This is a genomic window from Streptomyces noursei, assembly GCF_016917755.1.
GTDB lineage: Bacteria > Actinomycetota > Actinomycetes > Streptomycetales > Streptomycetaceae > Streptomyces > Streptomyces yunnanensis.
Genome location: NZ_CP070326.1, coordinates 2,040,792 through 2,098,462, shown reverse-complemented (window position 1 = coordinate 2,098,462; position 57,671 = coordinate 2,040,792). Strand labels below are relative to the sequence as shown.

The window sequence follows — 57,671 nt, the reverse complement described above, 5'->3', positions numbered from 1 at the left end:
TCGCCGAGGCGTGGTACAGCTTCCGCCCCGGCCCCGGGATGAGCCTGGACTCCCTCCCGGTCGCCGAGGCCACCCTCGTCCGCCCCCGGACGGAGCACGGCGAGGGCGGCTCCGGCGCCCACGGCCGCCGCCGCACGATGAAGGGCTTCCGCGACGCGCTCACCGAGGCCGGCAAGAACTACCCCAACCTCGACGTGGTCTGGGAAGAGGTCCACGAGCGCTGGAACGAACACCTCGGCGACCTCGGCCTGGACCCCGAACTCTTCCGCTACCAGCGGGAGATGAACGCCGACGAGGGCGAGGCGGCCGGCCTCTTCGCGGTCAAGAACGACTCCGACTTCACCGACCTGCTGCTGCGCGCCGTCACCGACACCCGGGACACCGACGGCCTCGCCGACCTCGTCCACGGCTTCGCCCACAAGCTCGGCCGCCGCGCCGAGCTCACCGCCGAACGCGACTTCACCGCCGGCTCGCTGGACCTGCTCTCCAGGATCGCCGAGGCCGCCGAGGCGCGCGAACGGGCCCGCGAGGTGCACGCCGGCGCCGAGCGCCGCACCCGCGGCCTGGCCCAGCGGCTGCACGCCCGCGGCACCGAGGAGCGCGGTCGGGCCGCCGAGCTGGCCGAGGCGGTCGCCGCCGCCGCGCACCGGGTCACCGACGCCGAGCGCGGCCGCGAGCGCCGCTCCCTGGTATCCGCCGAACTCGCCTACCGGCACGCCTCGTTGGCCCTCGCCGCCGCCGAGAAGGGCGCCACCGCCCAGCGCCGCGAGCTCAACGACGCCCGGACGCTGCACAGTGCCTGGCAGGCCGCCGAGATCGCGCTGCGGCACCGGGCCGCCGCCGACCGCTCCGCCCGGGTCGCCGCCGCCATCCGCGAGGCCGAGCGGGACGCCGCCCCGGCGCTGGCCGCCCGCGCCACCGCCGCCGCCGACCTGGTGCGCGCCCTGCACGGCGCCGCCGAGGCCAGCGAACGCGTCGCCAACGAGGAGGAGGAGCGCTCCGCCGCCCTCCAGGAGACCGGCGAGTCCGCGCACCGCGCCGCCACCGGCGCCGCCACCCACGCCCAGCGCGCCCGCAGCGAGTCCGACCACCTCAAGCAGCGGCTCGCCGAGGTCGCCGAGGAGACCGCGGAGGCGGTCCGGGCCGGCTGGCTCGATGCCGCCCAGGGCGCTGACCCCGACGCCGACCCGGCCCGCGCCGCGCTCGCCGCCTCCGACGCCGAGAAGACCGCCGTCGAGGCGTGGGACGCGGCCCGCGAGTCGGCCCGGCACGCCACCGACCGGGCCCGCGAGACCGCCGCCCGGCACTCCGCCGCCGAACTCGCCGCGGCCCGCGCCGAGGACGCCGCCCAGGCCGCCGAGCGGGCCCACGACGCCGAGCGGCGGGCCGCCGAGTCGATCGGCGCCGAGCAGCGGCTCACCGAACTCCTCGGCCTCCCCGAGGCGTCGACGATCGCCCTGCCCGGCCCCCGCACGGCCGACGGCACCGGATCCGCGGCCCCGCGCCGCGCCGCCGGCCCGCTCACCGCGGAGGAGCTGGACCGCAGCGCCGACGCCCTGCACGAGCTGCTGGAGCAGGGCGTCGCCACCGCCGAGCGCCAGCTGTTCGACCTGCGCACGGCCGCCGCCGACGACGCCCGCATCCTGGGCGCACTGGGCGACGGCGGGCTGCTGCCGCCCGGCCCCGACGTACTGGCCGCGGTGGAGTATCTGGGCGAGCACGGCATCCCCGCGCTGCCCGGCTGGCGCTATCTCGCCCAGTCCGTCGACCCCGCCGACCACGCCCGGGTGCTGGCCGCCCGCCCCGAGCTGGTCGACGGCGTGATCATCACCGACCCCGACACCCACGCCCGGGCCCGCGAGGTGCTGGCGCAGGCCGCGCTGCTGCCCCGCTCCGCCGTGGCGGTGGGCACCGCCGCCGCGCTGCTGGCCCCCACCCCGGCCCCCGACGCGCAGGACAGCAGCGTCTCCGGCGTATTTCTCGTCCCGCCGAACCCGGCCATGCACGACGAGTCCGCCGCCGACGAGGAGCGCCGCGCGCTGCGCACCCGCGCCACCGAGCGCGACGAGGCGATCCGGGTGCTGGCCGCCCGCCTCGCCGGCGACCGCGCGCTCGCCGCCCGCCTCGGCTCCTGGCGCGCCGGCTGCCCGGCCGGCCGGCTCACCGAGCTCGCCGAGGCCGCGGAGGCCGCCCGAACCGCCGCGGAGGAGGCCGCCGCCGAGCTGGTCGAGGCCCGCACGGCCCGTGCCGAGGCCGACGAGGTCGCCACCGAGGCCACCCGGGTGCGCGACGAGCGGCAGGAGGCCGCCCAGCGCGCCCGGCGCGCCGCCGACCTGCTCGCCGGCCTCGCCCACCGGCTCCGCGAGCGCGCCGGCTGGCAGTCCCGGATGCGGGAACTGGCCGACGAGGCAGTGGAGTTCGAGGCCCGCGCCGAGGAGTGCGTGGACCGCGCCCGGGCCGCCGACGAGGACCGCCGGGCCGCCCAGCGGGCCGCCGACGACGCCCGCCGCACCGCCCGCGCGCTGCGCGCCGAGCGCGCCGAGATCGCCGGCGTCCCCGACGACCTGGGCGAGGCCCCGCAGGAGCCGACCGCCTCGCTGCCCGCGCTCCGCGAGGCGTACCGCGCCGCCTCCCAGCTCTACGAGAAGGTCGGCGTCGGCGCCGATCTGCGCGCCGAGCAGGCCCGCGCCGAGGGCGACGAGTCCGCCGCCCTGGCCGAGCTCAATCGCCTCACCAACAAGGTCCGCACCCGCGCCGAACAGCTGCTCCAGAGCCCGGACGCCGCCGACGGCCCGTCCCGGCAGGCCGCCGCCGGCCGCGCCGAGTCGCTGGTGCAGATGCTGGAGACCCGCGCCTCGGCGGCCAGCGAGCAACTCGGCCGGCTGCGCGGCGAGGCGGAGCGGCTGGCCCCCACCGACGGCGAGGCGCACACCGAGCTCCCCGAGGAGCTGGCACCCGCCGACGCCGACCGGGCCAAGGAGCTGCTGCGCACCGCCAACGGCGAACTGGCCACCGCCACCGAGGCACTTGAGGCCGCCCGCGCCGAGCACGAGGAGCTGCTGCGCGCACACCGCGGCGCCGAGGACGCGGCCGGCGGCTTCGACGAGACCGCCGCCCTGCTGCGCGATCTGCTGCGGGACCACCCGGACGCCGAAAAGGGGGCGGAGGGCGAGGACGCCGCCGTCGAGCCGTACGCCGGCGGTCCGGTCGAGGCCCGGCAGGCCGCCGCGGAGTCCCGCCGCTCGCTGCGCGGCTGCGCCGCCGACCTCTCCGCCGCCGAGGCCGCGGTCCGGGAGGCCGCCGACGTCCTCGTCCGGCACGCCAACGCCACCCGCTACGAGCAGGTGCGCACCCCCGCCCGGCAGCAGATCCGGGAGCTGCCGGCCGCGGCGCTGCCGGACCACGCCGCCAAGTGGGCGGAGGCGTTCGCGCCCCGGCTGCGGGTGCTCACCGACGAGCTGGCGCAGCTGGAGCGCAACCGCGACTCCATCGTCGACCGGCTGCGCGGTCTGGTCGAGTCGTCGCTGACCACGCTGCGCTCCGCCCAGCGGCTGTCCCGGCTGCCGGAGGGGCTGGGGGAGTGGTCCGGCCAGGAGTTCCTGCGGATCCGCTTCGAGGACCCCGACCAGGCCACGCTGACCGAGCGGTTGGGCGAGGTCATCGACGAGGCGACCCGCTCGGCGGTCAAGAAGAACAGCGACCTGCGGCGGGACGGGATGTCCCTGCTGCTGCGCGGGGTGCAGGCCGCGCTCCAGCCGCGCGGGGTGGCGGTGGAGATCCTCAAGCCGGACGCCGTGCTGCGCGCCGAGCGGGTGCCGGTGGGACAGATGGGCGACGTCTTCTCCGGCGGCCAGCTGCTGACCGCCGCCATCGCCCTGTACTGCACGATGGCGGCGCTGCGCAGCAACGACCGGGGCCGCGACAAGCAGCGGCACGCCGGCACGCTGTTCCTCGACAACCCCATCGGCCGCGCCAACGCCACCTATCTGCTGGAGCTCCAGCGCGCCGTCGCCGACGCCCTGGGCGTCCAACTCCTCTACACCACGGGCCTGTTCGACACCACCGCGCTCGCGGAGTTCCCGCTGGTGATCCGGCTGCGCAACGACGCGGACCTGCGGGCGGGCCTGAAGTACATCAGCGTCGAGGAGCACCTGCGGCCGGGCCTGCCGCAGGCGGACCCGTCCGGCGAGGTGGTGCACGGGGAGATCACGGCGACGCGGATGTACCGCCGCCCGGAGGAGCCGGCAGGGGCCGCGCCGACCGCCGGCTGAGCGGGCCGCCCCGGCCGAACGGGCGGGGCGGCCACCGCGCCCGGGCTCAGCCGCCGTGCCCCATGCGGCGGGAGAGCTCGGCCGCGGCCTTCACCGCGGCCTTCGCCAGCTCCGGGAGGTGTTCCCGGGCCATCCGGTAGGCGGGCCCGGAGACCCCGATCGCCCCGATGACCGTCCCGTCGTAGGAGTGGACGGGCGCCGCGACGGCGTTCAGCCCGGTCTCGAACTCCTCGGTGGTGCAGGCGAATCCGTCCTCGCGGGCGGCGGCCAGCTGCTCCCGGACGGCGGCCGGGGCGGTCAGGGTGTCGCCGGTGAACCGCGGCAGCGTGCGGCCCAGCAGTGCCTCCCGGCGCTCCCGGGGCAGGTGGGCCAGCAGGACCTTGCCGCTGGCGGTGGCGTGCAACGGGGTGCGGCGGCCCAGCCAGTTGTGGGCGGTCACCGCGGCGGAGCCCCGGGCCTGCATGATGTTGACCGCGGCATCGCCGTCCAGCACCGCGATGTTGGCGGTCTCCCCGGTCTCGTCGGCCAGCGCCCGGCACACCGGCTGGCCCTCCTGCGAGATGTCCAGCCGGATCGCCGCCGCGCCGGCCAGCCGCAGCACCCCGGCGCCCAGGAAGTACTTCCCGCGCTCCCTCTCCTGCTCGACCAGGCCGCGGTTCTCCAGGACGCCCAGGATCCGGAACGCCGTCGACTTGTGCACGCCCAGTTCGTCGGCGAGTTCGGTCACCCCGGCCTCGCCCAGCCGTGCCAGGCTCTCCAGCACGCTCACCGCGCGGTCCACGGACTGCACGGAACTCGCCCCGCGCCGCTCCTCGGCGCGCTGCTCCGCCGCATCTGTCGTGTTCGCCATGGCTCTTCGCCTCACCACCCGTTGCCCCCGACGGACCCGCCTCGGGGCCGTTCGCCGGGAAGGATGCCCTCGACGGGGCGCCGCCCGGCCTGGATCTCTGTTGCGCATCGTGCGATGCGATGCGCAATTCACAACGTGATGATACCGATCGGTGCCCGGGGGGACAGGGCGTCGCCCGCACGCCCCGCGGCCCGGTCCTCGGCCCGTCAGGCCGCCGCGCGGTCCGTCCGCGACGGCCCCTCCGGTGGCCGCCGGCGCTCCTGTCGGCGGGCCTCCCGGCGCTCCCGGCGCAATTCCCGGGCGGTGCTGCTCGGCTCGGACCGCACCCCGTGCCGCTGGACCCAGACCTGGCGCGTCACCCAGACGTCCAGCACCGCCCACGTGGCGACGATCGTGCTGGCGACCGTCGAGAGGACCGCGGGGAACGCGAACCAGGACCCCGCCAGCGTGCACAGGAAGGCCACCATGGCCTGGATCAGGGTGACCGCCACGATGATGACGGCGCGCACCGCGGCCGTCCGCACCGGATCGGCCATCCGGCGCCGAGCCGTCGGCTCCACCTGCCACAAGGGACGCCTGCCGCCGTCCATCGCGTCACTCTCCCCGCACTCTCCCCGCACCCGGGGCCGCCCGACTCCTCGGTGGCTGCCCGGGTTTCACCGGATACATGCCACACGAGGCGGGCTCCTGTCCACTCCGCATCCCCCTCCGGCGTCACGCATCGGGGTGCGCGGAAGCGCCCCGCAGGGCCGGCACGGGCCGCGCGCCCGGGTGGCCATGGCCACACTCACCGGCAGGCCCTCCGGGCATCGTCGGACAACTCGTGACGATCCCGCCCCACCCGCATCCCCCGCCGCGTCGCCGGGCCTCGGAACGTTCCCCCGACAGTAGTAGGCTCGCGCCGCTGTTGACGGAACACCGCCCCCGTCCGCCGGGGTTGACGTAGGGGAGGCCATGCGCTTTCGCGGGAGGTCGGTCCGCCGGAAGATCGTGGCGCTGCTGCTCGTGCCGCTGGTGTCCCTGACGCTGATGTGGAGCATCACCACCTACGTCACCGGCCGCGAGGCCAACCAGCTCCTCGACGTCAGCACCGTCGTCCGCGGCCTGGGCTACCCGGTCGAGGACGTCATCCAGGCCCTCCAGCGCGAACGCCGCCAGAGCCTGACCTACCTCGCCGACCGCCGCGGCGCCAACGCCCTCAACGAACTCCGCGGCCAGACCCGGGCCACCGACGACGCCGTGGCCCGGCTCCACGACGAGGTGGACGCCGCGGACGTCCGCTCGGAGCTGGCCGGCCCGGCCGCCGGCCGGGTCACCGACCTCGTCAAGGGGCTGGACGGCCTGGACGCCCTGCGCAGCCAGGTCGAGGACAACCGGGTCGGCCGCGACGAGGCCATGGAGTCCTACAACGCCCTGGTCGACCCCGGCTACGACCTGCTCGCCGCCCTCCATTCGCTGGAGAACGTCGAGATGGACAAGCAGGGCCGCGCCCTGGTCAACATCACCCGCGCCCGCGAGGCGTTCTCCCGCGAGGACGCGCTGATGTCCGCGATCCTCACCTCCGGCAGCATCGACAAACGCGACCAGCGCGCCCTCTCCGACCGGGTCGCCGAGCGCCGCATCCTCTACAGCACCAACCTGCCGCTGCTGCCCGCCACCGACCGCGGCCTCTACGAGGACTACTGGCGCTCCGCCGGCGCCCGCGAACTGACCTCCTACGAGGACCGGGTGATCGCCGCCGACCCCGCGACCGCCGCCCACACGGTCAACGCCGACCGCTGGAACACCGCAGCGGAAAAGCTCCTCGGCGACCTCGGACGGATGGGCAAGGACGCCGGCGAGCGCTACCAGCAGCGGGTCGCGCCGATCGCCACCCGTATCGTCCTCAAGGCCGTCGCCACCGGCGTCCTCGGCTTCGTCGCGCTGCTGGTCTCGGTCATCGTCTCGCTGCGGATCGGCCGCCGGCACGTCCGGGACCTGACCCGGCTGCGCAAGACCGCCCACGAGGTCTCCGGCGTCCGACTGCCCAGCGTGATGCGCCGGTTGGCGGCCGGCGAACACGTCGACGTGGAGACCGAGGCGCCCCGCCTGGAGTTCGGCCCGGAAGAGACCGGCCAGGTCGGCCAGGCGCTCAACACCCTCCAACGGGCCGCCGTCGAAGCCGCCGTCAAACAGGCCGACATGCGCCGCGGCGTCTCCGAGGTGTTCGTCAACCTCGCCCGCCGCAGCCAGGTCCTGCTGCACCGCCAACTGACGCTCCTGGACGCCATGGAACGGCGCACCGAGGACACCGACGAACTCGCCGACCTGTTCCGGCTCGACCACATGACGACCCGCATGCGCCGGCACGCCGAGGGCCTGGTCATCCTCTCCGGCGCGGCCCCCTCCCGGCAGTGGCGCAAGCCGGTCCAGCTGATGGACGTGGTGCGCGCAGCGGTCGCCGAGGTCGAGGACTACGAGCGCATCGAGGTCCGCCGGCTGCCCCGGCTCGCCGTGGACGGCCCCGCGGTCTCCGACCTCACCCACCTGATCGCCGAACTCCTGGAGAACGCCACCGTCTTCTCCCCGCCGCACACCGCCGTCCAGGTGCTCGGCGAGCGGGTCTCGCACGGCTACACCCTGGAGATCCACGACCGCGGCCTGGGCATGGCCCCCGACCAGCTGCTGGACGCCAACCTCCGGCTCGCCGAGACCCCCGAGTTCGAACTGTCCGACACCGACCGGCTGGGACTGTTCGTCGTCAGCCGGCTCGCCCAGCGACAGGGCGTCCGGGTCTCCCTCCAGCCCTCGCCGTACGGCGGCACCACCGCGGTGGTCCTCGTCCCCGGCGCGATCCTCACCGACACCGGCGAGGGCGCCCGCGACACCGGGCCGACCGCCGCCGACGCCGCAGCCGATGCCCCGGCTGGCCCCGAGCACACCGAGGACACCCCTCTCGACCCGCTCGCCCAGGTCCCGGTGCCGCTCGCCCGGCGCACCCGGCGCGGGGCCCTCGCCGGCCCCGTCGAACTGGAGGCACCCGTGTCGCAGGCCGACCCGGCCGCACCGGCCGGCACGCCGCAGGGCCCCAGGGCCGTCCCGAAGCCCGCCCTCGTCCCGTCCGGCGAACAGCACCAGCAGGCCGGCGACCAGGCGCCGAACGGCCAACTCGCCCCGCTGCCGCGCCGCTCCCGCACACCGGTCCTGGTCTCCGACCACGGCCGGACCGTGGACGGCGCCCGCACACCGGACGACCCCGGCGGCGAGCCGCGCCCCGAGCCCGACGCAGGCCCGGCCGCCGGGCAGCGCACCCCCGACCGGACCCCCGCCGCCGACGCCTCCGCGGCCCCGGCCACCACCCCCAAGGGCCTGCCCCGCCGGGTGCGCCAGGCCAGCCTCGCCCCGCAGCTCAAGTCCGACCAGGGCGCCGAGCCCCCGGCGGACCGGCCGGCCACCCCGGCCGAGGACGACCGCGACGCGGAGGCGGTCCGGGCCCGCATGGCCTCGCTCCAGCGCGGCTGGCAGCGCGGCCGCCGGGAGAACGGCGAAACCCCGCACACCCCCACACCTCCGGACCCGGGCACCCCACAGGGCGCCCCCGGGAGCGCAACCGCACCACCACGAACCACATCGGGAGAGGACGGTCCATGACCGCACCGAAGGCATCCGCTTCCACCGCAGCCTCGCCGCACGGATCCGGGGAGCTGAACTGGCTCCTGGACGAGCTGGTAGAGCGGGTCGGCAGCATCCGCAAGGCACTGATCCTCTCCAGCGACGGCCTGCCCACCGGCGCCTCCAAGGACCTCACCCGCGAGGACAGCGAGCACCTGGCCGCGGTCGCCTCCGGCTTCCACAGCCTCGCCAAGGGCGTCGGCCGGCACTTCAACGCCGGCGGGGTCCGGCAGACCCTGATCGAGCTCGACGACGCGTTCCTGTTCGTCAGCGCGGCCGGCGACGGCAGCTGCCTGGCGGTCCTCGCCGACGCCGACTCCGACGTCGGGCTGATCGCCTACGAGATGACCCTGCTCGTCAAGCGCGTCGGCACGCACCTGGGCACCGCGCCCCGGTCCTGACCGCCGGCCGAGTACGACTACGGTGACGCCATGACCGATCAGGAGGGCCGGCCGGCACCGGAGCGGCAACCAGCCCGTTGGTTCGACGACGACGCGGGACCGGTCGTCCGCCCGTACGCGATGACCCGCGGGCGCACCCGTACGGCCGCCGAGGGGCGGCTGGACCTGATCGCGCTGGTGATCGCCGAGAGCCGCGCCGACGGGCCGATCGCCGACCAGACGCTGTCCCCGGAGCAGGTGGACATCGTCGAGCTGTGCCGGGCGGCGCCGCAGTCGGTCGCCGAGCTGGCGGCCGAGTTCGACCTGCCGGTCGGCGTGGTCCGGGTCCTCATCGGCGATCTGCTGGACGCCGGGCTGGTCCATGTGACCCGCCCGGTGCCGCCGGCCGAGCTGCCGGACGAACAGGTGCTGCGCGAGGTCATCGACGGCCTGCGCGCGCTGTGACGACCCGGCGGACGCCGCCGCGCACCGCCCCCGCCGCCCGCCCGCCCCGGGGCGGGGCGGGGCGGCACCCCCGCCTCCGCTTCCGCGCCCCCCTGTTGAGCGCGCGCTCGGCGGCGGACTACGGTTGCCGTCGATCATGCGCCGTCCCGCGCCGGCCGCCACCGCGTGCCCCGTGCCGTGGCCGGCACCCGGAACCGAGGAGCCCGCCGCCATGGCCGCCGACGCCACCCCCCTCCAGCCCCTGCGGATCACCGCCGGACCCCACACCTTCGACGCCCTGGCCTGTGGTCCCGCCGACGGCGAGGTCGTCCTGCTGCTGCACGGCTGGCCCGAGTTCGCCGACTCCTGGAGCGGGGTGCTGCCCGCCCTGGGCGCCGCCGGGTACCGCGCGGTCGCCGTCGACCAGCGCGGCTACTCCCCGGACGCCCGCCCGCCGCGGATCGCCGACTACGCCGTCCCCGAACTCGTCGCCGACGCCCTCGCCTTCGCCGACGCCCTGGGCGCCGAGCGCTGCCACCTCGTCTCCCACGACTGGGGCGGCATGGTCGCCTGGGCGCTGGCCAGCGCCCACCCCGAGCGGCTGGCGTCGCTGACCGTCCTCGCCACCCCGCACCCCGAGGCGCTCGACCGCGCCGCCGCCGACGACCCCGAACAGCACCACCGGCTGGACTACGTCCGCTTCTTCCGCCGCCCGGACGGCGCCGCCGAGTCCGCCCTGCTCGCCGACGCGGCGGCCCGGCTGCGCGCCGTCTACGGCGGCAAGGTCCCCGCGGAGCTGGTCGAGGCCAACATCCGGCGGCTCTCCGAGCCCGGCGCGCTGACCGCGACCCTCAACTGGTACCGCGCCCCCGAGGCGGTGATCTCCGTGCCGGCCGGGCGGATCGCGGTGCCCACCCTCTTCCTGTGGGGCAGCGAGGACATCGCCCTGGGCCGCGGCGCGGCCGAGTCGACGGGGGAGTGGGTGGACGGCCCCTACCGCCTCGAGGCCCTGGAAGGCGCCAGCCACTGGCTGCCCGAAGAGGTCCCGGCACTGGTCACGCCCAAGATCCTCGACCACCTCGCCGCCCACCGACAGGGCTGATCCGCCCGCCGCGCGGTCCTTTTGGGACGGTTGGCGGCCTTGGCCCGGCAGCCCGCGTGATCGGAGCGGACCTCAAGTGGGCGCCGTACGGCGCACGTTGTACGGTGCACTGGCGACCGCCGTCAGCGACGGCCGCCCCGCGCTCGGGACATCTCGCGCTGCCCCCGTGCGCCCCGCATCCCCGGCAACCAGGAGAAGGAAACCCATGGTCTTCGGGCGTTCTGAGCGCAGTCCCCGGCCCGCCCCGGCCGAACCGGTGACGCTCAAGATCCTGGTCGCGGGCGGCTTCGGCGTCGGCAAGACCACCCTGGTGGGCGCGGTCAGCGAGATCCGTCCGCTGCGGACCGAGGAGCGGCTGACCGAGGCCGGCCGCCCGATCGACGACCTCCACGGCGTCGAGGCCAAGTCCACCACCACCGTCGCCATGGACTTCGGCCGGATCACGGTCCGCGACGAACTGGTCCTGTACCTCTTCGGCACCCCGGGCCAGGACCGCTTCTGGTTCCTGTGGGACGAGTTGGCCCGCGGCGCGCTCGGCGCGGTGGTGCTCGCCGACACCCGCCGCCTGGCGGACAGCTTCGCCGCCATCGACTACTTCGAGCGCCGCGGTCTGCCCTTCGTCGTCGCCGTCAACTGCTTCGAGGGCGCCGACCGCTACCCCGCCGAGGCCGTCCGGGACGCCCTGGACCTCGACGACGCCGTCCCGGTGGTGCTCTGCGACGCCCGGGTGCGGGAATCCGCGCGGGACGTGCTGGTTGCCGTCGTCGAGCACGCGATGCGGCGCGGCGCCCAGCAGCGGGAGCCCGCCCTGCCCTGACCGGCGCCGCCCCCGGACCCGCGCTTCCCTGACGGGGCGCGGAAGTACGGCCCGTACCCCGCCGCCCGGGGTACGGGCCGTACGCCTTCGCGGCCCGCCGACGTCAGGACGCGGCACCGCCGTCCGCCGCCAGCCAGCCGAAGCTCCGCTCCACCGCCCGGCGCCAGTTGCCGTACTCGCGCTCGCGGTCCGCCGCGGCCAACCGCGGCGTCCACTCGGTGTCGGGCTGCCAGTGGGAGCGCAGTTCGTCCAGGTCCCGCCAGACCCCGGTGGCGAGCCCGGCCGCGTACGCGGCGCCCAGGCACGTCGTCTCCGGGACGACCGGGCGGATCACCGGCACCCCCAGCACATCCGCCTGATGCTGCATCAGCAGGCTGTTGGCGGTCATCCCGCCGTCGGCCTTCAGCCGGGTGATCCGCACCCCCGAGTCCTGGTACATCGCGTCCACCACCTCACGGGTCTGCCAACTGGTCGCCTCCAGCACCGCCCGGGCCAGGTGCGCCTTGGTGACGTAGCCGGTCAGCCCGGTGATCACCCCGCGCGCGTCGGCCCGCCAGTACGGCGCGAACAGCCCCGAGAACGCCGGGACGACATAGGCGCCGCCGTTGTCCGGCACGCTCGCCGCCAGCTCCTCGATCTCCGCCGCGGACCCGATCAGCCCGAGCTGGTCGCGGAACCACTGCACCAGCGCGCCCGTGATGGCGATCGAGCCCTCCAGGCAGTAGACGGGCGCCTCCCCGCCGAGCTGGTAGCCCAGGGTCGTCAGCAGCCCGTGCTTCGACGCCACCGGCCGGTGGCCGGTGTTCAGCAGCAGGAACGAGCCGGTGCCGTAGGTGTTCTTGGCCTCCCCGACGCTGTAGCACGTCTGCCCGAAGACCGCCGCCTGCTGGTCCCCCAGCGCCGACGCCACCGGGACGCCCGCCAACGGCCCGACCGCCGTGCCGTACACCTCGGCCGACGACCTGATCTCCGGCAGCATCGCCTCCGGTATCCGCATCGCGGAGAGGATCGCCGGATCCCACTGCAGGGTCGTCAGGTCCATCAGCAGGGTGCGGCTGGCGTTGGTGACGTCCGTGACGTGCACCCCGCCGTCGGTGCCGCCGGTCAGGTTCCAGATCAGCCAGGAGTCGACGGTGCCGAACGCGATCTCGCCGCGCTCGGCGCGCGCCCGCAGCCCCGGCACCTCGTCCAGCAGCCAGGCCGCCTTCGGCCCGGAGAAGTAGCTCGCCAGCGGCAGCCCGGTGGCCTCCCGGAAGCGGTCCTGGCCGGCCGCCCCGCCCAACTCGGCGCACAGCCGGTCGGTACGGGTGTCCTGCCAGACCACGGCGTGGTGCACCGGCCGGCCGGTGGCCCGGTCCCACAGCACCGTGGTCTCCCGCTGGTTGGTGATGCCCAGCGCGCTCAGCTGGTCGGCCCGCAGCCCCGCCCGGGCCAGCGCGCCCGCCACCACGTCCTGCACCTTGGCCCAGATCTCGGCGGCGTCGTGCTCCACCCAGCCGGGTCTGGGGAAGATCTGGCGGTGCTCGCGCTGGTCGACGGCGACCACCGCGCCGGCGCGGTCGAAGACGATGCAGCGGCTCGACGTGGTGCCCTGGTCGATCGCTGCGACATACGTCCCGGCTGCGCCATCCGTCCCGGTGTGCTGGCTGGTCATCCGTCCCGCCTCCCGAAGTCATGGCCGGTACCGGCCGATTGCGGTCCGCCCTGGCGCCGCCCGGCGTCAGAACACCGCCGTGTACACCAGCCCCGACAGCACCGCGCCGAGCAGCGGCCCGGCCACCGGGATCCAGGCGTAACCCCAGTCCGACGACCCCTTGTTGGGGATCGGCAGCAGCGCGTGCGCGATCCGCGGGCCGAGGTCGCGGGCGGGGTTGATGGCGTAGCCGGTGGGACCGCCGAGCGACAGCCCGATGCCGACCACGAGCAGCGCCACCAGCAGGACGTTGATCCCGGAGCCGTAGACACCCGCCCGCGCGCCCGGCACCTGGCCGATCCCGATGCCCTGGTTGCGGCCGAAGAACAGCAGCGGCAGCACCAGCCCGACGGTGGCGATGACCTCGGTGACGAGGTTGGCGCCCGGCCGGCGGATCTCCGGCGCGGTGGCGAAGACCCCCAGCGTCGGCTGGGCCCTGCCCGGCTCGGCATTGGCGGCGAACTGCGCGAAGTACAGTGCCCAGGCCAGCACCGCCCCGAGCCCCGCGCCCACCAGCTGCGCCAGCACGTACAGCGGCACCTTCGCCCACGGGGTGCCGCCGGCCACCGCCGAGCCCAGCGTCACCGCCGGGTTCAGGTGCCCGCCGGACAGCGGCGCCGCGGTGTAGGCGCCGGCCAGCACGCCCAGGCCCCAGCCGAAGGCGATCACCACCCAGCCCGCGCCCCTGGCCTTCGAATGGTGCAGGGTGACGGCGGCGCACACCCCGGACCCGAACAGGATCAGGAGCGCGGTACCGATCACCTCACCGACGACGATGTCCCCATTGGTGTACATGGCGGCTCCTCGGCCGTTGCCCGGGGCGGGCCCCGGTCCTCCGTGCAGGATGCGTGCCATGCCTGAGTACGGCGGTGCCCGCGGGCATCCGGCGACCGGCACCCGGAAGTGTTCTCCGTGGCTGAGGGAGCGTCAAGCACGTGTACACAAAGGGAGTTGGTGTTTTCGGCAGCGGCGCACCGGGCGGCGCGGAACGGAGGCCGAGACTCAGCCGCGGGCCCGCGCGCCCTCCTGCCCCGCGTCCGCCCCCTCCGGCGCCCCTGCCGGCTCCGGCACCCGTGCGCTCGCCCCCCGCCGCACCTCCGTACGCTCCGACCCCAGCTGCCCGACCACCCAGCTGGCCCCCGGCAGGTCCTTGGCGGCCTTCTTCAACGGCGCCAGCGCGGCCGCCGCCGGCCCGTGCCCGGTGACGCCGCCGGGCGGACAGACCACCGTCGCCAGCGACAGCGTCACCTGCATCTCGCCCACCGACCAGCCCACGTCCAACAGCGCCTTGGCGAACGGCTCCAGCCCATCCGGCTCGGTCAGCACCAGGAAGTCGTCCCCGCCGATGTGCCCCACCCGGCTGGTCGGCTCGCCCGCCGCCACCTCCGCCAGCGTCCGCCCCACCGCCCGGATCAGCTCGTCCCCCGCCGCGAACCCGGCACCGTCGTTGACCTGCTTGAAACCGTCCACGTCCAGCCAGCTCAGGGCGAACTCCCGGCCCTCGGCGACCCGCCGGTCCACCTCGCCGTTGACCGCGTCCGAACCCGGCAGCCGGGTCAGCGGATTGAGCCGGGCCGCCTCCTCCACCCGGCTCTCGGCCAGCGCCCGCAGGATGTCGGCGAGGTGCACCACCCCGATGCAGCGGCCGCGCTCGTCCACCACCGCCACGTCGTCGCCGGTACGGTCCCGCTCCCCGTCGGCGATCATGTCCAGCACCTGCCAGGCGGTGGCGTCCGCGCCCACCGTCCGCGGCCGGTCCGCCAGCCGCAGCGCCGGCCGATCCGCGTACAGCGCGTGCCCGTACCGCCCGGACAGCGACAGCAGGAAGCGGTCCCGGTCGATCGCCCGCACCGGCACCCCGTCCGCGTCCACCAACAGCACCCCCGACACCTCGGGGAAGCCGGTCAGATGACTGCGCACCGCGCCCGCCGACGCGTCCATCGGCAGCAGCGCCGCGGGCTGGAGGAACTGCGCCACCGGCGGCCCCGACGGCGGCCGGTCCGGGACCCGCCGACCGCTCGCCGGCGGCGGAAGCGCGGCCGGCACGAACACCTCCGTCACCACCCGCCGCGCCGGCGGCGCGAACAGATGCCCCTGGGCCAGCTGCACCCCGGCCGCCCGCACCGCCGCGTACTGCCCCTCGGTCTCCACCCCCTCGATCGCCAGCAGCCCGCCCACCCGCTCGCACAGCTGCCGCATCGCGGCCACCGCCGCCTGCCGCCCCGGGTCGCGCTCCAGTCGCACACACAGCGATGCGTCCAACTTGACTAGATCCGGGGACAGTTCACCCATCAGCCGGAGCGGCAGATCGCCGTCCCCGACCCCGTCCGCGCAGATCCGGTACCCCTCGTCCCGCAGCCCCGCCACCGCCGCCAGCAGCTCCCGCTCGGGGACCTGGGCGAACGGCCCGACCAGATCCAGGGTGATCTCCCACGGCCGCCGCCCCGCCTCCCGCACCGCCTTGCCCAGCGAGGCCACCTCCGGACGCCGCGCGACGGTCGCCGCGAACACATTGATGTGCAGCGGCAGCAGCGTCTCCTGCTCCGCCGCGGCCCGGACCGCGAGCGCGGCCAACTCGACATCCAGATCGGGGGAGTGGCGGGCGCGGGTGAGCACGTCGACCTCGCCGTCCTCGGGTCTGGCGAGCGGCTCCAGCGCGGCGACCGAGCCGGTCGCGAGGTTCACCACGGGCTGGAAAGCGAAGCGGAGCTGGTCCGTCCAGGCAGGCACGAGCAGCAGGATGCCGCTCCCCGGGCACCCGCGGAGCCTCGTTCACGCACTGTTCACGCACCCTTCCGGAGCGTACGGCCACGGAGGCCGCCGCACCGTTTCCGCTTCAGCGCCGCACCAGCGAACTCCGCGCCACCGGGAAATCGAAAGAGGTGTCCGGAAACGTCTCCGGCGAAAAGGTGTAATGCCACCACTCGTCCGCGTAGTTCACAAAGCCCGCCCGCTCCAGTCCCTCCTTCAACAGCATGCGGTGCGCCCGCTGCTTCCCCTTGATCCGCGGATCCAGCGTGTGCGCGAGAGTGTCGAAACAGTCGAAACCCGTCCCCATGTCAAGGGAGTTGTCCGGGAAACGGCTCGCCCTCGGCCCGAAGCACGACGTCAACGGCTCCCCGGGCACATACGGCCGGGTCGGCACCGCCGGCAGCCGGACCAGCGTCAGATCGACCGTACTGCCCCTGCTGTGCCCGGACTTCTCCGCGATGTACCCGTCCCGGAACAGCACCGACTTGTCCACCCGCGGATAGAATTCCGCCTTCATCCGCTGGTCGGACAGATCCTTCGCCCACGCCACGAAGTGATCCACCGCCCGCTGCGGGCGATAGCAGTCGTACACCTTCAGGGAATAGCCGCGCCGCAGGAAAGCGACCTGCGCCCGGTGCAACGCCCGCGCCGCGTCCCGGGTGAGTATGCACAGCGGCTCGCGATATCCCGTCACCGGTACGCCCATGAAATCGTGCGGAGTGGCGTACCGGATCTCCTGGATGATCGTGGGATCGACGTCCCGCAGCGCCACGAACTCCTTCGGCGCCTTGGGGTCGTCGGCACCGGCGCGATGCGACGACGGCGCGGCGACGGGCCCCGCCCCCGCACTCGACGGGACGAGGGCGACGGTCAACAGGGCGGCGGCAGCAGCGGCCAGGCCGCGCCAGGCGGCAGCAAGTCTCGGCATGGACCCTCATCTACCAGGCGGGGCAGGCACGGGGGAACCCCTCGCCGCCCACCCGCATACCACCGTCCCGTCCAACGGGCCCGCCCCGCCGCCCCGTTACCCGGCCGCCGGGCCCGCCTCCTCCCCGGCCAGCCCCCGCACCCGCACCGGATACCCCGCCGGACCCCCGTCCCGCCGCTCCACCACCACCCGGTCGCCCTCCCACCGGGAGACGAACCGCTCCACCTCCGGCCGCCGCCAGCCGTCCCCGCAGTCCGGCACCACCAGCCCCCCGCCCGTACGCCCCGCCGCCGGCGCCCACACCTCCAACTCCGTCGCACCGTCCGCCCCCGCCACCGGCAACACCGCACCGGCCCGCGCCAACACCGGAATACGGGACAGCGGCGCGTCCACCCACACCCGGCCCGGCCCGTCGTACGCCCGCCCGGTCGCGGTGTCGTACCACCGGCCGCGCGGCAGCCGCACCGCCCGCCCCGCCGCCCCCGCCTCCACTATCGGCGCCACCAAAAGCGCGTCCCCCAGCAGGAACGCGTCCTCGCAGTCCCGCAGCGCCCGGTCCCGCGGCGTGCTCCACCACACCGGACGCACATACGGAGCCCCCGACAGCCGCGCCAACTGCCCCAACGTCACGAAGTACGGCAGCAGCCGCACCCGCTCCCGCAGCGCCGCCCGGGCATGCTCCAACACCTCCGCCCCGAACTCCCACGGCTCCCGCCGCCCCGCCCAGAGCGCCGAATGCGTACGGAACAACGGCAGATACGCCCCCAGCTGGAACCACCGCAGATACAACTCCGGCGACGGCACCCCCGAGAACCCGCCCACATCCGGCCCGCTGTACGGCACCCCGCACAGCCCCAGCCCCAGCACCAGCGACAACGACGCCCGCAGCCCCGGCCACCCGGTGGCCACGTCCCCCGACCACGTCCCCCCGTACCGCTGGAGCCCCGCCCAGCCCGACCGGGAGAACAGGAACGGCCGCTCCCCGGGCCGCAGTTCGCACAGCCCCTCGTAGGCCGCCTGCGCCATCGCCAACCCGTAGACGTTGTGCGCCTCCCGATGGTCGCCACCGCACCCCTCCAGGGCGTGCCGCGCCGACCGGGGCAGCGTCGACTCCCCGAACGCCGCGAACGACACCGGCTCGTTCATGTCGTGCCACACCCCGGCGAACCCCTGCGCCAGCCGCTCCGCGTACAGCGCCCCCCACCACTTGCGCACCCGCGCATCGGTGAAGTCCGGATACACCGACTCGCCCGGCCACACCACCCCCCGCACCACCTCCCCCCGGGTGTCCCGCACGAAGGCGTCCACCGCCACCCCGCCTTCGTACACCGTGTTCCCCGGCTCCGCCTTCACCGCCGGATCCACGATCGACACCAGCCGCACCCCCTCGGCCCGCAACTCACCGGCCAACCCCGGAAGATCCGGATACCGCTCGCGGTCCACCGTGAACACCCGGTGCCCGTCGTAGTGGTCGATGTCCAGATGGACCGCCGACAGCGGCAACCCCCGCTCCCGGTATCCCGCCACCACCCGCCGCACCTCGTCCGCACCGCCGAACCCCCACCGGGCGTGCTGGTACCCCAGCGCCCAACGGGGCGGCAGCGCCGGCGCCCCCGTCAGCGCCGTCCACCCCGACAGCACCCGCGCCGGCGTCCCCGCCACCACCCAGTAGCGCAGCGGCCCGCCGTCCATCCGCAGCTCACAGGTGCCCGGCCGGTCATGCCCCGAACCGGCGCCCTCCACGCCCTCGTGCAACGTCACCCGGCCGTCCCAGGAGTTGTCGTGGAACACCAGGTGCGTCCCCGCGTCCGCCACCACCAACTGCACCGGCATCGTCAGGTACAGCGGATCGTCCCCGGGCCCGAACGCACCGCCCGGATCGGTGTTCCACAGCCGGTACACCCCGTCCCGCAGCCGCGGCCCCGCCGACCGGCCGCCCAGCCCGAAGAACCGCGCGTCCGCCGCCACCTCCGACCGCTGCACCCACCGCGCCGCCCCCGCCCCCGCGCACCGGCCGTCCCCCTCCGGACCACCGTCCGCGCCCTCCGCCACCGGCTCCCACCAGCGCGGCGGCAGCTCCCGCCGCAGCATCGCGCCACCCGGCGTCCGCACCTCCACCGCCCCGAACCGCGACACCACCACCAGCACCCGCTCCGAGACGATCCGCCAGCCGCCCTCGGTATCCGGCTCCAACACCACCCGCGGATCCACCGCCGGACACTCCCCGGCCAGCGCGTACGACGGCTCCGGCTCGGCCCCGTCCCACCCACAGAACACCGCACCGCCCGCCGCGACCCGCACCCGCAACGACGACCGCGCGAAACGGATCACCCCGCCACCCGGCAACGGCTCCGCATCCCGCGCCTCACCCGGCACCCGCGCCCGCTCCGCACCCCGCGGCGGCAACGCCCGCGCATCCGCTCTGCTCCGGCGCCACGCCGCACGCAACGACCGCAGCCCCTGCGCCGGCCCGACCGCCCTGACCATCCGTACCGACCGCACCAGATCACGCCCGTCCATGCCGGTCAGCCTGCCACTGACGACCCCTCGGGCGGGAACCGTTCAACTGCCGTTCACCTGCGCACGGCCATCCCGGCCACCTCCCCGGCCCCCACCGCCGCCGCCCGACGGCCGGAAACCTCCCCACCGCACCACCCCACCGCCCGGCACCGCCCCACCTCGCGCGGCCCGCACATGGAGTCCCACACCACTCCCGAATGTGGGAATCCACCCTGGTGCACGAGTCGATCACATGGCATCGTCCAGACAAGCCGACCACGCGCACCGTCGGGGGACCCCCACCACGGTGCGCGGCCGACGCCCACGACGCGTACCTGCCAGGAGCCGCATCATGACCACCGCACCGCACTCCACCGCCCAGCCGGCACCGGAACCCCTCTGGCAGCCCGGACCGGACCGGATCGCCGGCGCACAGGTCACCCGCTTCCACGCCTGGGCCGCCACCCGCCACGGCGCACCCGCCCCCACCTCCGGCGACCCCGCGGCCGACTACGCCGCCCTGCACCACTGGTCCGTCGACCAGCTCCCCACCTTCTGGCAGGCCGTCGCCGAATGGTTCGACGTCCGCTTCGGCACCCCCTACGACACCGTCCTCGCCGACCGCACGATGCCCGGCGCCCGCTGGTTCCCCGGCGCCACCCTCAACTACGCCGAACACGCCCTGCGCGCCGCCGAGGACCCCGCCCGCGCCGACACCCCCGCACTCCTCCACGTCGACGAACGCCAGGAACCCGACCCCGTCACCTGGGCCGAACTCCGCGCCCAGGTCGGCTCACTGGCCGCCGCCCTCCGCCGCCTCGGCGTCCGCCCCGGCGACCGCGTCAGCGGCTACCTCCCCAACATCCCGCAGGCCGTGGTCGCCCTCCTCGCCACCGCCGCCGTCGGCGCCGTCTGGACCTCCTGCGCCCCCGACTTCGGCGCCCGCAGCGTCCTGGACCGCTTCCAGCAGGTCGAACCGGTCGTCCTGTTCACCGTCGACGGCTACCGCTACGGCGGCAAGGAACACGACCGCCGCGACACCGTCGCCGAACTCCGCGCCGAACTCCCCACCCTGCGCGCCGTCGTCCACGTCCCCCTGCTCGGCACCCCCGCCCCCGAAGGCGCCCTGAACTGGTCCGACCTGACCTCGGAGCACACCGAACCGGTCTTCGAACAGGTCCCCTTCGACCACCCGCTGTGGGTCCTGTACTCCTCCGGCACCACCGGCCTCCCCAAGGCCATCGTCCAGTCCCAGGGCGGCATCCTCCTCGAACACCTCAAGCAGACCGGCCTGCACTGCGACCTCGGCCCCGGCGACCGCTTCTTCTGGTACACCTCCACCGGCTGGATGATGTGGAACTTCCTCGTCGGCGGCCTCCTCGCCGGATCCACGATCGTCCTCTACGACGGCAGCCCCGGCCACCCCGACACCGCCGCCCAGTGGCAGGTCGCCGCCGCCACCCGCACCACCGTCTTCGGCACCTCCGCCGCCTACGTCATGGCCTGCCGCAAGGCCGGCCTGCACCCCGCCCGCGACCTCGACCTCTCCACCGTCACCTGCGTCGCCACCACCGGCTCCCCGCTCCCGCCCGACGGCTTCCGCTGGCTGCACGACAGCTTCGCGGAGAGCGGCGCCGACCTGTGGGTCGCCTCGGTCAGCGGCGGCACCGACGTCTGCAGCTGCTTCGCCGGCGCCGTCCCCACCCTCCCCGTCCACATCGGCGAACTCCAGGCCGCCTGCCTCGGCACCGACCTCCAGGCATGGGACCCCCAGGGCCGGCCGGTCCTCGACGAGGTCGGCGAACTGGTCGTCACCGAGCCCATGCCGTCCATGCCCACCCGCTTCTGGAACGACCCCGACGGCACCCGCTACCACGACAGCTACTTCGACATGTACCCCGGCGTCTGGCGGCACGGCGACTGGATCACCCTCACCACCCGCGGCAGCGTCATCATCCACGGCCGCTCCGACTCCACCCTCAACCGCCAAGGCGTCCGGATGGGCTCCGCCGACATCTACGAGGCCGTCGAACGCCTCCCCGAGATCCGCGAATCCCTCGTGATCGGCCTCGAACTCCCCGACGGCGGCTACTGGATGCCCCTCTTCGTCCACCTCGCCCCCGGCGCCACCCTGGACGACGCCCTGCGCGACCGCATCAAGTGGACCATCCGCGAACAACTCTCCCCGCGCCACGTCCCCGACGAGATCATCGAAGCCCCCGGCGTCCCGCACACCCTCACCGGCAAGCGCATCGAGGTCCCGATCAAGCGCCTCCTGGCCGGCACCCCCCTCGAAAAGGCCGTCAACCCCGGCTCCGTCGACAACCTCGAACTCCTCCGCTTCTACGAGCGGATCGCCGCCGACCGCGCCGAGCACCGCACCACCTGAGAGCGAGCGGCCCGGCGCCGACGGCACCACCGCCCCGGCGCCGGACCACCCCCTCCGCACGGCCCTCCCGCCGCCCCGACCGGCACCGCACCGCCGTTGTCAGACCCCTCGATTACTCTCGGTGACAGTTGTCGACCGACCAGTGACGCCCACCCAGGGCCCACACCGAGGGGAAGCCATGACACCCACCACCCGACCCACCCGCCACCCCGCCGGCCATCCGCTCCGTCGCGACGTCCCCAGCACCGCCGCCGTCCTCGCCGACGCCCGGGACTTCGCCGCCATGCGCCGCTACCGCACCTTCCCCTTCGACGACCACCGGCGCTATCTCCAACAGTTGGAGACCCTGCTGCGCACCCTCGCCGCCCAGGGCGTGCACACCACCCTCTGCCTCTTCGACCCGACCGCCTTCGCCGGCTACTGCGCCGACCACGGCCTCGACCCCGACGACCCCGGCAGCCGCAGCCGCTACACCGCCGCCGTCGCCTGCACCGGCGCCTCCCTCGCCTACGACGGCACCCCCCTCGACCGCCTCCTGCCGTTACTCACCGAGGAAGCCGCCCGCCGCGCCTCCTGGGACCGCGCCACCACCCTCCTGGCCCGCGCCGGCCACTGCGCCGAGTGCGGCCACGACCTCGCCCACGCCGCCTTCACCCGCGCCACCACCGCCCTCCAACACCTCCTCACCGCCCTCGGCGACGGCACCCACCACCTCGTCTGCACCCTCCCCGACGCCGGCGACTCCCTCCGCGCCTACCTGCACACCACCGGCACCCCCGACGGCGGCCCGCCCCAACTCCCCGAATCCGAAACGCTCGTCTTCTGCACGGTCCTCGCCGCCGCCCTCGCCCAACCCGCCACCGGCGCCCTCGTCTGCCGCACCACTCCGACCGACGACCCCACCGGCACCTCCGCCGAACCCGCCCCCGCCACCGTCCGCGGCTGGCGCCTGCGCGACGCCTGGCCCGACCCGATCAGCGCCGCCGAGATCTTCGACGCCTACTGCACCGACCCCGAGACCGACGAACCCATCCCGCCCGAGCACCGCGTCGACTACGCCCCCGGCCTCCCCCTCCCACCCCCACCCGGCCCGCACTGCCATCCCTGACCCCCACCCGAGCCGCGCACCCACGCGAAACGGCCGCCCCGCCACAAAGGCGGGACGGCCGTCCCCTCACCTCACACGGCGCCGCGCGCCGCCCGGATCACTCCCCGGAGAGCACCGCCTGCGCGGCCGCCCGGGCATCCTCCGCGGTGTCCGCGGCCCGCGCCGCGGCAGCCGCCCGCTCGCACTGCGCCAGCGTGTGCTTGGCCAGCGTCGCCCGCACATACGGAATCGACGCCGCGCCCATCGACAGGCTGGTGACCCCCAGACCCGTCAGCACGCACGCCAACAGCGGATCGGAGGCCGCCTCACCGCACACGCCACAGCTCTTGCCCTCGGCCTTGGCGGCCTCGGCCGAAGCCGCCACCAGGTCCAGCAGCGCCGGCTGCCACGGGTCCTGCAGCCGGGACACCGCACCCACCTGCCGGTCCGCCGCGAAGGTGTACTGCGCCAGGTCGTTGGTGCCCAGCGACAGGAACTCCACCTCCTGCAGGATCGACCGCGCCCGCAGCGCCGCCGACGGAATCTCCACCATGGCACCGAACTTCGCCTGCAGCCCGGCCTCTCGGCAGGCGTCCGCGAACGCCTTGGCGTCCAAGCGGTCCGCCACCATCGGGGCCATGACCTCCAGGTAGACCGGCAGCCCCTCGGCGGCCTTCGCCAGCGCCTGGAGCTGCGTCCGCAGCACGTCGGGGTGGTCCAGCAGGGTCCGCAGACCCCGCACGCCCAGCGCCGGGTTCGGCTCGTCGGCCGGCGTCAGGAAGTCCAGCGGCTTGTCCGCCCCCGCGTCCAGCACGCGTACCACCACGCGCCCCTCGGGGAAGGCTTCCAGCACCTGCCGGTACGCCTCGACCTGCTTCGCCTCCGACGGCGCCTGCTTGCTGTCGTCGAGGAACAGGAACTCCGTACGGAACAGCCCGACGCCCTCTGCACCGGCCTCCACGGCCGCCGGCACATCCGCCGGCCCACCGACGTTCGCCAGCAGCGGCACCTTGTGCCCATCGGACGTGGCACCCGGACCGGACGACGACGCCAGCGCCGCCTTCCGCTCCTCCGCCGCCTTCGCCAGCGCCGCCCGCTTCTCCGCGCTCGGGTCGACGAACACCTCACCGGTGCTGCCGTCCACCGCGATCACGGTGCCCTCGACGAGCTCACCCGCACCCGGCAGCGCCACCACGGCCGGCACGCCCAGCGCCCGCGCCAGGATCGCGCTGTGGCTGGTCGGCCCGCCCTCCTCGGTCACGAAACCGAGCACCAGCGTCGGGTCCAGCAGCGCGGTGTCGGCCGGCGCGAGATCCCGCGCGATCAGCACATACGGCTCGTCGCTGTCCGGCACACCCGGCATCGGCACGCCCAGCAGCCGCGCAACGATGCGGTTCCGCACGTCATCGAGGTCGGCGACCCGGCCCGCGAGGTACTCACCCGCGCCGGCCAGCAACGCGCGGTAGGCGGCGAACGCGTCGTACACCGCGCGCTCGGCCGTGCTGCCGACGGCGATCCGCCGTTCGACATCGGCCATCAGCTCGGGGTCCTGCGCCATCATGGCCTGGGCCTCCAGCACGTGCTGTGCCTCGCCACCGGCCAGATTGCCCCGCGCGATCAAGTCGGCGGCGACAGCTTCCACGGCCTGACGGGCCCGGCCCTGCTCGCGCTCCGCCTCCTCCGCCGGAATCTGCTTGGCCGGCGGCTCCAGCACCGCCGTCCCCATGTGCCGCACCTCGCCGATGGCCACGCCGTGGCTCACCCCGACGCCCCGCAGCGTTGTCTCCATGTCACCCGTCTCCGGTTGTTGCGGCGGACCCGGCCGCCGCGGTGGATGTCGTACCTGCCGTCTCACGACGGCACCCGGCTGCCTACTGCCAGGAGAAGAGCGCGTCGCCGGCCTTGATGTCGCCGTCCTCGCGCACCTCGCCGAGCGAGTCCGCGGTGGCTTCCAGCGCGACGACGGGGCACACCGGCGACTTGCCGGCCTCCTCGACCGCGGCCGGGTTCCAGCGCACGACAGCCTGTCCGCGGGTCACGGTGTCGCCCTTGTTCACCAGCAGCTCGAAGCCTTCGCCGTTGAGCTGCACGGTGTCGATACCAAGGTGCGTCAGCACGCCGTGCCCTTCGGCGTCCACGACGACGAACGCATGCGGGTGGAGCGAGACGATCACGCCCTCCACGGGCGAAACTGCCTCCGACGGCTCACGCACCGGGTCGATGGCGGTACCGGGGCCCACCATCGCGCCGGAGAAGACGGGGTCCGGCACAGCCGCGAGGCCGATGGCGCGTCCTGCAAGAGGGGACGTCACGGTGGTCATGGGAAACCTCCCAGGGGTGAAGATTCATCAGGCCGCCGTCACTGCCTGTCCCGGACGGCGCACCGTTGAGAAGCGTAAGTCATAAGAACTGACGGTTCCGCATGACAGAGCCCGGTTGAGGCCCCCGCCGACGCGGAATCGATTTGCCTCGCCCATGCGGCCGCTGTAGTGTTTGGGACCTGCCCCGGACAGCCAGGAAGCGCTCGACGCGACGGACTGAGTGGGCGGCACTCCTCAGAGTCTTGATCCAGATTCTCGAATCGTGCACTTCTGCATGCCTGCAGAAAAGCGGTGGTTCGAAAGCCGGAAAAGCCCTGATAGAGTGTGAAACACCGAAGGGAAGCGCCCGGAGGAAACCCGGAAGGGAATCCGAAGGAAGCGTCCGTTCCTTGAGAACTCAACAGCGTGCCAAAAGTCAACGCCAGATATGTTGATACCCCGTCTCCATCTTGGAGATGAGGTTCCTTTGAAAAGTCCTTCCAATAGCTTTGGGAGGCGCACAGCGAGGACGCTGTGAACCGCGAGGATTATTCCTCCTTGTGGTTCCGCTCAACGCGAGTGTTGATACCGGATTACCGGTAAGCATTCACGGAGAGTTTGATCCTGGCTCAGGACGAACGCTGGCGGCGTGCTTAACACATGCAAGTCGAACGATGAACCGGCTTCGGTCGGGGATTAGTGGCGAACGGGTGAGTAACACGTGGGCAATCTGCCCTTCACTCTGGGACAAGCCCTGGAAACGGGGTCTAATACCGGATATGACACGGGGTCGCATGATCTCCGTGTGGAAAGCTCCGGCGGTGAAGGATGAGCCCGCGGCCTATCAGCTTGTTGGTGAGGTAGTGGCTCACCAAGGCGACGACGGGTAGCCGGCCTGAGAGGGCGACCGGCCACACTGGGACTGAGACACGGCCCAGACTCCTACGGGAGGCAGCAGTGGGGAATATTGCACAATGGGCGAAAGCCTGATGCAGCGACGCCGCGTGAGGGATGACGGCCTTCGGGTTGTAAACCTCTTTCAGCAGGGAAGAAGCGAGAGTGACGGTACCTGCAGAAGAAGCGCCGGCTAACTACGTGCCAGCAGCCGCGGTAATACGTAGGGCGCGAGCGTTGTCCGGAATTATTGGGCGTAAAGAGCTCGTAGGCGGCTTGTCACGTCGGATGTGAAAGCCCGGGGCTTAACCCCGGGTCTGCATTCGATACGGGCAGGCTAGAGTTCGGTAGGGGAGATCGGAATTCCTGGTGTAGCGGTGAAATGCGCAGATATCAGGAGGAACACCGGTGGCGAAGGCGGATCTCTGGGCCGATACTGACGCTGAGGAGCGAAAGCGTGGGGAGCGAACAGGATTAGATACCCTGGTAGTCCACGCCGTAAACGTTGGGAACTAGGTGTGGGCGACATTCCACGTCGTCCGTGCCGCAGCTAACGCATTAAGTTCCCCGCCTGGGGAGTACGGCCGCAAGGCTAAAACTCAAAGGAATTGACGGGGGCCCGCACAAGCAGCGGAGCATGTGGCTTAATTCGACGCAACGCGAAGAACCTTACCAAGGCTTGACATACACCGGAAAGCATTAGAGATAGTGCCCCCCTTGTGGTCGGTGTACAGGTGGTGCATGGCTGTCGTCAGCTCGTGTCGTGAGATGTTGGGTTAAGTCCCGCAACGAGCGCAACCCTTGTTCTGTGTTGCCAGCATGCCTTTCGGGGTGATGGGGACTCACAGGAGACTGCCGGGGTCAACTCGGAGGAAGGTGGGGACGACGTCAAGTCATCATGCCCCTTATGTCTTGGGCTGCACACGTGCTACAATGGCCGGTACAATGAGCTGCGATGCCGTGAGGTGGAGCGAATCTCAAAAAGCCGGTCTCAGTTCGGATTGGGGTCTGCAACTCGACCCCATGAAGTCGGAGTTGCTAGTAATCGCAGATCAGCATTGCTGCGGTGAATACGTTCCCGGGCCTTGTACACACCGCCCGTCACGTCACGAAAGTCGGTAACACCCGAAGCCGGTGGCCCAACCCCTTGTGGGAGGGAATCGTCGAAGGTGGGACTGGCGATTGGGACGAAGTCGTAACAAGGTAGCCGTACCGGAAGGTGCGGCTGGATCACCTCCTTTCTAAGGAGCATTTCTTACCGAGCTTTGTGCTTGGTCAGAGGCCAGTACATCAGCGAGTGTCTGATGCTGGTTGCTCATGGGTGGAACGTTGACTATTCGGCGCGATTGGTGTGAGGACTGTTAGTACTGCTTCGGCGTGGAACGCAGGGTCTTATCTGGTCGGGTCGGGCACGCTGTTGGGTGTCTGAGGGTGCGGACTGTGGTCTGAGCCTTCGGGATGCCGGTCCCAGTGAACTCAGCCTTCGGGTTGGGGTGGTGGGTGGCTGGTCGTTGTTTGAGAACTGCACAGTGGACGCGAGCATCTGTGGCCAAGTTTTTAAGGGCGCACGGTGGATGCCTTGGCACCAGGAACCGATGAAGGACGTGGGAGGCCGCGATAGGCCCCGGGGAGCTGTCAACCGAGCTTTGATCCGGGGGTGTCCGAATGGGGAAACCCGGCAGTCGTCATGGGCTGTCACCCGCTGCTGAACACATAGGCAGTGTGGAGGGAACGCGGGGAAGTGAAACATCTCAGTACCCGCAGGAAGAGAAAACAACCGTGATTCCGGGAGTAGTGGCGAGCGAAACTGGATGAGGCCAAACCAGTCACGTGTGATACCCGGCAGGGGTTGCGTGGTTGGGGTTGTGGGATCTCTCTTCTGTCGTCTGCCGGCGGCAGGGCGAGTTAGAAACCGTTGATGTAGGCGAAGGACATGCGAAAGGTCCGGCGTAGAGGGTAAGACCCCCGTAGCTGAAACGTCAGCGGCTTGCTTGAGAGACACCCAAGTAGCACGGGGCCCGAGAAATCCCGTGTGAATCTGGCGGGACCACCCGTTAAGCCTAAATATTCCCTGGTGACCGATAGCGGATAGTACCGTGAGGGAATGGTGAAAAGTACCGCGGGAGCGGAGTGAAATAGTACCTGAAACCGTGTGCCTACAAGCCGTGGGAGCGTCGCGCAGAGACTTGTTCTTTGCGTCGTGACTGCGTGCCTTTTGAAGAATGAGCCTGCGAGTTTGCGGTATGTTGCGAGGTTAACCCGTGTGGGGAAGCCGTAGCGAAAGCGAGTCCGAATAGGGCGTTGGAGTAGCATGCTCAAGACCCGAAGCGGAGTGATCTAGCCATGGGCAGGTTGAAGCGGAGGTAAGACTTCGTGGAGGACCGAACCCACCAGGGTTGAAAACCTGGGGGATGACCTGTGGTTAGGGGTGAAAGGCCAATCAAACTCCGTGATAGCTGGTTCTCCCCGAAATGCATTTAGGTGCAGCGTCGTGTGTTTCTTGCCGGAGGTAGAGCACTGGATAGGCGATGGGCCCTACCGGGTTACTGACCTTAGCCAAACTCCGAATGCCGGTAAGTGAGAGCGCGGCAGTGAGACTGTGGGGGATAAGCTCCATGGTCGAGAGGGAAACAGCCCAGAGCATCGACTAAGGCCCCTAAGCGTGTGCTAAGTGGGAAAGGATGTGGAGTCGCAGAGACAACCAGGAGGTTGGCTTAGAAGCAGCCACCCTTGAAAGAGTGCGTAATAGCTCACTGGTCAAGTGATTCCGCGCCGACAATGTAGCGGGGCTCAAGTACACCGCCGAAGTCGTGTCATTGCAGCATGAGGGCTAACGCCTGTTGTGATGGGTAGGGGAGCGTCGTGTGCCGGGTGAAGCAGCCGTGGAAACGAGTTGTGGACGGTTCACGAGTGAGAATGCAGGCATGAGTAGCGATACAAGAGTGGGAAACTCTTGCGCCGATTGACTAAGGGTTCCTGGGTCAAGCTGATCTGCCCAGGGTAAGTCGGGACCTAAGGCGAGGCCGACAGGCGTAGTCGATGGACAACCGGTTGATATTCCGGTACCCGCTTTGAAGCGCCCAATACTGAATCAGGCGATGCTAAGTCCGTGAAGCCGCCCTGATCTCTTCGGAGTTGAGGGGAGTGGTGGAGCCGACGGACCAGACTTGTAGTAGGTAAGCGATGGGGTGACGCAGGAAGGTAGTCCAGCCCGGGCGGTGGTTGTCCCGGGGTAAGGGTGTAGGCCGTGTGGTAGGTAAATCCGTCGCACGTTAAGGCTGAGACCTGATGCCGAGCCGATTGTGGTGAAGTGGATGATCCTATGCTGTCGAGAAAAGCCTCTAGTGAGTTTCAAGGCGGCCCGTACCCTAAACCGACTCAGGTGGTCAGGTAGAGAATACCGAGGCGTTCGGGTGAACTATGGTTAAGGAACTCGGCAAAATGCCCCCGTAACTTCGGGAGAAGGGGGGCCATTTCTGGTGATCCGTTTTACACGGTGAGCTGGGGGTGGCCGCAGAGACCAGCGAGAAGCGACTGTTTACTAAAAACACAGGTCCGTGCGAAGCCGTAAGGCGATGTATACGGACTGACGCCTGCCCGGTGCTGGAACGTTAAGGGGACCGGTTAGCTCCATTTCGGTGGGGCGAAGCTGAGAACTTAAGCGCCAGTAAACGGCGGTGGTAACTATAACCATCCTAAGGTAGCGAAATTCCTTGTCGGGTAAGTTCCGACCTGCACGAATGGCGTAACGACTTCTCGACTGTCTCAACCATAGGCCCGGTGAAATTGCATTACGAGTAAAGATGCTCGTTTCGCGCAGCAGGACGGAAAGACCCCGGGACCTTTACTATAGCTTGATATTGGTGTTCGGTTCGGCTTGTGTAGGATAGGTGGGAGACTTTGAAGCGCCAACGCCAGTTGGTGTGGAGTCGTTGTTGAAATACCACTCTGGTCGTGCTGGATGTCTAACCTGGGTCCGTGATCCGGATCAGGGACAGTGTCTGGTGGGTAGTTTAACTGGGGCGGTTGCCTCCTAAAGGGTAACGGAGGCGCCCAAAGGTTCCCTCAGCCTGGTTGGTAATCAGGTGTTGAGTGTAAGTGCACAAGGGAGCTTGACTGTGAGACTGACGGGTCGAGCAGGTACGAAAGTAGGGACTAGTGATCCGGCGGTGGCTTGTGGAAGCGCCGTCGCTCAACGGATAAAAGGTACCCCGGGGATAACAGGCTGATCTTCCCCAAGAGTCCATATCGACGGGATGGTTTGGCACCTCGATGTCGGCTCGTCGCATCCTGGGGCTGGAGTCGGTCCCAAGGGTTGGGCTGTTCGCCCATTAAAGCGGTACGCGAGCTGGGTTTAGAACGTCGTGAGACAGTTCGGTCCCTATCCGCTGCGCGCGTAGGAGTCTTGAGAAGGGCTGTCCCTAGTACGAGAGGACCGGGACGGACGGACCTCTGGTGTGCCAGTTGTTCTGCCAAGGGCATGGCTGGTTGGCTACGTTCGGAAAGGATAACCGCTGAAAGCATCTAAGCGGGAAGCCTGCTTCGAGATGAGGGCTCCCACCCACTTGATGGGGTAAGGCTCCCAGTAGATGACTGGGTTGATAGGCCAGATATGGAAGCGCCGTAAGGTGTGGAGTTGACTGGTACTAATAGGCCGAGGGCTTGTCCTCAGTTGCTCGCGTCCACTGTGTTGGTTCTGAAGCCACGAACAGACCAACGGTTGTTCATAGTTTCATAGTGTTTCGGTGGTTATAGCGTTAGGGAAACGCCCGGTTACATTCCGAACCCGGAAGCTAAGCCTTTCAGCGCCGATGGTACTGCAGGGGGGACCCTGTGGGAGAGTAGGACGCCGCCGAACTAATTTTAGAAGAAGCCCTGTTGGGAACCTCGGTTCCCAACAGGGCTTCTTTGCGTTTCGGAACGGGGACCCGCGGCACGAGGTGGCCGGCGGGCCGGGTAAAGTCGGGGACAACATCGGCATATTTCTCCCACAGGAGGCTTCCGCGTGGAGGTCCAGGAGACGCGGATCCAGACAGACCGTGTCCTCACCATCCCGAATATCCTGAGCATGGCGCGCCTGGTCGGCGTGCCGGTGTTCCTGTGGCTGATCCTCTGGCCGGCGTTCGACGGTCCGAACGTCGATGGCTGGGCGCTGCTCGTGCTCGCGCTGAGCGGTGTCAGTGATTACCTCGACGGCAAGCTCGCCCGGCGCTGGAACCAGATCAGCAGCCTGGGGCGGATCCTCGACCCGGCCGCCGATCGCCTCTACATCCTCTCCACCCTGGTCGGTCTGACCTGGCGGGGGATCCTTCCGCTCTGGCTCACCGCGGCGCTGCTGGCCCGCGAGTTGATGCTGCTCATCGCGGTGGGGCTCCTCGGACGCCACGGCTACGGGCCTCCCCAGGTGAACTTCCTGGGCAAAGCGGCTACGTTCAACTTGATGTACGCCTTCCCGTTGCTGCTGCTGAGTGACGGAGACGGACATAGCTGGCTTCACATGCTCGCGACCGTTTTCGGATGGGCGTTCGCCGGATGGGGTACAGCGCTCTACTGGTGGGCAGGGATCCTCTACGTGGTCCAGGTCCGCCGGATCATCAGGGCGGACGCCACGGCCGACTGAGCTCGCCGAAAAGGCAGATCGCGCCAAGGCCCAGCGCCCATACGGGGGAAACAGTGGGCGCCCCTTGGCGAGTGAAGTCGGCAAGACCGTCGTCTCTTCGAGGAGGACGCTTCCGACATGAAGGCCGTTGTGATGGCCGGCGGCGAAGGCACTCGCCTTCGCCCCATGACATCCAGCATGCCCAAGCCGCTGCTCCCGGTGGTCAACAGGCCGATCATGGAGCATGTACTGCGGCTGTTGAAAAGGCATGGTCTCACCGAGACCGTCGTGACCGTGCAATTCCTGGCTTCGCTCGTCCGGAACTATTTCGGCGACGGAGAAGAGCTGGGAATGGAGCTCACCTACGCCAATGAGGAAAAGCCACTCGGCACCGCCGGCAGCGTGAAGAACGCCGAGGAGGCCCTCAAGGACGACGCCTTCCTCGTCATCTCCGGTGACGCGCTCACCGACTTCGACCTGAGCGATCTCATCCGGTTCCACAAGCAAAAGGGCGCCCTCGTCACCGTGTGCCTCACGCGGGTGCCCAATCCGCTGGAGTTCGGCATCACCATCGTCGACGAGGCCGGGCAGGTCGAGCGCTTCCTGGAGAAGCCCACCTGGGGCCAGGTCTTCTCGGACACCGTCAATACCGGTATCTACGTGATGGAGCCGGAGGTCTTCGACTACGTCGAGGCCGATGTTCCGGTGGACTGGTCCGGGGACGTCTTCCCGCAGCTGATGAAGGAAGGCAAGCCCATCTACGGCTATGTAGCCGAGGGCTATTGGGAGGACGTCGGCACGCACGAAAGCTATGTGAAGGCCCAGGCCGATGTGCTCGAAGGCAAGGTCGACGTCGATATCGATGGTTTCGAGATCTCGCCGGGGGTGTGGGTGGCCGAGGGCGCGGAGGTGCACCCGGACGCGGTGTTGCGCGGCCCGTTGTACATCGGGGACTACGCCAAGGTCGAGGCGGATGTGGAGATCCGCGAGCACACCGTCGTCGGCTCCAACGTCGTCGTCAAGAGCGGCGCGTTCCTGCACAGGGCCGTGGTGCACGACAACGTCTACATCGGCCAGCAGAGCAATTTGCGCGGCTGTGTCATCGGCAAGAACACCGACATCATGCGGGCCGCGCGGATCGAGGACGGCGCGGTCATCGGCGACGAGTGCCTCATCGGCGAGGAGTCGATCGTCCAGGGCAACGTGCGGGTCTATCCCTTCAAGACGATCGAGGCCGGTGCGTTCGTCAACACCTCCGTCATCTGGGAGTCCCGCGGCCAGGCGCACCTTTTCGGGGCGCGCGGTGTGTCGGGGATCCTCAACGTCGAGATCACTCCGGAACTGGCCGTGCGGCTCGCCGGTGCGTATGCCACCACGTTGAAGAAGGGCGCCACGGTCACCACGGCGCGCGATCACTCGCGTGGCGCCCGGGCCCTCAAGCGCGCGGTCATCTCCGCGCTGCAGGCGAGCGCCATCGACGTCCGCGACCTGGAGAACGTACCGCTGCCGGTGGCCCGTCAGCAGACCGCTCGCGGCAGTGCCGGCGGGATCATGGTGCGGACGACGCCGGGGGTGCCGGACTCCGTCGACATCATGTTCTTCGACGAGCGGGGGGCGGACCTCTCGCAGGCCGGGCAGCGCAAGCTCGACCGGGTCTATGCCCGCCAGGAGTACCGGCGGGCCTTCCCCGGTGAGATCGGCGATCTCCAGTTCCCGGCCAGCGTCTTCGACTCCTATACGGGAGCGATGCTGCGGGCCGTGGACACCACGGGCATCAGCGAGTCCGGCCTGAAGGTCGTCGTGGACGCCTCGAACGGCAGCGCCGGCCTGGTGCTGCCCAGTCTCCTGGGGCGGCTCGGCGTCGACTCGTTGACCATCAACCCCGGTCTGGACGAGGCCCGGCCGACCGAGACCGCCGACGCCCGCCGCTCCGGTCTGGTCCGGCTCGGCGAGATCGTGGCCTCGGCGCGGGCCGCGTTCGGCGTGCGGTTCGACCCCGTCGGCGAGCGGCTCTCCCTGGTGGACGAGCGCGGCCGGATCATCGAGGACGATCGCGCGCTGCTGGTGATGCTGGACCTGGTCGCGGCCGAGCGGCGCAGTGGGCGGGTGGCGCTGCCGGTCACCACGACCCGGATCGCCGAGCAGGTGGCGGCTTACCACGGCACGCAGGTCGAGTGGACGACGACCTCACCGGACGATCTGACCCGGGTGGGGCGCCAGGACGCCACGATCTTCGGCGGCGACGGTCTGGGCGGGTTCATCATCCCGGAGTTCAGCAGTGTCTTCGACGGCGCCGCCGCGTTCGTCCGGCTGATCGGTCTGGTGGCCCGTACGCAGCTCACGCTCAGCCAGATCGACGCGCGGATCCCGCGGGCGCACGTCCAGCGGCGGGACTTGGCGACGCCGTGGGCGGTGAAGGGTCTGGTGATGCGGCACGTCGTGGAGGCGGCAGGCGATCGGGACGTGGACACCACCGACGGTGTGCGGATCGTGGAGGCCGACGGGCGCTGGGTGCTGGTGCTGCCCGACCCGGCCGAGGCGGTCACCCATCTCTGGGCGGAAGGGCCGGACGACGCTTCCGCGCAGCAGCTGCTGGACGAGTGGGCGGTTGTCGTGGACAGCGCCGGACGCTGACCCTGTCCCCACCGGCGTGCCGCCGATCGGCACGCCGGTGGGGCCGTTGGGAGACCGTGCCGCCGACATGGGACGATGTGCGGCATGTCGCAGCAGCGCCCCGTTCGGAGCAACCCCCACCCGTTGGCCGCGCGCCCGGACGCCTCCATGTCGCTGCTGACCAACGTGATGGATCACAGCCTCGACGACGGATACGCCGAGGCCGCCGCGCGGAAGTCCGCGGAGGGCGTCAGCGGCCTGCCGCGCACGCTGCGCGCGAAGTTGGGCCTGGCGGCCGGTTTGGTGCTGGCGGCGTTGGTGGTGACCGTGGGGGCGGCGCAGGCGCGGGTCGCGGCGCCGACGCTGGCCAAGGAGCGGGAGGAGCTGATCCACCGCATCCAGAAGGGCACCGCCGAGGCCGACGGCCAGCAGCAGCGGGTCGACGCGACCCGGGACGCGGTGGACCGGATGCAGCGGGAGGCGCTGAAGCACAGCGGTGACGGCAAGGCCGAGCTGCTCGCGTTGCTGGCGGGTTCGACGCAGGTCACCGGGCCGGGCGTGAAGCTGGTCGTGGACGATGCCAAGGGGTCCGAGGCCGGCACCGGAGGTCCGCGCGAGAGCAGCGACTTCTCCGACACCGGGCGGGTGCGCGACCGTGACATGCAGCGGGTCGTCAACGGCCTGTGGCAGTCCGGTGCGGAGGCCATCTCCGTCAATGGGCAGCGGCTCACGTCGCTCTCGGCGATCAGAGCCGCGGGAGACGCCATACTGGTCGACAACAAGCCACTGGTGCCGCCCTATACGGTGCTGGCGGTGGGGGACGGGCAGCGGCTGAGCACCAAGTTCCAGGACAGCGCCGATGGCCAGTATCTGCATGTGTTGCAGGAGAACTACGGCGTGCGCGCCAAGATTTCCGTGGAGAGCGAGGTCACGCTGCCGCCCGCGCCCAGTTTGACCGTACGTACCGCAAAGCCGAAGGCCGGTGCCGCGAAGGCGGACGGCGCCGACACAGGGAAGGGCACATCGTGATCGCCGTACTGGGCCTCATCGTAGGAGTCGTGGTCGGAATCGTCGTCCGACCCGTGGTGCCGACGGTGGTCGAGCCCTACTTGCCGATCGCTGTCGTCGCCGCGCTGGATGCCGTGTTCGGTGGTCTGCGGGCGATGCTGGACGGCATCTTCGACGACAAGGTCTTCGTCGTCTCCTTCCTGTCGAACGTCGTCGTCGCCGCCCTTATCGTCTTCCTCGGGGACAAACTGGGCGTCGGTGCCCAACTCTCCACCGGCGTCGTCGTGGTGCTCGGCATCCGCATCTTCTCCAACGCTGCCGCGATCCGCCGGCACGTCTTCCGGGCGTGAGGCGGATGGCAACGGACGAGACCCCGGAGCCGGAGCGCACGCCGGAGGGGCAGCCGGAGCCCGGCCCGGCGCGGGAGGGGCGTGCGGACAGTCCCGCCGGGCGGCAGCCGATGCCGCCGGAGAGTCCCCGCCGTCCAGGGTGGGCGGACGGGCGCACCGCCGGAGCGGAATCGGAGCCCCAGAAGAACGAAGCCGGACAGAAGGGGACTGAACCGGCAGTTGGTGCGGGTGTGGACGTGGCTGCGGACGAGGAAGCCGCCGCGCCTCCGCTGACCGGTAGGCAGCGGCTCCGCGCCGGTCTGTGGCCGCCGCGGGTGTCCCGGGCTCAACTGATCGTCGCGTTGCTCCTGTTCATTCTCGGCCTCGGCCTCGCGATTCAGGTACGTTCCACCAGTGACAGCAGTGCGCTGCGGGGCGCGCGCCAAGAGGACTTGGTGCGCATTCTGGACGAACTGGACAACCGCTCCCAGCGGTTGACGGATGAGCAGCGGCGCCTGGAGGGACAGAAGACCGAGCTGGAGAACAGCTCGGACCAAGCCGAGGAGGCCCGTAAGCAGACCGTGGAGAAGGAACAGCAGCTGGGTGTGCTGGCCGGGACCGTCGCGGCGCAAGGCCCCGGCATCAACCTGACCATCGACGACCCCCACCACTCCGTGGAGGCGGACAAACTGCTGGACACCATCCAGGAACTGCGGGCGGCCGGGGCCGAGGCGATCCAGGTCAACAACGTTCGCGTCGTCGCGAACACCTCTCTTTCGGACCTCCGGGGCGGGGTGGAGATCGACGGCAAGACCGTCACGCCGCCGTACCGCTTCAAGGTCATCGGGAAGCCGGAGGACCTGGAGCCGGCGCTCAACATCCCTGGCGGAGTGGTCCAGACACTGGAAAAGGAGCAGGCCAAGGTGTCTGTGGCCCGTGAACAGAAGATCATTGTGGACGCCTTGCGGGAGGCGAAGCGGCCTGACTACGCTCGGTTGTCATCCCAGTGAGGCGTCTACGTATGGTGATGGCCCGGCGAGGGCATGAGGTAGCGGGGGGTCGACGCACCGTGCGTGTGGTGTGTGGTGGAAACTGTCTGAAGGCCACGGACGTTCACAGGATGTCCGGATCGGCCGGTGTGTGCATCGAGGGTTCGTCCTGCCCCACGGGCGGGTCTGTGTCGTACAAGGGGAATCGCCCGTGAAGTTGTTTGGAAAGCTGTTCGGCAAGAGCGCGCGTCAGGAAGGCGACGGCGGCTCCGCGCGGCACCGCGCTCCGCGCCGCCCGGAGGAGGGCTCCGGGTCCGAGAGCCGTCCGCTCTTCCGTGATGAGGTCGGCGGTCCGTCCGGGGGGCATGGCGCGGGTTCTGTTGACCCCTCCGGTGCCGGCCGCATAGGTTCCCAGGAACCATCAGCCGCACACACGGGTGGAGGGCCGACCTTGCCGGTTTGTACGAGGTGTGGGCACCGGAACGCCGAGGCGAGCCGGTTCTGCTCCAACTGCGGCGCGCCGCTGCGCCCGGGGGCCCAGCCCGAGCGGGCCTCCGAGACGACGTCGACGATCTCCATCTCGGGGCTCGAGGCGTACGACGCGGAGGCCACCGGGCAGAACCTGTCCCCGGCCCTCTCGCCGGAGGCCCAGGCCGCCGTCGACGCCCTGCCGATGGGCTCGGCCCTGCTGGTCGTCCGCCGGGGTCCGAACGCCGGCAGTCGCTTCCTCCTGGACGGTGAGCTGACGACGGCGGGTCGGCACCCGCAGGGCGACATCTTCCTCGACGACGTGACGGTCTCCCGCAGCCACGTGGAGTTCCGCCGCGGTTCGGACGGCCGTTTCACCGTCACCGACGTCGGTAGCCTCAACGGCACCTACGTCAACCGCGAGCCGATCGACTCCGCGGTGCTCTCCAACGGCGACGAGGTCCAGATCGGCAAGTACCGCCTGGTCTTCTACGCGAGCCAGCGAGGCGTCGGTATCTGACCGTCAGGGAAGGCATATGCGCCACACACCGACAGGCGGTGCCGGCTCGTCCGGCACCGCCTCCTCGGACCGCAAACCGATGAGCATCGGCACGGTGCTCAACGTCTTGCGCGAGGAGTTCCCCGAGGTCACCATCTCCAAGATCCGGTTCCTTGAGGCCGAAGGGCTGGTCGAGCCGCAGCGCACGCCTTCCGGGTACCGCAAATTCACCGCGGCGGACGTCGAGCGTCTGGCGAGCGTGCTGCGGATGCAGCGGGACCACTACCTCCCCTTGAAGGTCATCAAGGAGCACCTCGACGCCCTGGAGCGGGGCGAGCAGGTGCAGCTGCCCGCCCCGGCGGCGCCGCGGGACCTCGTCGAGGGCGTCTCCGATCCCGACGAGGAGCGCCCGACGGCCGCCCGGGTCGGCCGGGCCGAGCTGCTGGCCGCCACCGAGGTCGACGAGGCCGCGCTCGCCGACTGGGAGTCGTATGGACTCATCGTCCCCCACGAGGACGGGGGATACGACATCGAAGCGGTCACCGTCGCCAAACTCGTGGCGGACCTCGGTCGATTCGGTCTGGAGCCGCGGCACCTGCGGGCCGTGAAGGCGGCCGCGGAGCGCGAGGCGGGGTTGGTCGAGCAAGTCGTGGCACCCCTTCGGCGGCACCGGAACCCGCAGACCCGGGCCCATGCCGAGGCCACTGCCAGGGAGCTGGCCACGCTGTCGGTGCGGCTGCACGCGGCGCTGTTGCAGAGTGCCCTGCGCATCCGCCTGCCGTGAGCAAACGAGTGCCCGACTACCCAAACCGGCCGGGCACGGCCTAGGGTTGCTGTGTGAACGAGCTCGACGTCGTGGGTGTCCGGGTGGAGATGCCTTCCAGCCAACCGATCGTGCTGCTGCGGGAGGTGGGAGGCGACCGTTACCTGCCCATTTGGATCGGGCCGGGAGAGGCCACCGCCATCGCGTTCGCCCAGCAGGGCATGGTCCCTGCCAGGCCGCTGACGCATGACCTCTTCAAGGACGTGCTCGAAGCCGTGGGGCAGGAGCTGACGCAGGTCCGGATCACGGATCTGCGCGAAGGGGTCTTCTACGCCGAACTGGTCTTCGCCAGCGGTGTCGAGGTCAGTGCGCGGCCGTCGGACGCCATAGCGCTGGCGCTGCGCACCGGGACCCCGATCTTCGGTACCGATGGTGTGCTGGACGACGCGGGCATCGCCATCCCCGACGAGCAGGAGGACGAGGTGGAGAAGTTCCGCGAGTTCCTCGACCAGATCTCGCCGGAGGACTTCGGCACCAGCCAGTGATCGGCCAGGTGAACCACCTGTTTCCGGCCAACCTGTAATCCCTTCCCCGTGACAAGTCACGAGAAACCACTCGTAGGGTGATTATCACTCGGCGTGGCGAGCGCGGCGATCGTTGACGCACCCCGAGTGACTGCATACCGTCGATAAGGCAGGTCCCGTCCGGGACGTGGAGGACGGAGGGCGGCGTGGCAATCACCGGCGACGGTACGGCGGCGGAAGGGGCATTGCCGCTCCACAGGGGCTCGGCGGCGAACCGCGGCCCCGTACAGGCCGCTGCGATGTCGGGGGCCCGCGAGGCGGAGAGCATCGGCTACCGCGGACCGACCGCGTGTGCGGCGGCGGGCATCACCTACCGACAGCTGGACTATTGGGCGCGCACGGGCCTGGTGGAGCCCAGCATCCGGCCTGCCTACGGGTCCGGGACCCAGCGGCTCTACAGCTTCCGGGACGTCGTCGTCCTGAAGATCGTCAAGCGGCTGCTGGACACCGGGGTGTCGCTGCAGAACATCCGCACCGCCGTCCAGCACCTGCGGGCGCGCGGACTGGACGACCTGACGCGGATGACGCTGATGAGCGACGGGGCGACGGTCTACGAGTGCACCTCGCCGGACCAGGTCGTGGATCTGCTCCAGGGCGGCCAGGGGGTCTTCGGGATCGCCGTGGGTGTGGTGTGGCGGGACGTGGAGGGCGCACTGTCGCAGCTCCACGGTGAGCGGGTGGACACCGGCGAGACGCTGATCGGGAAGAACCCGCACGACGAGTTGGCGCGGCGCCGCAATCGGGCCGGCTGACGGACGGCCGACGACCGTCGGGCTTTGCGGGCCCGGGATCGGGTCGATTGTCAGTGGTGTGCGGCAGCATCAGTGGTGTGAGACGTGCGCCGACGATCCTGCATCTGGACATGGATGCGTTCTACGCGGCCGCCGAGCAGGCGGCCAAGCCGAGCCTGCGGGGGAAGCCCGTGGTCGTCGGCGGGATCGGGCCGCGCGGCGTGGTCGCCACCGCCTCGTACGAGGCGCGGGTCTTCGGGGTGCGCTCGGCGATGCCGACGGCGCAGGCGCGTCGGCTGTGTCCCAACGCCGCCTATCTCAGTCCGCGGTTCACGCTGTACCGCCAAGTGAGTGACACGGTCATGGAACTGCTGCGGGCGCTCTCGCCGCTCGTCGAACCGCTGAGCCTGGACGAAGCCTTCGTGGACCTGGAGGCGGGCGGGGTGCCGGCGGAGACGGCCGCGGTGCGGGCGGTGGGGGAGCAACTGCGGCGCGACATCAAGGCGGCCACGGGGCTGACCGGTTCGGTGGGCCTGGCCGGCGCCAAGATGCTCGCCAAGATCGCGTCCGAGGCGGCGAAGCCGGACGGCCTGGTGGTGATCGAGCCCGGCACCGAGCGGGAGCTGCTCGGGCCGATGCCGGTGCGGACGCTGCCCGGGGTCGGGCCGGCGACGGCCGAGACGCTGCGCCGGGCCGGGATCCACACCGTCGCGGAGACCGCGGAGGCCGGCGAGGCCGAGCTGGTGCGGCTGCTGGGCAAGGCGCACGGCACCGGGCTGTACGCGATGGCGCTGGGCCAGGACGACCGGCCGGTGGTGGCCGAGCGGGACGCGAAGTCGGTGTCGGTGGAGGACACCTTCGAGGTCGATCTGACCGACCGGACGCGGGTGCGGAACGAGGTGCTGCGGCTGGCCGACCGGTGCGTGGGGCGGCTGCGGGCGGCCGGCCGATCCGGGCGCACGGTGGTGATCAAGGTCCGGAACTACGACTTCTCGACGCTGACCCGGTCCGAGACGCTGCGCGGGCCCACCGACGACCCGGCCGTCGTCCGGGAGGCCGCGGTGCGGCTGCTGGAGACGGTGGACACCACGGGCGGGGTGCGGCTGCTGGGCGTGGGGGTGACCGGGCTGGCCGACTTCACACAGGAGGACCTCTTCGCCCAGCTGGCCACGGAGCGGGAGGCCGAGGAGCAGGCGGCGGGCGGGGCGGCGGAGCCGGCCGAGGAGGCGGCGGGCGAGCCGGAGGCCGGCGTGGAGCTGCCGCGGCGCTGGCATCCGGGGCTGGACGTGGTCCACGAGGAGTTCGGTGCCGGGTGGGTGCAGGGCAGTGGCCTGGGGAGGGTGACCGTACGGTTCGAGACGCCATGGTCCGCACCGGGGCGGGTGCGGACCTTCACCGTCGACGATCCGGCGCTGCGGCCGGGCGAGCCCCTGCCGCTGCTGGGCGGGCCGGATCAGTCGTCCGCGCCGGCGATCCGTCCGAAGTCGGTGTCGCCGGCGGGCGAGGCGGAGTCGGAGGCCGGTGAGGAGATATCCAGGCGGTAGTGGTGGTAGAGCTGGAGTTCCTGCTCGGGGGAGAGGTGCCGGCCGACGCCGAAGTCCGGGGCGTCCTTGATCAGCTTCCGGTCGTAGGGGATGTGCAGGCTGTCGCCGACCATCTTGCTCGGTTCCAAGGGGACGAACGCATCCCGGCTGAACAGGCCGGTGCGGACGGCCGCCCACTCCGGTTCGCCCGTCGCGTCGTCGAGGTACACCTCGTCGACGGTCCCTATTTTCGCGCCGTTCCGGTCGAACGCTTTGCGGCCGATGAGGCTCCGGGGATCGATATCGGTTTGCACGGTCCCTCCACTTGGTCGCAACTGCCTTGTGACAACTACGAAACGGCACATTTCATGCCCCGGCCACTCGAAGGATCGTTTCGGCGGTGCGCTGGTAGGCTGGCGATTGGCCGTCGACCCCATGCGGGAGAGTCCTTTGTCGTTCGCGACCAGGGCGCCGAAGGAGCAAATCCTCCCCGGAATCTCTCAGGCACACGTACCGCATGGACGAGGTCACTCTGGAAAGCAGGGCGGGCCACGGACAGGCACCATGCCGGAACCCCTCCTCACCGACGGTGAAAGCCGGACCGCAGCCCGCGGACCGGTGAAGCTCTCAGGTTGAGATGACAGAGGGGGAGGCCGTCCGGGCACCAGCGCCGTGGTGCCCCTCGTAGGTCGTACTGACCAGGAGGCCCCCGCAGATGAACACCCACCGCATCTCCCTGACCGAGCTGGAGCGGGGCATCCCGTTCGAGCACCGGCACGTCGGCCCCGACCACGAGGCGCAGGCGAAGATGCTCGCGCAGGTCGGCTTCGGATCGCTGGACGAGCTCACGGCCACCGCCGTGCCCGACGTGATCAAGAGCACCGAGGCGCTCGGTCTGCCGGAGGGCCGCACCGAGGCCGAGGTCCTGGCCGAGCTGCGCGCGCTCGCCGACCGCAACCAAGTGCTGTCGCCCATGATCGGGCTCGGCTACTACGGCACGTTCACCCCGCCGGTGATCCTGCGCAACGTCATGGAGAACCCCTCCTGGTACACGGCCTACACGCCCTACCAGCCGGAGATCTCGCAGGGTCGCCTGGAGGCCCTGCTGAACTTCCAGACCGTCGTCGCCGACCTGACCGGACTGCCCACCTCCGGTGCGTCGCTGCTGGACGAGGGCACCGCCGCCGCCGAGGCGATGGCGCTCTCCCGCCGGGTCGGCAAGGTCAAGCAGGGCGTGTTCCTGGTCGACGGCGACTGTCTGCCGCAGACCGTTGCCGTGATCCGGACCCGCGCCGAACCGACCGGTGTGGAGGTCGTGGTCGCCGACCTGTCCGACGGTATCCCGCAGGAGATCGCCGAGCGCGGCGTCTTCGGTGTGCTGCTCCAGTATCCGGGCGCGTCCGGCGCGGTGCGCGACCTGCGCGCGGTGATCGAGCGGGCGCACGAACTGGGCGCGATCGTCACCGTCGCCGCCGACCTGCTGGCGCTGACGCTGCTCACCTCGCCCGGTGAGCTCGGCGCGGACATCGCGGTCGGCACCAGCCAGCGCTTCGGCGTCCCGATGGGCTTCGGCGGCCCGCACGCCGGCTACATGGCCGTCCGCGAGCAGTACGCCCGCAGCCTGCCCGGCCGTCTGGTGGGCGTCTCCGTCGACGCCGCCGGCAACAAGGCATACCGCCTGGCGCTGCAGACCCGCGAGCAGCACATCCGCCGCGAGAAGGCCACCAGCAACATCTGCACCGCGCAGGTGCTGCTCGCCGTCATGGCCGGGATGTACGCCGTCTACCACGGCCCCGACGGGCTGCGGACCATCGCCCGGCGCACCCACCGCTACGCCACGATCCTCGCCGCGGGTCTGCGGGCCGGCGGGGTCGAGCTCGTCCACGACGCCTACTTCGACACCCTGACCGCGCGGGTGCCCGGCCGGGCCGCCGAGGTCGTCGCCGCCGCCCGCGAGGCCGGCATCAACCTCCGCGAGGTCGACGCCGACCTGGTCGGCATCGCCTGCGACGAGACCACCGGGCGTGCCCAGCTCACCGGCGTCTGGGGCGCGTTCGGCGTCCAGGGCGACATCGACGCGCTGGACGCGACCGTCGACGAGAGCCTGCCGCAGTCCCTGCTGCGCACCGACGACTACCTCGGCCACCCGGTCTTCCACCAGCACCGTTCCGAGACGGCGATGCTGCGCTACCTGCGCACCCTCGCCGACAAGGACTACGCGCTGGACCGGGGCATGATCCCGCTCGGCTCCTGCACGATGAAGCTGAACGCCACCACCGAGATGGAGCCGGTCACCTGGCCGGAGTTCGGTCAGCTGCACCCCTTCGCCCCCGCCGACCAGGCCCAGGGCTACCTCACGCTCATCCGCGAACTGGAGGAGCAGCTGGCCGCGGTCACCGGCTACGACAAGGTGTCCATCCAGCCCAACGCCGGCTCCCAGGGCGAACTGGCCGGTCTGCTCGCGGTGCGCGCCTACCACCGCGCCAACGGGGACGAGCAGCGCACCGTCTGCCTGATCCCGTCGTCGGCGCACGGCACCAACGCCGCCAGCGCCGTGATGGCCGGCATGAAGGTCGTCGTCGTCAAGACCGGTGCGGACGGCGAGGTCGACACCGACGACCTGCACGCCAAGATCGAGAAGTACCGGGACGAACTGGCCGTCCTGATGGTCACCTACCCGTCCACCCACGGCGTGTTCGAGGAGCACATCACCCAGATCTGCGCGACGGTGCACGAGGCCGGCGGTCAGGTCTACGTGGACGGCGCCAACCTCAACGCCCTGGTCGGCCTCGCCGAGCCGGGCAAGTTCGGCGGCGACGTCTCGCACCTCAACCTGCACAAGACGTTCTGCATCCCGCACGGTGGCGGCGGCCCCGGCGTCGGACCGGTCGCGGTCCGCGCCCACCTGGCGCCGTACCTGCCCAACCACCCGCTGCAGCCCACCGCGGGCCCGGAGACCGGCGTCGGACCGATCTCCGCCGCCCCCTGGGGCTCGGCCGGCATCCTGCCGATCTCGTGGACGTACGTCCGCCTCATGGGCGGTGCGGGCCTCAAGCGCGCCACCCAGGTCGCGGTGCTCGGCGCGAACTACATCGCCAAGCGCCTGGAGCCGCACTACCCGGTGCTCTACACCGGCCCCGGCGGACTGGTCGCCCACGAGTGCATCGTCGACGTCCGACCGCTGACCAAGGCGACCGGGGTGAGCATCGACGACGTCGCCAAGCGGCTCATCGACTACGGCTTCCACGCGCCGACGATGTCCTTCCCCGTGGCCGGCACGCTGATGATCGAGCCGACCGAGAGCGAGGACCTGACCGAGCTGGACCGGTTCTGCGACGCGATGATCGCCATCCGCGCGGAGATCGAGAAGGTCGGTTCGGGGGAGTGGGACAAGGACGACAACCCGCTGCGCAACGCCCCGCACACCGCGGCGGCGCTCGGCGGCGAGTGGAACCACCCCTACAGCCGCGAGGAGGCCGTCTTCCCGGCCGGCGTCAACGCCGCGCAGAAGTACTGGCCGCCGGTGCGCCGGATCGACGGCGCCTTCGGTGACCGCAACCTCGTCTGCTCCTGCCCGCCGCTGGACGAGTACGACGTCTGATCACCCCCGCCACCGGTGACCGGTGGCAACAGCAAGGGCCCTCGGCGGATGCGCCGGGGGCCCTGGTGTACGTGCCGGGTGACTGCGGAGTCACGCGGCGGCGGTGACCCGCGGCGGGTCGACCGGCCGATGCGGCGCGATGACCTGCCCGTCCGGCAGCAGCTCACCGGTGTCCTCGAAGAGCAGGACGCCGTTGCACAGCAGGCTCCAGCCCTGCTCCGGGTGGTGCGCCACCAACTGGGCGGCCTCCCGGTCGGTGGAGTCAGCTGATGGGCATGGCGGTTGATGCTGGCACATGGAAAATGTCTTTCGCTGCGGAGTGGTGAACGTCGTGCGGCTCGATGCGATGCTCATGGCCGCTCCCCCGTTTCATGTCGGTCCCAGTCTTGCCCTACGGACGGGATTCCGCAGGGATTTCGCAGCAGCGGTACACACTCGATACGGACGTGTCACCCGTGCGGGCGGTTGCTTCCAATTGCGCGCCCGTCCGCAGGCGTTGGCGCGCTACCGGCGCACAGGGGCGCACGGCGTGGTGCGCCCCGCGGCCGGAGAGGTCGCGGGGCGCATGGGTGCACGGTGTCGTGCGCGGTGACGGGCTTCCGTCCCGCGCGACGCGGCGGGCCTGCGGCGGGTGGTCAGGCCGGCTCGCGGAGCAGGGGCGTCGGGCCCAGGCGGAGGGTCAGGCGGGGCAGCAGGTCGGCGACCCGCTGCGGGAGGTAGGAGGCGATCCCGGGCGGGGCGGGCGCCAGCGGTACCAGGAGGTCACCGGCGGCGGGCATCCCCTCCGCGCCGTCCGCGGTGAGGTCGTGGTGCAGCCACAGGGTGAGCATGTACAGCTCCGGCACGGACAGCAGGCGCGGCTGGTAGGGCGCGGTGAGCGACTCGGCCTGCTGCAGGGCCCGTTCGGTCGCGGCGACATAGGGGCCGTCGCAGAAGTGCGAGAACGTCCAGCCGTCGGCGGTCAGCCGGGCCTCGGCGGCGGCCACGGCGCGCTCGCCACCGCGGATCAGGAAACGCCAGCCGGCAAGGCGGGTGCGCGGCGGGCCGGCCTGGCTGACGTCGTCCCAGACGTGCACGGGCAGCGGGTGGTCGGGGCTCAGCGGCCCCTGGTGGGTGCGGAGCGCGGCGGCCGGGGCCTCGCGGACCGCGGTGGGGGAGCCGAGGGCGCTGAGGATGCTGCGCAGGGCGGGCGCAGGGGAGGGAGGAACGTGCAGCGGCATGGCGGGTCGCCTCTCACTTAGGAGACACGGTGGAGCGTGGCAGTGCGGACGGCGCTGTCTGCGGGCGGGTCAGAGCCTGGCCGACCGCAACTGCGGACCGACGGGTCGGCAGCGGTGTCGGGGCACCGATGGGGGCACCGCCGCGCTGGGCGCCAAATCTCTGCCTCGTCTGCGAAGTTTATACGACATATGTTCTGGAAGTGTTTCGGCTACTCGCCTTGTGGATTTCCGGCAAGAGGGAATCCGGTCCGCCATTCGGGGCGATTTCCGCCGCTTTGGGCGGGAGCTGGAAGAGGCCACCTCGTAATTCTTCGACGAAGCGGTAGGCCGGAACCCGTCGGTGTTTTTTACGAGCGAATTACGGTGGGTGCCGGCAGGGTGGATATGCCCCTGGGAAATGCCTCGGGCGCGCTCTCCGAGAGTAACGGTACCGGCATGCCCCTGAGGCGTTATCGATCAGATTGTCGGGGCATCATCGACCGTAGCCCGTACCCCGGCGCGCCGGGGGCGGTACCGACCAGCCCGTGGCCGCGAGCCGTTCACCTAGGAGGTACCCGCCGATGGGGGAGAAGGTCGCCGCGGAGGGGAACGACCTGGCGGACCGGGAGCGCTATCGAAGAAAGCTGCACGACTGCCTGGAGGGATTGCGACGGCTCCTGGCGGAGAAGCGGTTCGACCGCCCCAAGAATCTCATGGGGCTGGAGATCGAACTCAATCTCGCGGGCGCCGACGGGCGTCCCCGCATGCTGAACTCGCAGGTCCTGGAAAGGATCGCCAGCGGCGATTTCCAGACCGAACTCGCGCAGTGCAATCTCGAGGTCAACATCACCCCGCACCGATTGTCCGGACGGGTACTGGACCAACTCGCCGAAGAACTCCGCACCGGACTCGGCTATGCCGAGCGAAAATCCCGGGAAGTCGCCGCCCGCATCGTCATGATCGGCATCCTGCCGACCCTGAACGCCGACGACCTCACCGTCGCCAGCCTCTCCGCCAACGACCGCTATGTGCTGCTCAACGACCAGATGCGGGCCGCCCGCGGCGAGGACTTCGTCATCGACATCCAGGGCGTCGAGCGCCTGATCACCCGCTCGCCGTCGATCGCCCCCGAAGCCGCCTGCACCTCCGTACAACTGCACCTTCAGGTGACGCCCGGCCGGTTCGCCGCCGTCTGGAACGCTGCCCAGGCGATCGCCGCCGCCCAGATAGCCGTCGGCGCCAACTCCCCGTTCCTGTTCGGGCGGGAGCTGTGGCGCGAATCGCGACCGCCGGTCTTCCAGCAGGCCACCGACACCCGCGCACCCGAACTCCAGGCCCAGGGAGTGCGCCCGCGCACGTGGTTCGGCGAGCGCTGGGTGGACTCCGCCTACGACCTGTTCGAGGAGAACCTGCGCTTCTTCCCGCCGCTGCTGCCACTGTGCGGACCACAGGACCCCCTGCGCGTCCTCGACGAGGGCGGCGTGCCCGACCTCGCCGAACTGATCCTGCACAACGGCACGATCTACCGCTGGAACCGCCCCGTCTACGCGGTCGCCGACGGCCTCCCGCACCTCCGTGTCGAGAACCGGGTGCTGCCGGCCGGCCCGACCGTCGCCGACGTCATCGCCAACACCGCCTTCTACTACGGCCTGGTGCGCGCCCTCGCCGAGCAGCCGCGCCCCGTCTGGACCCGGCTCCCGTTCACCGTCGCCGCCGCCAACTTCGACACCGCCTGCCGCCACGGCATCGACGCCACCCTCCGCTGGCCCCGGCCCGGCCGCGCCGGCGGCCTCACCGAGATCCCCGCCGTGCGCCTGGTGCAACAGGAACTCCTGCCGCTGGCGGCCGCCGGGCTGGACGCCTGGGGCGTCGAACCGGCCGACCGCGACCACTACCTGGGCATCATCGAAGCACGCTGCGCACGCCGGGCCAACGGGGCGTCCTGGCAGACCGCGGCGTTCCACCACGCGCTGCGGCAGGGACTGCCCCGGGATGCCGCCCTGGCGGCGATGACCCGGCGCTACAGCGAGCTGATGCACACCGGGGAGCCGGTGCACACCTGGCCGGTGCCGTGGGCGGCCGGCGCGGCCGTCGTACCGGCGCAGCGCCGGACGGCGGCCGGGGGCACCGTCGCGTGACGCCCGGCGGGGCCGTCCGGTCAGCTGACGCCGGTGCCGCGGTCGGTGCGGATCTGCGGGCTCGTCGCCGGGGAGTCGTCGACCGGCAGGTCCGCCACCTCGACGGCGAACGCCGGCCGGTAGGTGCACGTGCAGACCCGCCTACGGGGACGGCGGGTCGGTGAGCGGTGCGGCGAAGTGCGGGCGACAGCAGGGGACTTGAGCCGTGACGCGCCCGGTGACGCGGCCGTGGACTGTGCGGACACGCCCTAGTGGGGGCCGCGGCTGCCCGCCGCCATGATGGCCTTGAGGATCACCTCGTGGATCTGCGACGGGTCGTCGACGCGGTGCGCGCAGCCGCCGGTCGGGGCCGCGATGCGGGCCAGCGCCGACCGGTCGGCCCGCGGACCGATTCCGACGGCGACCAGCGGCACCGGCCGCTTGGGGTCGGCGAGCCGCTTCAGGTCGATGACCAGGGCGTCCAGGCCGATGCCGGCGGCATCGTCGTCGGCGCCGTCGGTGACGACCACCAGCGCGTTGGACTTCCCGCTCGCGTGAACGTGGACAGCGCCTGGAGGAGGGAGTCCTTGGCCAGGTCCATGCGGGACCGGCCGCCCTGCCCGGGGACCGGCAGCGCCATCGACGGCGAGGCGTCCACGGCGGTGGTGATCCGGGCGCTCTGCACCGTGATGGTCCACATGCCCAGCAGCGCCTGGAGCTCCTTGGACGTCGGCGGGTCGGCCGGGGCGGCGGCGAACGGCTGCGGTGCACGGCCGCCCGCCTTGCCGGTCAGCGGCGGGTCGGCGCTGCCGTTGCCGGCCCGGAAACCGTGGTCGCGCAGGGTCTGCTGCCCCGAGGTGTCGTCCAGCAGCGTCATGAAGCGGTTGGCGGCGCGGCTCTGGTCGGCGGTCAGGGAGTCCTCGTCGACGAGGGTGTACGGGTAGGTGAGCTGCGCCGTGCCGTCCGTGGGGTAGAAGAGGTCGAGCGCGGGGCCGGCGTCCCCACTGGTGTTGTGGGCGTACGCGGCCTGTTCGGACAGGAGCAGCGCCTGGTTGCGGCGCGGATTGCCCTGTTCGGCCCCCGAGCCGTTGCGCGGCAGGGTGGCCAGCACCTGGCCGTCGCCGTCCGCGACCCGCTCGTAGAGCAGTTTGGCGGTGGCCGCGGTACGGGTGGCGGCCTCGTCGCCGCTGTCGGTCTCCTTGCGGTCGGCGGCATCGATGCGGGCCAGGGCGAGCAGCCCGGTGGCGCTGCGGGCCGGGTCGGCGACACCCAGGCGCAGCGCGCGACCGGAGGCGGCCCGGGTCAGCGAGGTCCAGGAGTAGGTCTTCCCCGGCCAGCCGAGGGTCTTGGCGGCGTCGTGGACCGCGCCCAGCGCGAGCGGCGAGGAGGCGACGGCGCCGACGGCGGTCAGGGACGACCCCCGGTTGTCGGTGACCTGGTTCACCCACAGGTCCGAATCGGGCACCCATACCTGGAAATCCGGGTTGGCCGGCCGCTGCCCGAGAGAGTCGGCCACCTCGGAGGAGGGCCGCGCATTGATCTTGACGTCCAGGCATCTGCCGTCCGTGCGGACCGCGTCCTCGCGGGCCTTGTCCGCCACCGCGTCCAGCGCCGGCGCGATATCGGGCGAGGCGATCACTTCCAGCCGTACGGAATCGCCGCCGCACGACGCGCCGAAGGGGAGGAGCCCGCCGCGCAGCGCCACGACGGAGCCGGTGGCGGCGATCACGAGGACGGCGGTGGCGAGGACGACCGTCCGGCGGCGGGTACGGGGGGACCCCGTTCCCTGTGGTGCGGAGTCGTCAGGCAAGCTGTGACGTCCCATGCGGTAGCGCCTCTCCTGATACTCGGAGTTCCGGAGCCCCGGACCTCTATCGGGATCGATGCGGACGGAAACACCCCACGTGGAGCGCGACCGTCCCCGGCCTGTCGCGAGCGATCTTCGTACCTGCTTTCGAGACCCTAGCGGGGCGACAGCGGTGAAGAGGCGGTATTGCGGAAGTGGAGGAACCTTTGCAGTCGGATACAAGTCCCGTGGCGGGCGCGGACGTTCCGGGCGCGGGGAGCGGCTCGGGGCGGCTCGTCGAGGCGGCCGGCGAGCCGGCCCGGAGCGTGCTGCGGAACGAGATACTGATCGTCCTGGCGCTCTCCCTGGGGGCCAGTGCGGTCTCCGCGCTCATCAGCTTCATCGGGTCACTGACCAAACCCGGCGGCCTCAAGCACCAGGCGGCGACGCTCAATGCCTCGCACGCGCCCGGCCGGCCCTGGCTGGATCTCGCCTGGCAGCTGTTCGGCATCGCGACCGCACTGGTGCCGGTGGTGCTGGTGGCCCACCTGCTGATGCGGGAACGGGCCGGCGGGCTGCGCGCCATCGGCTTCGACCGGCGACGGCCCGGCTTCGACCTGGGGGTCGGCACCGGGCTGGCGGCGGCCATCGGGGGCAGCGGGCTGCTGCTCTACCTGGGCGCGCGGGCCGCCGGCTTCAATCTGACGGTGGTGCCCGAGGCGCTGCCCGACGTGTGGTGGAAGATCCCGGTGCTGATCGCCTCCGCGGTGCAGAACGCCGTCCTGGAGGAGGTCATCGTCGTCGGATACCTGCTGCGCAGGCTGGGGCAACTGGGGTGGACGCCGTGGGCGGCGGTCGCGGTCAGTGCGGTGCTGCGCGGTTCGTACCACCTCTACCAGGGCATCGGCGGCTTCGTCGGCAACATGGTGATGGGCGTGATCTTCGCCCTGGTGTACCGGCGCTGGGGCCGGGTCGGCCCACTGGTCGCCGCGCACGCCCTCATCGACATCGTCGCCTTCCTCGGCTACGCGCTGCTCGCCGGGCGGGTGCCCTGGTTGCCCACGGGGTGAGGCGCGGTATCCGGCGGTGCGGGGCGGGTGGCCTGGTGGCCCCCGCCCCGCACCGTGTCCGGACGGCGGCGGTCAGACGAGCAGTTCGCCGTCGATGACGGTCACCGCCGAGCCGGTCAACAGGGTGCGCCCGCCGCGCAGCTCGGTGCGGACCAGGCCGGTCCGGGTGCCGCCCTGGAAGCCGACCAGGTCGCCGCGGCCCAGGCGTGCCGACCAGAAGGGGGCGAGCGCGGTGTGCGCGCTCCCGGTGACCGGGTCCTCGTCGACGCCCACGGCGGGGAAGAAGCCGCGCGAGACGAAGTCGTAGGCGCCGTCGGGGTCTTCGGCGCGGGCGGTGGCGATCACGCCTCGCCCGCCGTGTCCGGCCAGCAGGGCGCAGTCCGGCGCCAGGTCCCGCACGGCCTTCTCGTCGGCCAACTCGATCAGCAGGTCGCCGACGTCGGGCCCGGTGTCGTGCGCGGAGCGGATCTCGGCGCCCAGTGCCCGGGCGACGACGTCCGGCACGTCCACGGGGGTCAGCGGGGCGGTGGGGAAGTCCATGGTGATCGAGCCGCTGTCGTCGGCATGGGTGATCAGCACGCCGCTGCGGGTGCTGAAGCGCACGGTGCCGGTCGCCGTGCCCGTGGTGTGCAGCACGTGCGCGGTGGCCAGAGTGGCGTGCCCGCACATGTTCACCTCGGCGGTCGGGGTGAGCCAGCGCAGCGCCCAGTCGGCGTCGCCGCCGGGGGGAAGCGGGTGCGCGAAGGCGGTTTCGGAGAGATTGACCTCGGCGGCGACGTGTTGGAGCCAGGCGTCCTCGGGGAACGCGCCGGCGTCCAGCAGCACGACGCCGGCGGGGTTGCCGGCGAACGGACGGTCGGTGAAGGCGTCGACGATGCGGATCCTCATGGCCGGAGCGTAGGCGTGCCGCAGGGCCACGGGCCAAGGCCAATCCCGGGACATTGGACCTGGTTGGCGGCTCCCACGGTCCTCCGCCCGGGGTCGCCACGGCGTCGCGGTCGTCAGGGTGTCGCGATCTGGGGGGCGTCGCGATCGGCGGGGCTCGACGGCGCGCGTTCGGGAGTCACGGACCCGGATGGAAGAAAAGGCACGGGCGACCCTTGCTCGCCGAACACTCCCGATATATCGTTGAAGCATCGCGATCGGTCAAAGATTGCGAGCGATAGCACGTGCGTGAGCACTGATGACGAGAGGGAGGACGCCATGCGTTCCCAGGGATACGAGTACGGACCCGACCACGGACACGAGCACCGTGGCCCCGGGCGCCGCGGTGGCCACGGCGAGTTCGGTGGCGGTTTCGAGCGGCGGCGCGCCGCCTTCGGAGGCTTCGGGCCGCCTTTCGGCGGCCCGCCGTTCGGTGGCGGCCGGGGGCGCGGCGGGCCCCGTGGCCGGGCCCGTCGCGGCGATGTGCGGGCCTCGATACTGGCGCTGCTCAAGGACCGCCCCATGCACGGGTACGAGATGATCCAGGAGATCGCCGAGCGCAGCGGTGGGGCGTGGAAGCCCAGCCCCGGCTCGGTCTACCCCACCCTCCAGCTGCTGGAGGACGAGGGGCTGATCACCAGCGCCAGCGAGGGCGGCAAGAAGCTGTTCTCGCTCACCGAGGCCGGCCGCGCCGAGGCCGACAGCGGCTCCGACGCCCCTTGGGAGGACGCCGGTCGCGGCGTCGACTGGGAGGCGATGAACGAGATACGGAAGGCGGGCGGCGGCCTGGTCGAGGCGTTCCGTCAGGTGTGGGCCACCGGCAGCCCCGAACAGCGGGAGAAGGCCATGGCGGTGGTCAACAAGGCCCGCAAGGAGCTGTATCTGATCCTCGCCGAGGAGGACTGACGCGGCGGGCCGGGGCGGGGGTGCCGTAGGGCGCGGCCGCCCCGGCGGCGGCTCAGGCGACCAGGCCGGCGAGCTTGCGCAGCGACTCGTTCAGCGCGGCGCTCGCCGAGTCCTTCAGCTTGGCCGCCATCAGTGAGACCGCGGCGCCGGTGAAGGATCCGTCGATCCGGACCGTGGTCGTCTCGCCGTCGGGCGTCAGCTGATAGCGCATGCCGAGGTTGACGCCCATCGGGCCCTTGCCCTTGACGGCGAGCAGGCGGCCCGGCTCCAGCTCCTGCACGGTCCAGCTCACCTCCGCCGGGAAGCCCATCAGCTTCATGTTCTCGTCGTAGGTCGCGCCCGCGTGGAGGGGCTGGGGGCCGCCGTGCGGGAAGTCGGTGTGGGTGGCGTTCCACTGCCCGTAGGAGTCGAAGTCGGTGAGCCGGTCCCAGACCTTCTCGGCCGGTGCCTCGATCCGGGCCTGGGCGGTGACATCGGCCATGCGTGCACCCCTTCGGTGACGGCGTCCTGGCTGGTGCGCGGAACGTAGCGGTACGGGGGCGAGGGTTCAATAGCAACTGCCGGGCTTTACTGATGGTTTGTCAGTTCCGCGCGGGGCGAGGTCGTGCCGGACGGGTCGGCGGGCGGTCAACGGGTGTCGGCGCGGCCCGCGCGCCGGATCCGCCGGACGGGTCCTGGCCGCCGGCCCGGGTGTCCACAGTCGCGCCGTGGCACGCGGCCGGCGGTGCTCGGTTGTCGTCCGTGACCTGGTGATATGAGGCGGGCAAACGGGAGTGCGCCCGTTTGCGACGAGATGCCCGACCTCCACGTTCTCTCCGCATATCCTCCGTGAGGATGAGATCGTGTGTCGGCTTCCCCAACCAGGGTGGGATGCGCAAATGCTTCCCGCCGGGGATGCTCCGGCCTTTCAGGACTGGTGGGGTGGGGCTGTGCAAAACCGTACTGCGTACAGTGGCGGCGACCGCTCCGCCCAGGAGGACCCCGACGGCCAGCTCACCGTGGAGCTCGCGTCGGTGGTGTCCGCTGCCCGCAGGCGCGCCACCCGCGACGGCGACCACCAGGTCGACACCGCACACCTGCTCCACGGACTCCTGGAATGGGACCCCGCGGTCCGCGAGGTCTTCGACGGCGGCCAGCAGGTCGCCCGGCTCCTCGGTTACCTCGTCCAACGCAGCATCGGCTACGGCCTCCAATGGCACGGCACCGTCGAGGACTCCGGCGCCGTCCCGATGGTCACCGAAGGCGGCGTCCCCGGTTGGTCGCCCGCCGCGGCCGCCGCCATGGACGGTGCCCTCGATCGTGCCCACGCCCGCTACGCCACCCGCGCCGGCTGCCTCGACCTCCTTGCCGCACTGGTCGACGACCCCGAGTCCCGCGCCGTCGAGGTCCTGCGCCGGGCCGCCGTCGACACCGCCCGGCTCGCCGCCCGCCTCGACGGCGACCAACAGCCCGTACCGGACTGACCGGGACATCGCGCACGCCGCCCCGCGGCCCCCGCGTATCGCCTGATGAGACAGGGGTTTCGGGGGGTGACGCTGCTGACCGCGACTGCCATGATGACCCGATGCACGCCTCATCGGGGAGCCCGGCAGGCCACACCACCGGCCCGGGCCACGGAACTTCAGGGTCCACGGGGACCCCACGGTCGGCCGCGCCCGGCCCGCGCGCCGGACGTGGCGCCGGACTCGGCATCGCCCTGCTCTCCGCACTCGCCTTCGGCGGCTCGGGAGTGGCGGCCAAGCCCCTGATAGCCGCCGGCCTCGAACCGCTGCACGTCACCTGGCTGCGCGTCACCGGCGCCGCGCTGGTGATGCTCCCCGTCGCCTGGCGCCACCGCGACCTGCCCCGCCGCCGGCCCGCACTGCTCGCCGGCTTCGGACTGCTGGCCGTCGCCGGCGTCCAGGCGTGCTACTTCGCCGCGCTCTCCCGCATCCCCGTCGGTGTCGCACTGCTCATCGAATACCTCGCCCCCGCCCTCGTCCTGGGCTGGGTGCGCTTCGTCCAGAAACGCCCCGTGAGCCGCGCCGCCGCCGTCGGCGTCGTCCTCGCTGTCGGCGGACTGGCCTGCGTCGTCGAGGTGTGGTCCGGCCTCAGCTTCGACGCCCTCGGTCTGCTCCTCGCGCTCGGCGCGGCCTGCTGCCAGGTCGGCTACTTCGTCCTCTCCGACCACGGCGGAGACGGCGAGGGCGACGCGGTGCCGGACCCGCTCGGCGTCATCGCCTACGGCCTGCTGATCGGCGCGCTCGTCCTCACCGTCGTCGCCCGGCCCTGGAACCTGCACTGGTCGGTACTGGGCGGCACCGCCGACATGAACGGCATCGAGGTCCCCGCGGCGCTGCTCCTCGCCTGGATCGTGCTGGTCGCCACGGTGGCCGCCTATCTCACCGGAGTGGTGTCGATCCGGCGGCTCTCCCCGCAGGTCGCCGGCGTCGTCGCCTGCCTGGAAGCGGTGATCGCCACCGTGCTCGCCTGGGTACTGCTCGGCGAACACCTCTCCGCGCCCCAGATCACCGGCGGCGCGGTGGTCCTGATCGGCGCCTTCATCGCCCAGTCCGCCAAACCGCGGACCGAACCGGGAGGGGCCGGCACCGCCACCGTCGCCGGCGGGGGAGCGCCCGCAGTCGACGCCCACGGGCCCCGGACCGCGCGGGACGGCGCCACGGAGCCCTCCGGCGACGAGTTGTCCGCCGGTTCACCCACGACATAGGCTGACGATCATGCATTCGACTGTGCTGCCCCCTCCCGCCGCGTAAGGCGGGCGGCGGCCTCCGAGGAAATCCCGGCCCGGGCGGAGTCCCGAGCCGGTTGACGCTGCCCGCACACGGGACCACGCGACCATGTCACGGCGCCCAGCGCCGTCCTGGATTTCCCGGAGTACAGCTCCCATGCACAGCACACCCCACCCCGCCCTGCCCGTGGGCCGGGGACTGGCCTACGTCTCCTTCGCCGCGACCGCCTGGGGCACCGCCGGCGCGGCCGCCGCCCTCCTCTACCACGGCAGCGGACTCGGCCCCCTCGCCCTCACCTTCTGGCGCACCTTCGGCGGCCTGCTGCTCCTGCTCGCCGTACGGGTGGCACGGCGGCACCGCACCGGCAGCACGCGCGACACCACCACCCCGTTGCCGGCCGAGCCGCTGCGCCGCCGCGCCGCACGGGTCGCGGTCACCGGCATCGCCCTCGCCGTCTTCCAGGCCGCCTACTTCGCGTCCGTCGAAGCCACCGGCCTGGCCGTCGGCACCGTCATCACCATGGGCGCAGGCCCCGTCCTCATCGCCATCGGGGCCCGCCTGGCCATGGGCGAACGGCTCGGCGCCGGCGGCGTCCTGGCCGTCGGCGGGGCACTGACCGGCCTGCTGATCCTCGTCCTCGGCGGCGACGGTGCCACCACCGTCCGCCCGGCCGGCGTCGGCTACGCCGTGCTCTCCGCCGCCGCCTGCGCCGTGATGACCCTCACCACCCGCCGCTTCGGGCGGGGCGGCGGCAGCGACCCCTACGCCTCGACCATCAGCGCGTTCGCGGTCGGCGCCCTGTGCCTGCTGCCCCTCGCCGCGGCCGAGGGGCTGTGGCCGTACGCCCACGACCTGGGCCGCAGCCTGCTCCTGCTCGGGTACATCGCCGCGATCCCCACGGCCCTCGCCTACGGCCTCTACTTCGCCGGACTGGCCGTCGTACGGGCCGCGACCGCTTCCGTGATCTCCCTGATCGAACCGGTCTCGGCGGCGGCCATCGCGGTGCTGTTCCTCGGTGAGCGGCTCACCACGGCGACGGCGGCCGGCACCGCCGTCCTGCTCACGGCCGTCGCGGCACTGGCGGTGACGGAGGCCCGCGGCCGCGACCGCGGCGACCTCCGATAGCCGCTCGGCGGCTGGTCCTACGGGACCAGCCGCCAGAACTGCCGCTTGTCCTTGTCCCGGACGACGACACCCAGTCGGGCCAGTTCGTCCCGCAGCTCCCGGGCGTCCTCGGCCGTCCCCGACTTGCCGAGGGCCCGCTCGCGCGCCGTGAACAGGGCGTTCGCGCCGATCGGCAGCCCCGGGGTGTCCGGTACCCAGCGCCGGAACTCGTCCTCGTGCGGATCGCCGTCCGCCCAGTCGTAGCCGTGCTCACGGAAAGCCCCGGCGAGGCGCTGGACGCTCAACGTGCAGCCCTCCCGCGCGAGTTCGGCGGTGTCCTGGCCGAGGAGGACCAGCTCCTTGCCGTCCCGGAAGGCCAGCCGGACCGCCGCGCGCGGGAACGCCCGGGGCTTCGCCCGCCGGGTGAGCACCACCTCGTCGTCGGCGACGCGCACGGCCAGCTCGTCGTGCTGCCCGAACAGCGCGACCGCCAGCCCCAGCACCGCACCCAGCGCCAGGACGCCGATCGTCAGCCAGGGTTCCGGGATCGACGTCAGCAGCCTGGCCGGGCCCTGCCAGGGCGCGTGCTCCAGCGTCACCAGCCACTTCGCGAGCAGCCGCACCAGCCAGCCGACGCCGGCGCCGAGCGCCGCGAACACCGCGCAGACGGCGACCACCATCGCGGTCGAGTCGGCCAGGACGGTGGGGCCGCTCGGCCCGCCGGGCTCCGATCCCGGCGCGGCGGGGCCGGAAGTGGGCTGCGGCTTGTGGGTGTCCATGTGTCTGATCCCCCTGGGTGATGCGGGTCGTGCGCGTCGCCAGCAATAATAAACCGAGTAGGCGGTCTATTATTGGCCACGGAGCGGCCGGAGCCCGTCCCGGCGGCAACGCCGGAGCGGCCAGGCGGATCGACCGACGCAGGGCCACGGGCAGAAAGGCGAGAGCGCCATGAGGAAGATCGACCCGGCGAAGCACCGCGCCCGACGCCGGCACATCGTGCACACCGCCGCCCAACTCTTCGCCGCCAAGGGCTTCGAGCGCACCACCACGGCCGAGATCTGCAAGGCCGCCGG

Annotated in this window: 42 protein-coding genes, 3 rRNA genes, 1 pseudogene and 1 riboswitch (2 of these 47 cut by a window edge); of the genes and pseudogenes, 29 read left to right on the top strand and 17 right to left on the bottom strand. The window is 71.5% G+C overall.

Going from position 1 to position 57,671, the window contains the following annotated elements:
* Positions 1-4,271, top strand: partial view of a coiled-coil domain-containing protein gene (locus tag JNO44_RS09205; RefSeq protein WP_205362879.1) — the 3' portion only. Its footprint begins 421 nt before the window's first position; only the last 4,271 of its 4,692 coding nucleotides appear in the window; its start codon lies beyond the left edge, outside the window; its stop codon occupies positions 4,269-4,271.
* 46 nt (positions 4,272-4,317) lie between these two features.
* Here JNO44_RS09205 and JNO44_RS09200 read toward each other — a convergent pair whose 3' ends face one another.
* Together JNO44_RS09200 and JNO44_RS09195 are read right to left on the bottom strand one after the other, a co-directional pair.
* Positions 4,318-5,121: an IclR family transcriptional regulator gene (locus tag JNO44_RS09200; protein WP_205362877.1), complete on the bottom strand. Its 804-nt coding sequence runs from the start codon at positions 5,119-5,121 to the stop codon at positions 4,318-4,320.
* A gap of 206 nt (positions 5,122-5,327) precedes the next feature.
* The gene (locus JNO44_RS09195; protein ID WP_205362875.1) at positions 5,328-5,711 is read right to left on the bottom strand and encodes a hypothetical protein; all 384 of its coding nucleotides are present in this window, start codon (positions 5,709-5,711) and stop codon (positions 5,328-5,330) included.
* A gap of 364 nt (positions 5,712-6,075) precedes the next feature.
* On the opposite strand from JNO44_RS09195, the gene JNO44_RS09190 reads away from it, so the two are divergent.
* The 5 genes from JNO44_RS09190 to JNO44_RS09170 all read left to right on the top strand — a co-directional run bounded on the left by JNO44_RS09190 (position 6,076) and on the right by JNO44_RS09170 (position 11,515).
* Entirely contained in the window at positions 6,076-8,751 is a 2,676-nt protein-coding gene (locus JNO44_RS09190; protein WP_205362873.1) for a sensor histidine kinase, read from the top strand.
* A complete protein-coding gene (locus tag JNO44_RS09185; protein WP_039638246.1) occupies positions 8,748-9,173 on the top strand; it encodes a roadblock/LC7 domain-containing protein in 426 nt (141 codons plus the stop codon). Before JNO44_RS09190 ends, JNO44_RS09185 begins: the two co-directional genes overlap by 4 nt.
* A 30-nt stretch (positions 9,174-9,203) precedes the next feature.
* A complete protein-coding gene (locus JNO44_RS09180; RefSeq protein WP_205362871.1) occupies positions 9,204-9,617 on the top strand; it encodes a DUF742 domain-containing protein in 414 nt (137 codons plus the stop codon).
* 211 nt (positions 9,618-9,828) lie between these two features.
* Positions 9,829-10,698 carry an alpha/beta fold hydrolase gene (locus JNO44_RS09175; protein ID WP_205362870.1) on the top strand — a complete coding sequence of 290 codons (870 nt, stop codon included), beginning with the start codon at positions 9,829-9,831 and terminating at the stop codon, positions 10,696-10,698.
* A gap of 205 nt (positions 10,699-10,903) precedes the next feature.
* Positions 10,904-11,515, top strand: coding sequence for a GTP-binding protein (locus tag JNO44_RS09170; protein ID WP_205362869.1), 612 nt, complete (start codon positions 10,904-10,906; stop codon positions 11,513-11,515).
* Positions 11,516-11,618: 103 nt separating this feature from the next.
* Here the strand turns inward: JNO44_RS09170 and glpK are convergent, their stop codons facing one another.
* From glpK to JNO44_RS09145, 5 genes are all read right to left on the bottom strand, one after another.
* Positions 11,619-13,169, bottom strand: coding sequence for a glycerol kinase GlpK (gene glpK / locus JNO44_RS09165; protein ID WP_205362868.1), 1,551 nt, complete (start codon positions 13,167-13,169; stop codon positions 11,619-11,621).
* A gap of 66 nt (positions 13,170-13,235) precedes the next feature.
* Entirely contained in the window at positions 13,236-14,003 is a 768-nt protein-coding gene (locus tag JNO44_RS09160; RefSeq protein ID WP_205362867.1) for an MIP/aquaporin family protein, read from the bottom strand.
* 207 nt (positions 14,004-14,210) lie between these two features.
* The gene (locus JNO44_RS09155) at positions 14,211-15,938 is read right to left on the bottom strand and encodes a GGDEF domain-containing protein (protein WP_205362866.1); all 1,728 of its coding nucleotides are present in this window, start codon (positions 15,936-15,938) and stop codon (positions 14,211-14,213) included.
* A gap of 106 nt (positions 15,939-16,044) precedes the next feature.
* A complete protein-coding gene (locus JNO44_RS09150; protein WP_205362865.1) occupies positions 16,045-16,887 on the bottom strand; it encodes a M15 family metallopeptidase in 843 nt (280 codons plus the stop codon).
* Between the two features lie 96 nt (positions 16,888-16,983).
* Entirely contained in the window at positions 16,984-19,407 is a 2,424-nt protein-coding gene (locus tag JNO44_RS09145; RefSeq protein WP_205362864.1) for a glycoside hydrolase family 31 protein, read from the bottom strand.
* 331 nt (positions 19,408-19,738) lie between these two features.
* Here JNO44_RS09145 and JNO44_RS09140 point away from each other — a divergent pair, with 331 nt between their 5' ends.
* Positions 19,739-21,775, top strand: coding sequence for an acetoacetate--CoA ligase (locus JNO44_RS09140; RefSeq protein WP_205362863.1), 2,037 nt, complete (start codon positions 19,739-19,741; stop codon positions 21,773-21,775).
* A 178-nt stretch (positions 21,776-21,953) separates the two neighbouring features.
* Positions 21,954-22,883 (top strand): hypothetical protein, encoded by a 930-nt coding sequence (locus JNO44_RS09135; RefSeq protein WP_205362862.1) that lies wholly within the window; start codon positions 21,954-21,956, stop codon positions 22,881-22,883.
* A gap of 97 nt (positions 22,884-22,980) precedes the next feature.
* Here JNO44_RS09135 and ptsP read toward each other — a convergent pair whose 3' ends face one another.
* A complete protein-coding gene (ptsP, locus tag JNO44_RS09130) occupies positions 22,981-24,651 on the bottom strand; it encodes a phosphoenolpyruvate--protein phosphotransferase (protein ID WP_205362859.1) in 1,671 nt (556 codons plus the stop codon).
* Positions 24,652-24,733: 82 nt separating this feature from the next.
* On the bottom strand, positions 24,734-25,183 hold the full coding sequence (locus JNO44_RS09125; RefSeq protein WP_039638258.1) for a PTS sugar transporter subunit IIA: 450 nt from the start codon (positions 25,181-25,183) through the stop codon (positions 24,734-24,736).
* A 585-nt stretch (positions 25,184-25,768) separates the two neighbouring features.
* Between JNO44_RS09125 and JNO44_RS09120 the strand changes: the two genes are divergently transcribed.
* The 13 genes from JNO44_RS09120 (at position 25,769) to JNO44_RS09060 (ending at position 41,183) form a co-directional block, all read left to right on the top strand.
* Positions 25,769-27,297 (top strand): 16S ribosomal RNA (locus JNO44_RS09120).
* Between the two features lie 306 nt (positions 27,298-27,603).
* Positions 27,604-30,726, top strand: a 23S ribosomal RNA gene (locus JNO44_RS09115).
* A gap of 71 nt (positions 30,727-30,797) precedes the next feature.
* Positions 30,798-30,914, top strand: a 5S ribosomal RNA gene (gene rrf / locus JNO44_RS09110).
* The 16S, 23S and 5S rRNA genes sit together here, the layout of an rRNA operon.
* Positions 30,915-31,061: 147 nt before the next feature.
* On the top strand, positions 31,062-31,676 hold the full coding sequence (gene clsA, locus JNO44_RS09105; protein ID WP_205362857.1) for a cardiolipin synthase ClsA: 615 nt from the start codon (positions 31,062-31,064) through the stop codon (positions 31,674-31,676).
* 117 nt (positions 31,677-31,793) lie between these two features.
* Positions 31,794-34,289: a mannose-1-phosphate guanyltransferase gene (locus JNO44_RS09100; RefSeq protein ID WP_205362855.1), complete on the top strand. Its 2,496-nt coding sequence runs from the start codon at positions 31,794-31,796 to the stop codon at positions 34,287-34,289.
* Between the two features lie 75 nt (positions 34,290-34,364).
* The gene (locus JNO44_RS09095) at positions 34,365-35,297 is read left to right on the top strand and encodes a DUF881 domain-containing protein (protein ID WP_205362853.1); all 933 of its coding nucleotides are present in this window, start codon (positions 34,365-34,367) and stop codon (positions 35,295-35,297) included.
* A complete protein-coding gene (locus JNO44_RS09090; protein WP_016578706.1) occupies positions 35,294-35,626 on the top strand; it encodes a small basic family protein in 333 nt (110 codons plus the stop codon). The genes JNO44_RS09095 and JNO44_RS09090 overlap by 4 nt, the downstream gene beginning before the upstream one ends.
* 5 nt (positions 35,627-35,631) lie before the next feature.
* A complete protein-coding gene (locus JNO44_RS09085) occupies positions 35,632-36,615 on the top strand; it encodes a DUF881 domain-containing protein (protein ID WP_205362851.1) in 984 nt (327 codons plus the stop codon).
* 118 nt (positions 36,616-36,733) lie between these two features.
* Complete coding sequence (locus JNO44_RS09080) at positions 36,734-37,582, top strand: FHA domain-containing protein (protein ID WP_235095948.1); 849 nt, start codon at positions 36,734-36,736, stop codon at positions 37,580-37,582.
* 16 nt (positions 37,583-37,598) lie between these two features.
* Positions 37,599-38,345, top strand: a complete 747-nt coding sequence (ftsR, locus tag JNO44_RS09075; RefSeq protein WP_205362847.1) for a transcriptional regulator FtsR — start codon at positions 37,599-37,601, stop codon at positions 38,343-38,345.
* 53 nt (positions 38,346-38,398) lie between these two features.
* Positions 38,399-38,869, top strand: coding sequence for a bifunctional nuclease family protein (locus JNO44_RS09070; protein ID WP_205362846.1), 471 nt, complete (start codon positions 38,399-38,401; stop codon positions 38,867-38,869).
* 185 nt (positions 38,870-39,054) lie between these two features.
* The gene (locus tag JNO44_RS09065) at positions 39,055-39,660 is read left to right on the top strand and encodes a MerR family transcriptional regulator (RefSeq protein WP_205362845.1); all 606 of its coding nucleotides are present in this window, start codon (positions 39,055-39,057) and stop codon (positions 39,658-39,660) included.
* A gap of 77 nt (positions 39,661-39,737) precedes the next feature.
* Positions 39,738-41,183, top strand: a complete 1,446-nt coding sequence (locus JNO44_RS09060) for a DNA polymerase IV (protein WP_205362844.1) — start codon at positions 39,738-39,740, stop codon at positions 41,181-41,183.
* Here JNO44_RS09060 and JNO44_RS09055 read toward each other — a convergent pair.
* Positions 41,093-41,527, bottom strand: a complete 435-nt coding sequence (locus JNO44_RS09055; RefSeq protein WP_073448290.1) for a PRC-barrel domain-containing protein — start codon at positions 41,525-41,527, stop codon at positions 41,093-41,095. The two genes, JNO44_RS09060 and JNO44_RS09055, sit on opposite strands and share 91 nt — an antisense overlap.
* Before the next feature lie 63 nt (positions 41,528-41,590).
* Positions 41,591-41,688, top strand: a riboswitch (glycine riboswitch).
* Positions 41,689-41,877: 189 nt separating this feature from the next.
* Here JNO44_RS09055 and gcvP point away from each other — a divergent pair.
* Positions 41,878-44,763 carry an aminomethyl-transferring glycine dehydrogenase gene (gene gcvP, locus JNO44_RS09050; protein ID WP_205362843.1) on the top strand — a complete coding sequence of 962 codons (2,886 nt, stop codon included), beginning with the start codon at positions 41,878-41,880 and terminating at the stop codon, positions 44,761-44,763.
* 90 nt (positions 44,764-44,853) lie between these two features.
* On the opposite strand, the gene JNO44_RS09045 is transcribed toward gcvP, so the two are convergent.
* Positions 44,854-45,060, bottom strand: a complete 207-nt coding sequence (locus JNO44_RS09045) for a DUF5999 family protein (RefSeq protein WP_039638273.1) — start codon at positions 45,058-45,060, stop codon at positions 44,854-44,856.
* Positions 45,061-45,398: 338 nt separating this feature from the next.
* A complete protein-coding gene (locus JNO44_RS09040; protein ID WP_039638274.1) occupies positions 45,399-45,983 on the bottom strand; it encodes a hypothetical protein in 585 nt (194 codons plus the stop codon).
* A 560-nt stretch (positions 45,984-46,543) separates the two neighbouring features.
* Here JNO44_RS09040 and JNO44_RS09035 point away from each other — a divergent pair.
* On the top strand, positions 46,544-48,100 hold the full coding sequence (locus JNO44_RS09035) for a glutamate-cysteine ligase family protein (RefSeq protein WP_205362842.1): 1,557 nt from the start codon (positions 46,544-46,546) through the stop codon (positions 48,098-48,100).
* A gap of 20 nt (positions 48,101-48,120) precedes the next feature.
* Here the strand turns inward: JNO44_RS09035 and JNO44_RS09030 are convergent, their stop codons facing one another.
* Positions 48,121-48,345, bottom strand: coding sequence for a hypothetical protein (locus JNO44_RS09030; protein WP_205362841.1), 225 nt, complete (start codon positions 48,343-48,345; stop codon positions 48,121-48,123).
* 3 nt (positions 48,346-48,348) lie between these two features.
* Positions 48,349-49,904: pseudogene (locus JNO44_RS09025) on the bottom strand (substrate-binding domain-containing protein).
* A 209-nt stretch (positions 49,905-50,113) separates the two neighbouring features.
* On the opposite strand from JNO44_RS09025, the gene JNO44_RS09020 reads away from it, so the two are divergent.
* Entirely contained in the window at positions 50,114-50,935 is an 822-nt protein-coding gene (locus tag JNO44_RS09020) for a CPBP family intramembrane glutamic endopeptidase (protein WP_420882626.1), read from the top strand.
* 72 nt (positions 50,936-51,007) lie between these two features.
* Here the strand turns inward: JNO44_RS09020 and JNO44_RS09015 are convergent, their stop codons facing one another.
* Positions 51,008-51,823 (bottom strand): PhzF family phenazine biosynthesis protein, encoded by an 816-nt coding sequence (locus tag JNO44_RS09015; RefSeq protein ID WP_205362832.1) that lies wholly within the window; start codon positions 51,821-51,823, stop codon positions 51,008-51,010.
* A 315-nt stretch (positions 51,824-52,138) separates the two neighbouring features.
* Between JNO44_RS09015 and JNO44_RS09010 the strand changes: the two genes are divergently transcribed.
* Entirely contained in the window at positions 52,139-52,765 is a 627-nt protein-coding gene (locus JNO44_RS09010; protein ID WP_205362830.1) for a PadR family transcriptional regulator, read from the top strand.
* 52 nt (positions 52,766-52,817) lie between these two features.
* Here JNO44_RS09010 and JNO44_RS09005 read toward each other — a convergent pair whose 3' ends face one another.
* Entirely contained in the window at positions 52,818-53,246 is a 429-nt protein-coding gene (locus JNO44_RS09005; protein ID WP_205362829.1) for a type II toxin-antitoxin system Rv0910 family toxin, read from the bottom strand.
* Positions 53,247-53,694: 448 nt separating this feature from the next.
* On the opposite strand from JNO44_RS09005, the gene JNO44_RS09000 reads away from it, so the two are divergent.
* From JNO44_RS09000 to JNO44_RS08990, 3 genes are all read left to right on the top strand, one after another.
* Positions 53,695-54,228 carry a Clp protease N-terminal domain-containing protein gene (locus tag JNO44_RS09000; RefSeq protein ID WP_205362828.1) on the top strand — a complete coding sequence of 178 codons (534 nt, stop codon included), beginning with the start codon at positions 53,695-53,697 and terminating at the stop codon, positions 54,226-54,228.
* Positions 54,229-54,329: 101 nt separating this feature from the next.
* Positions 54,330-55,472, top strand: coding sequence for an EamA family transporter (locus JNO44_RS08995; protein WP_205362823.1), 1,143 nt, complete (start codon positions 54,330-54,332; stop codon positions 55,470-55,472).
* A 178-nt stretch (positions 55,473-55,650) separates the two neighbouring features.
* Positions 55,651-56,619: a DMT family transporter gene (locus JNO44_RS08990; protein ID WP_205362821.1), complete on the top strand. Its 969-nt coding sequence runs from the start codon at positions 55,651-55,653 to the stop codon at positions 56,617-56,619.
* Positions 56,620-56,636: 17 nt separating this feature from the next.
* Here JNO44_RS08990 and JNO44_RS08985 read toward each other — a convergent pair whose 3' ends face one another.
* Complete coding sequence (locus tag JNO44_RS08985; protein WP_205362819.1) at positions 56,637-57,377, bottom strand: YqeB family protein; 741 nt, start codon at positions 57,375-57,377, stop codon at positions 56,637-56,639.
* 169 nt (positions 57,378-57,546) lie between these two features.
* On the opposite strand from JNO44_RS08985, the gene JNO44_RS08980 reads away from it, so the two are divergent.
* Positions 57,547-57,671: the beginning of a TetR/AcrR family transcriptional regulator gene (locus tag JNO44_RS08980; protein ID WP_205362817.1), read on the top strand. The gene runs 511 nt beyond the window's last position; 125 of the gene's 636 nt are visible here — the first part of the coding sequence; its start codon is at positions 57,547-57,549; its stop codon lies beyond the right edge, outside the window.

What these genes read in the sequence shown, in the direction of transcription:
- JNO44_RS09200 (WP_205362877.1), bottom strand. Translation starts at nt 5,121, where the DNA reads ATGGCGAACACGACAGATGCGGCGGAGCAGCGCGCCGAGGAGCGGCGC.
- JNO44_RS09195 (WP_205362875.1), bottom strand. Translation starts at nt 5,711, where the DNA reads ATGGACGGCGGCAGGCGTCCCTTGTGGCAGGTGGAGCCGACGGCTCGG.
- JNO44_RS09190 (WP_205362873.1), top strand. Translation starts at nt 6,076, where the DNA reads ATGCGCTTTCGCGGGAGGTCGGTCCGCCGGAAGATCGTGGCGCTGCTG.
- JNO44_RS09185 (WP_039638246.1), top strand. Translation starts at nt 8,748, where the DNA reads ATGACCGCACCGAAGGCATCCGCTTCCACCGCAGCCTCGCCGCACGGA.
- JNO44_RS09180 (WP_205362871.1), top strand. Translation starts at nt 9,204, where the DNA reads ATGACCGATCAGGAGGGCCGGCCGGCACCGGAGCGGCAACCAGCCCGT.
- JNO44_RS09175 (WP_205362870.1), top strand. Translation starts at nt 9,829, where the DNA reads ATGGCCGCCGACGCCACCCCCCTCCAGCCCCTGCGGATCACCGCCGGA.
- JNO44_RS09170 (WP_205362869.1), top strand. Translation starts at nt 10,904, where the DNA reads ATGGTCTTCGGGCGTTCTGAGCGCAGTCCCCGGCCCGCCCCGGCCGAA.
- glpK (WP_205362868.1), bottom strand. Translation starts at nt 13,169, where the DNA reads ATGACCAGCCAGCACACCGGGACGGATGGCGCAGCCGGGACGTATGTC.
- JNO44_RS09160 (WP_205362867.1), bottom strand. Translation starts at nt 14,003, where the DNA reads ATGTACACCAATGGGGACATCGTCGTCGGTGAGGTGATCGGTACCGCG.
- JNO44_RS09150 (WP_205362865.1), bottom strand. Translation starts at nt 16,887, where the DNA reads ATGCCGAGACTTGCTGCCGCCTGGCGCGGCCTGGCCGCTGCTGCCGCC.
- JNO44_RS09145 (WP_205362864.1), bottom strand. Translation starts at nt 19,407, where the DNA reads ATGGACGGGCGTGATCTGGTGCGGTCGGTACGGATGGTCAGGGCGGTC.
- JNO44_RS09140 (WP_205362863.1), top strand. Translation starts at nt 19,739, where the DNA reads ATGACCACCGCACCGCACTCCACCGCCCAGCCGGCACCGGAACCCCTC.
- JNO44_RS09135 (WP_205362862.1), top strand. Translation starts at nt 21,954, where the DNA reads ATGACACCCACCACCCGACCCACCCGCCACCCCGCCGGCCATCCGCTC.
- ptsP (WP_205362859.1), bottom strand. Translation starts at nt 24,651, where the DNA reads ATGGAGACAACGCTGCGGGGCGTCGGGGTGAGCCACGGCGTGGCCATC.
- JNO44_RS09125 (WP_039638258.1), bottom strand. Translation starts at nt 25,183, where the DNA reads ATGACCACCGTGACGTCCCCTCTTGCAGGACGCGCCATCGGCCTCGCG.
- JNO44_RS09100 (WP_205362855.1), top strand. Translation starts at nt 31,794, where the DNA reads ATGAAGGCCGTTGTGATGGCCGGCGGCGAAGGCACTCGCCTTCGCCCC.
- JNO44_RS09095 (WP_205362853.1), top strand. Translation starts at nt 34,365, where the DNA reads ATGTGCGGCATGTCGCAGCAGCGCCCCGTTCGGAGCAACCCCCACCCG.
- JNO44_RS09085 (WP_205362851.1), top strand. Translation starts at nt 35,632, where the DNA reads ATGGCAACGGACGAGACCCCGGAGCCGGAGCGCACGCCGGAGGGGCAG.
- ftsR (WP_205362847.1), top strand. Translation starts at nt 37,599, where the DNA reads ATGCGCCACACACCGACAGGCGGTGCCGGCTCGTCCGGCACCGCCTCC.
- JNO44_RS09055 (WP_073448290.1), bottom strand. Translation starts at nt 41,527, where the DNA reads ATGTGCCGTTTCGTAGTTGTCACAAGGCAGTTGCGACCAAGTGGAGGG.
- gcvP (WP_205362843.1), top strand. Translation starts at nt 41,878, where the DNA reads ATGAACACCCACCGCATCTCCCTGACCGAGCTGGAGCGGGGCATCCCG.
- JNO44_RS09045 (WP_039638273.1), bottom strand. Translation starts at nt 45,060, where the DNA reads ATGTGCCAGCATCAACCGCCATGCCCATCAGCTGACTCCACCGACCGG.
- JNO44_RS09040 (WP_039638274.1), bottom strand. Translation starts at nt 45,983, where the DNA reads ATGCCGCTGCACGTTCCTCCCTCCCCTGCGCCCGCCCTGCGCAGCATC.
- JNO44_RS09035 (WP_205362842.1), top strand. Translation starts at nt 46,544, where the DNA reads ATGGGGGAGAAGGTCGCCGCGGAGGGGAACGACCTGGCGGACCGGGAG.
- JNO44_RS09015 (WP_205362832.1), bottom strand. Translation starts at nt 51,823, where the DNA reads ATGAGGATCCGCATCGTCGACGCCTTCACCGACCGTCCGTTCGCCGGC.
- JNO44_RS09010 (WP_205362830.1), top strand. Translation starts at nt 52,139, where the DNA reads ATGCGTTCCCAGGGATACGAGTACGGACCCGACCACGGACACGAGCAC.
- JNO44_RS09005 (WP_205362829.1), bottom strand. Translation starts at nt 53,246, where the DNA reads ATGGCCGATGTCACCGCCCAGGCCCGGATCGAGGCACCGGCCGAGAAG.
- JNO44_RS08995 (WP_205362823.1), top strand. Translation starts at nt 54,330, where the DNA reads ATGCACGCCTCATCGGGGAGCCCGGCAGGCCACACCACCGGCCCGGGC.
- JNO44_RS08990 (WP_205362821.1), top strand. Translation starts at nt 55,651, where the DNA reads ATGCACAGCACACCCCACCCCGCCCTGCCCGTGGGCCGGGGACTGGCC.
- JNO44_RS08985 (WP_205362819.1), bottom strand. Translation starts at nt 57,377, where the DNA reads ATGGACACCCACAAGCCGCAGCCCACTTCCGGCCCCGCCGCGCCGGGA.